The sequence below is a fragment of the Roseivirga pacifica genome, from assembly GCF_900111145.1.
Taxonomy (GTDB): Bacteria; Bacteroidota; Bacteroidia; order Cytophagales; family Cyclobacteriaceae; genus Roseivirga; species Roseivirga pacifica.
In genome coordinates this window covers 65172-122842 of the sequence record NZ_FOIR01000001.1, presented here as the reverse complement: position 1 = coordinate 122842, position 57671 = coordinate 65172, and the positions used below count along the sequence as shown (strand labels likewise).

Annotated in this window: 50 protein-coding genes and 2 tRNA genes (2 of these 52 cut by a window edge); 33 read left to right on the top strand and 19 right to left on the bottom strand. The window is 42.3% G+C overall.

What is annotated here, in order from left to right; all coding sequences use genetic code 11:
- The 7 genes from BMW98_RS00595 to BMW98_RS00565 all read left to right on the top strand — a co-directional run.
- Positions 1–204, top strand: the 3' end of a protein-coding gene (locus BMW98_RS00595) for a hypothetical protein (RefSeq protein WP_090256449.1). Its footprint begins 333 nt before the window's first position; 204 of the gene's 537 nt are visible here — the last part of the coding sequence; the start codon falls outside the window, past its left edge; it ends in the stop codon at positions 202–204.
- A gap of 105 nt (positions 205–309) precedes the next feature.
- Positions 310–2715 (top strand): TonB-dependent receptor, encoded by a 2406-nt coding sequence (locus BMW98_RS00590; protein ID WP_090256448.1) that lies wholly within the window; start codon positions 310–312, stop codon positions 2713–2715.
- A 514-nt stretch (positions 2716–3229) separates the two neighbouring features.
- Positions 3230–6013 (top strand): hypothetical protein, encoded by a 2784-nt coding sequence (locus tag BMW98_RS00585; protein WP_090256447.1) that lies wholly within the window; start codon positions 3230–3232, stop codon positions 6011–6013.
- 19 nt (positions 6014–6032) lie between these two features.
- Positions 6033–6860 (top strand): fimbrial biogenesis chaperone, encoded by an 828-nt coding sequence (locus BMW98_RS00580; RefSeq protein ID WP_139177326.1) that lies wholly within the window; start codon positions 6033–6035, stop codon positions 6858–6860.
- 149 nt (positions 6861–7009) lie between these two features.
- On the top strand, positions 7010–7606 hold the full coding sequence (locus tag BMW98_RS00575; RefSeq protein ID WP_090256445.1) for a hypothetical protein: 597 nt from the start codon (positions 7010–7012) through the stop codon (positions 7604–7606).
- Between the two features lie 252 nt (positions 7607–7858).
- On the top strand, positions 7859–8269 hold the full coding sequence (locus BMW98_RS00570) for a hypothetical protein (RefSeq protein WP_139177324.1): 411 nt from the start codon (positions 7859–7861) through the stop codon (positions 8267–8269).
- Between the two features lie 55 nt (positions 8270–8324).
- On the top strand, positions 8325–9377 hold the full coding sequence (locus BMW98_RS00565) for a M42 family metallopeptidase (protein ID WP_090256443.1): 1053 nt from the start codon (positions 8325–8327) through the stop codon (positions 9375–9377).
- Positions 9378–9424: 47 nt separating this feature from the next.
- Here the strand turns inward: BMW98_RS00565 and crcB are convergent, their stop codons facing one another.
- From crcB to BMW98_RS00545, 4 genes are read right to left on the bottom strand one after another with little or no spacing between them, the layout of a single operon-like run.
- Complete coding sequence (gene crcB / locus BMW98_RS00560; protein ID WP_090256442.1) at positions 9425–9796, bottom strand: fluoride efflux transporter CrcB; 372 nt, start codon at positions 9794–9796, stop codon at positions 9425–9427.
- Positions 9796–10239 (bottom strand): hypothetical protein, encoded by a 444-nt coding sequence (locus tag BMW98_RS00555; protein ID WP_090256441.1) that lies wholly within the window; start codon positions 10237–10239, stop codon positions 9796–9798. The genes crcB and BMW98_RS00555 overlap by 1 nt, the downstream gene beginning before the upstream one ends.
- Entirely contained in the window at positions 10239–10835 is a 597-nt protein-coding gene (locus BMW98_RS00550; RefSeq protein ID WP_090256440.1) for an acyl carrier protein phosphodiesterase, read from the bottom strand. The genes BMW98_RS00555 and BMW98_RS00550 overlap by 1 nt, the downstream gene beginning before the upstream one ends.
- 46 nt (positions 10836–10881) lie before the next feature.
- A complete protein-coding gene (locus BMW98_RS00545) occupies positions 10882–13359 on the bottom strand; it encodes a DUF5916 domain-containing protein (RefSeq protein ID WP_139177322.1) in 2478 nt (825 codons plus the stop codon).
- Positions 13360–13631: 272 nt separating this feature from the next.
- Here BMW98_RS00545 and BMW98_RS00540 point away from each other — a divergent pair, with 272 nt between their 5' ends.
- Both BMW98_RS00540 and BMW98_RS00535 read left to right on the top strand, forming a co-directional pair.
- The gene (locus tag BMW98_RS00540; protein WP_222843588.1) at positions 13632–14330 is read left to right on the top strand and encodes a class I SAM-dependent methyltransferase; all 699 of its coding nucleotides are present in this window, start codon (positions 13632–13634) and stop codon (positions 14328–14330) included.
- A gap of 109 nt (positions 14331–14439) precedes the next feature.
- Complete coding sequence (locus BMW98_RS00535) at positions 14440–15723, top strand: amidohydrolase family protein (RefSeq protein ID WP_090256435.1); 1284 nt, start codon at positions 14440–14442, stop codon at positions 15721–15723.
- Positions 15724–15833: 110 nt separating this feature from the next.
- Here the strand turns inward: BMW98_RS00535 and BMW98_RS00530 are convergent, their stop codons facing one another.
- Positions 15834–16367, bottom strand: coding sequence for a DUF4924 family protein (locus BMW98_RS00530; protein WP_090256434.1), 534 nt, complete (start codon positions 16365–16367; stop codon positions 15834–15836).
- A 29-nt stretch (positions 16368–16396) separates the two neighbouring features.
- Positions 16397–17605, bottom strand: a complete 1209-nt coding sequence (locus BMW98_RS00525; protein WP_090256432.1) for a 6-bladed beta-propeller — start codon at positions 17603–17605, stop codon at positions 16397–16399.
- A 137-nt stretch (positions 17606–17742) separates the two neighbouring features.
- On the opposite strand from BMW98_RS00525, the gene lepA reads away from it, so the two are divergent.
- The 6 genes from lepA to BMW98_RS00495 all read left to right on the top strand — a co-directional run bounded on the left by lepA (position 17743) and on the right by BMW98_RS00495 (position 27968).
- Positions 17743–19530 (top strand): translation elongation factor 4, encoded by a 1788-nt coding sequence (gene lepA / locus BMW98_RS00520; protein ID WP_090256431.1) that lies wholly within the window; start codon positions 17743–17745, stop codon positions 19528–19530.
- A 2-nt stretch (positions 19531–19532) separates the two neighbouring features.
- A complete protein-coding gene (gene folD / locus BMW98_RS00515; protein WP_090256429.1) occupies positions 19533–20414 on the top strand; it encodes a bifunctional methylenetetrahydrofolate dehydrogenase/methenyltetrahydrofolate cyclohydrolase FolD in 882 nt (293 codons plus the stop codon).
- Positions 20415–20491: 77 nt separating this feature from the next.
- Entirely contained in the window at positions 20492–21106 is a 615-nt protein-coding gene (locus tag BMW98_RS00510; protein WP_245733445.1) for a 7-carboxy-7-deazaguanine synthase QueE, read from the top strand.
- 2 nt (positions 21107–21108) lie between these two features.
- Positions 21109–22953 carry an OmpA family protein gene (locus tag BMW98_RS00505; RefSeq protein WP_090256428.1) on the top strand — a complete coding sequence of 615 codons (1845 nt, stop codon included), beginning with the start codon at positions 21109–21111 and terminating at the stop codon, positions 22951–22953.
- Positions 22954–23253: 300 nt separating this feature from the next.
- Complete coding sequence (locus tag BMW98_RS00500; RefSeq protein ID WP_090256426.1) at positions 23254–26463, top strand: SusC/RagA family TonB-linked outer membrane protein; 3210 nt, start codon at positions 23254–23256, stop codon at positions 26461–26463.
- A 17-nt stretch (positions 26464–26480) separates the two neighbouring features.
- Positions 26481–27968 (top strand): RagB/SusD family nutrient uptake outer membrane protein, encoded by a 1488-nt coding sequence (locus BMW98_RS00495; protein ID WP_090256424.1) that lies wholly within the window; start codon positions 26481–26483, stop codon positions 27966–27968.
- A gap of 262 nt (positions 27969–28230) precedes the next feature.
- Here the strand turns inward: BMW98_RS00495 and BMW98_RS00490 are convergent, their stop codons facing one another.
- Together BMW98_RS00490 and BMW98_RS00485 are read right to left on the bottom strand one after the other, a co-directional pair.
- Positions 28231–30489 carry a TonB-dependent receptor gene (locus BMW98_RS00490; protein WP_090258162.1) on the bottom strand — a complete coding sequence of 753 codons (2259 nt, stop codon included), beginning with the start codon at positions 30487–30489 and terminating at the stop codon, positions 28231–28233.
- A 114-nt stretch (positions 30490–30603) separates the two neighbouring features.
- The gene (locus BMW98_RS00485) at positions 30604–31059 is read right to left on the bottom strand and encodes a hypothetical protein (protein ID WP_090256422.1); all 456 of its coding nucleotides are present in this window, start codon (positions 31057–31059) and stop codon (positions 30604–30606) included.
- Positions 31060–31218: 159 nt separating this feature from the next.
- Between BMW98_RS00485 and BMW98_RS00480 the strand changes: the two genes are divergently transcribed.
- The 6 genes from BMW98_RS00480 to BMW98_RS00455 all read left to right on the top strand — a co-directional run bounded on the left by BMW98_RS00480 (position 31219) and on the right by BMW98_RS00455 (position 35756).
- Complete coding sequence (locus tag BMW98_RS00480) at positions 31219–31446, top strand: hypothetical protein (RefSeq protein ID WP_090256420.1); 228 nt, start codon at positions 31219–31221, stop codon at positions 31444–31446.
- Positions 31443–31853: a DUF2721 domain-containing protein gene (locus BMW98_RS00475; RefSeq protein ID WP_090256418.1), complete on the top strand. Its 411-nt coding sequence runs from the start codon at positions 31443–31445 to the stop codon at positions 31851–31853. Before BMW98_RS00480 ends, BMW98_RS00475 begins: the two co-directional genes overlap by 4 nt.
- Positions 31854–31985: 132 nt before the next feature.
- Positions 31986–32444 carry a MarR family winged helix-turn-helix transcriptional regulator gene (locus tag BMW98_RS00470; RefSeq protein WP_090256417.1) on the top strand — a complete coding sequence of 153 codons (459 nt, stop codon included), beginning with the start codon at positions 31986–31988 and terminating at the stop codon, positions 32442–32444.
- Between the two features lie 173 nt (positions 32445–32617).
- Positions 32618–33571 (top strand): glycerophosphodiester phosphodiesterase family protein, encoded by a 954-nt coding sequence (locus BMW98_RS00465; RefSeq protein WP_090256415.1) that lies wholly within the window; start codon positions 32618–32620, stop codon positions 33569–33571.
- Positions 33568–34584 (top strand): threonine aldolase family protein, encoded by a 1017-nt coding sequence (locus BMW98_RS00460; protein WP_090256413.1) that lies wholly within the window; start codon positions 33568–33570, stop codon positions 34582–34584. The genes BMW98_RS00465 and BMW98_RS00460 overlap by 4 nt, the downstream gene beginning before the upstream one ends.
- Before the next feature lie 2 nt (positions 34585–34586).
- Positions 34587–35756 carry a lactonase family protein gene (locus tag BMW98_RS00455; RefSeq protein ID WP_090256411.1) on the top strand — a complete coding sequence of 390 codons (1170 nt, stop codon included), beginning with the start codon at positions 34587–34589 and terminating at the stop codon, positions 35754–35756.
- Positions 35757–35903: 147 nt separating this feature from the next.
- Here BMW98_RS00455 and BMW98_RS00450 read toward each other — a convergent pair whose 3' ends face one another.
- Complete coding sequence (locus tag BMW98_RS00450) at positions 35904–37001, bottom strand: Gfo/Idh/MocA family protein (protein WP_090256409.1); 1098 nt, start codon at positions 36999–37001, stop codon at positions 35904–35906.
- 99 nt (positions 37002–37100) lie between these two features.
- Between BMW98_RS00450 and BMW98_RS00445 the strand changes: the two genes are divergently transcribed.
- Positions 37101–37610, top strand: a complete 510-nt coding sequence (locus BMW98_RS00445) for a transposase (protein ID WP_162844628.1) — start codon at positions 37101–37103, stop codon at positions 37608–37610.
- A 393-nt stretch (positions 37611–38003) separates the two neighbouring features.
- On the opposite strand, the gene BMW98_RS00440 is transcribed toward BMW98_RS00445, so the two are convergent.
- The 4 genes from BMW98_RS00440 to BMW98_RS00425 form a co-directional block, all read right to left on the bottom strand.
- On the bottom strand, positions 38004–38534 hold the full coding sequence (locus BMW98_RS00440) for a DinB family protein (protein ID WP_090256406.1): 531 nt from the start codon (positions 38532–38534) through the stop codon (positions 38004–38006).
- Positions 38535–38611: 77 nt separating this feature from the next.
- Positions 38612–39331 (bottom strand): LytR/AlgR family response regulator transcription factor, encoded by a 720-nt coding sequence (locus tag BMW98_RS00435; protein WP_090256405.1) that lies wholly within the window; start codon positions 39329–39331, stop codon positions 38612–38614.
- Positions 39328–40368 carry a sensor histidine kinase gene (locus tag BMW98_RS00430; RefSeq protein WP_090256403.1) on the bottom strand — a complete coding sequence of 347 codons (1041 nt, stop codon included), beginning with the start codon at positions 40366–40368 and terminating at the stop codon, positions 39328–39330. The genes BMW98_RS00435 and BMW98_RS00430 overlap by 4 nt, the downstream gene beginning before the upstream one ends.
- A gap of 71 nt (positions 40369–40439) precedes the next feature.
- A complete protein-coding gene (locus BMW98_RS00425) occupies positions 40440–41336 on the bottom strand; it encodes an alpha/beta fold hydrolase (protein ID WP_090256402.1) in 897 nt (298 codons plus the stop codon).
- Between the two features lie 166 nt (positions 41337–41502).
- Here BMW98_RS00425 and BMW98_RS00420 point away from each other — a divergent pair, with 166 nt between their 5' ends.
- From BMW98_RS00420 to BMW98_RS00410, 3 genes are all read left to right on the top strand, one after another.
- A complete protein-coding gene (locus tag BMW98_RS00420; protein WP_090256401.1) occupies positions 41503–41817 on the top strand; it encodes a DUF6660 family protein in 315 nt (104 codons plus the stop codon).
- Positions 41818–41859: 42 nt separating this feature from the next.
- Entirely contained in the window at positions 41860–44034 is a 2175-nt protein-coding gene (locus BMW98_RS00415) for a TonB-dependent receptor (RefSeq protein ID WP_245733442.1), read from the top strand.
- A gap of 76 nt (positions 44035–44110) precedes the next feature.
- Positions 44111–45586, top strand: coding sequence for a bifunctional metallophosphatase/5'-nucleotidase (locus BMW98_RS00410; protein ID WP_090256399.1), 1476 nt, complete (start codon positions 44111–44113; stop codon positions 45584–45586).
- Between the two features lie 5 nt (positions 45587–45591).
- Here the strand turns inward: BMW98_RS00410 and BMW98_RS00405 are convergent, their stop codons facing one another.
- From BMW98_RS00405 to mltG, 6 genes are all read right to left on the bottom strand, one after another.
- Positions 45592–46485, bottom strand: coding sequence for a DUF72 domain-containing protein (locus BMW98_RS00405; RefSeq protein ID WP_090256398.1), 894 nt, complete (start codon positions 46483–46485; stop codon positions 45592–45594).
- A 912-nt stretch (positions 46486–47397) separates the two neighbouring features.
- Positions 47398–47469 (bottom strand) — tRNA-Glu (locus tag BMW98_RS00395).
- 8 nt (positions 47470–47477) lie between these two features.
- Positions 47478–47562 (bottom strand) — tRNA-Ser (locus BMW98_RS00390).
- Positions 47563–47632: 70 nt separating this feature from the next.
- On the bottom strand, positions 47633–48580 hold the full coding sequence (locus BMW98_RS00385) for a YihY/virulence factor BrkB family protein (RefSeq protein WP_090256394.1): 948 nt from the start codon (positions 48578–48580) through the stop codon (positions 47633–47635).
- Positions 48577–48984, bottom strand: coding sequence for an acyl-CoA thioesterase (locus tag BMW98_RS00380; RefSeq protein ID WP_090256393.1), 408 nt, complete (start codon positions 48982–48984; stop codon positions 48577–48579). Before BMW98_RS00380 ends, BMW98_RS00385 begins: the two co-directional genes overlap by 4 nt.
- Complete coding sequence (gene mltG, locus BMW98_RS00375) at positions 48985–50019, bottom strand: endolytic transglycosylase MltG (protein ID WP_090256391.1); 1035 nt, start codon at positions 50017–50019, stop codon at positions 48985–48987.
- A gap of 54 nt (positions 50020–50073) precedes the next feature.
- Between mltG and BMW98_RS00370 the strand changes: the two genes are divergently transcribed.
- The 8 genes from BMW98_RS00370 to BMW98_RS00335 all read left to right on the top strand — a co-directional run.
- Positions 50074–50697, top strand: coding sequence for an L-threonylcarbamoyladenylate synthase (locus BMW98_RS00370; RefSeq protein WP_090256390.1), 624 nt, complete (start codon positions 50074–50076; stop codon positions 50695–50697).
- Positions 50697–51326: a WbqC family protein gene (locus BMW98_RS00365; RefSeq protein ID WP_090256388.1), complete on the top strand. Its 630-nt coding sequence runs from the start codon at positions 50697–50699 to the stop codon at positions 51324–51326. Before BMW98_RS00370 ends, BMW98_RS00365 begins: the two co-directional genes overlap by 1 nt.
- Before the next feature lie 94 nt (positions 51327–51420).
- Positions 51421–53982, top strand: coding sequence for an ATP-dependent Clp protease ATP-binding subunit (locus tag BMW98_RS00360; protein ID WP_090256385.1), 2562 nt, complete (start codon positions 51421–51423; stop codon positions 53980–53982).
- A 105-nt stretch (positions 53983–54087) separates the two neighbouring features.
- On the top strand, positions 54088–54966 hold the full coding sequence (locus BMW98_RS00355; protein WP_090256384.1) for a helix-turn-helix domain-containing protein: 879 nt from the start codon (positions 54088–54090) through the stop codon (positions 54964–54966).
- A gap of 85 nt (positions 54967–55051) precedes the next feature.
- On the top strand, positions 55052–55558 hold the full coding sequence (locus BMW98_RS00350; protein ID WP_090256382.1) for a cupin domain-containing protein: 507 nt from the start codon (positions 55052–55054) through the stop codon (positions 55556–55558).
- A gap of 11 nt (positions 55559–55569) precedes the next feature.
- Complete coding sequence (locus BMW98_RS00345) at positions 55570–56622, top strand: alpha/beta hydrolase (protein WP_090256381.1); 1053 nt, start codon at positions 55570–55572, stop codon at positions 56620–56622.
- Between the two features lie 17 nt (positions 56623–56639).
- Complete coding sequence (locus tag BMW98_RS00340) at positions 56640–56867, top strand: tautomerase family protein (RefSeq protein WP_090256380.1); 228 nt, start codon at positions 56640–56642, stop codon at positions 56865–56867.
- 256 nt (positions 56868–57123) lie between these two features.
- On the top strand, positions 57124–57671 hold the 5' portion of the coding sequence (locus BMW98_RS00335) for an SDR family oxidoreductase (RefSeq protein ID WP_090256379.1). The gene runs 115 nt beyond the window's last position; only the first 548 of its 663 coding nucleotides appear in the window; it begins with the start codon at positions 57124–57126; the stop codon falls past the right edge of the window.

Sequence of the window (57671 nt, the reverse complement as noted above, 5' to 3'; positions counted from 1 at the left end):
TTAGTGGCCAATGCCATGGCCGATGATCCAGAAAGAGAAAGTAATAGAGAAGAGCTAGTTCAGCTTTTTAAGAGCCTGTATTTTTCGAGTACACGAGTAGCCGAAGCTTATGGCGATGTGCTAAATAACGAATGGAGGCCTTCGCAAACTGCATTTTTCGATTCAAGAAGTATAGCCCCACCGGTTCCGCCTCCACTCGTATAGTTGAACATTTTTAGCGCATAGCAGGCGGTTCCTTTACCTCCCAACTATGCCTGTCTTATTATGCCCTTTTGGGGCTTAATACTGTTCAACTTTTAAAATTTCACAATGAAAAAACTTTTTCTATTGTGTTTATTAATGGGAGTGGTGTGTATTGCGCAAGCCCAAATAATCACAATAAAAGACCAGCAAACCGATGAACCATTGGAGCTGGCGACTATTCAGAGCGATAGCCCAAGAGCTTTTGTAGTGACCAATGCAAAAGGTAACGCAGATATTTCTGTGTTTGAAGGCGCCACCAACATTCAGGTACGCATGCTGGGCTACGAAACAAGGAGCCTGAGTTTTGCAGACTTGCAATCGGGTGATTTTAAACTTCAAATGTTGGCCTCGAGCGTGTCGTTAGATAATGTGGTGGTATCGGCAACCAAATGGAACCAGAACTCCTATGAGGTGCCCACAAAGATCACTTCAATTGCTCCTAGAGACATAGCATTGCAAAACCCACAAACCGCTGCCGATTTATTAACAGTAAGCGGCAAGGTGTTTATGCAGAAAAGCCAGCAAGGTGGTGGAAGCCCAATGATTCGTGGTTTTGCTACCAACAGATTGCTTTATTCTATAGATGGTGTGCGTATGAATACCGCCATTTTTCGAGCGGGTAATATTCAGAACGTTATTTCCTTAGACCCTTTCGCTATTGAGCATACAGAGGTGCTCTTTGGCCCTGGTTCGGTTATTTATGGTAGCGATGCCATTGGTGGTGTTATGAGCTTTAAAACCATTACGCCTCAATTGTCGCTTACAGATAAGCCAGTTGTTTCGGGTAATGTATTTGGGCGTTATTCTTCTGCCAACAATGAGAAAACTGGCCATTTTGATATAAACGTAGGATGGAAGAAGTGGGCTTTTGCCACAAGCTTTAGTGCCAATGATTACGATCACCTTAAGCAAGGTAGCAATGGCCCAGACGACTACTTGATGCCTTACTATGTAGTGCGAAGAGGAGATGCGGATGTAGTGGTTGAAAATGACGATCCGCGGGTACAAATTCCATCGGGTTACGATCAGTATAACATTACCCAGAAGATTCGTTTTCAGCCAAACAAGCATTGGGACTTTCAATATGGCTTCCATTACTCCGAAACTTCAGAATACGGGAGGTATGATAGACATAACCGCATGCGCAACGACTTGCCGCGTTATGGTGAGTGGAGTTATGGTCCACAGAAGTGGATGATGAATAACCTGAACATAACGCATACAGCCCAGACTGGTATGTTTGATGAGGTGGTGTTGCGATTGGCTCAACAGTCTTTTGAAGAAAGCAGAATGGATAGAAGCTTGAACAGCGCGGAACGTGCCGTTAGGGTGGAAGAGGTTGAAGCTTATTCGCTGAACTTAGACTTTACAAAGAACTTGGCCGCAAGACATACTTTTTATTATGGTCTTGAAGTAGTTACCAATGATGTAACCTCAACAGGAACTGACGAGGACATAGTGGCCGGAACTTCAGTGTCTGGTCCTTCTCGTTATCCGCAGGCTGTTTGGAATTCTTATGCCTTGTATGCAACAGATCAGTATCGCGCCTCAGAACAGCTTACTTTTCAGGCGGGCTTAAGATATAACCTCTATAGCTTGGATGCTGAGTTTGATACATCCTTTTATCCATTTCCATTTTCAGAGGCTGAATTGGATAATGCAGCCCTTACGGGCAGTTTAGGAGCGGTTTACAGACCTTCTCAAGACTGGGTGTTTAGCACTAACCTTTCTACAGGTTTCCGTGCACCAAATGTAGATGATATGGGTAAAGTTTTCGATTCTGAGCCAGGTGCTGTGGTAGTGCCGAACCCAGATTTGGACGCTGAGTACGCATATAATATCGATTTGAGTGTAGCCAAAGTGTTTGGTGATATGTTAAAGGTTGATGTGACAGGCTACCATACTTGGTTAGAAAACGCGATGGTTCGCAGAGATTATACTTTGAACGGCCAAACTGAGATAATGTATGATGGTGAGATGAGCAGGGTTCAGGCCATTCAGAATGCTGCTATAGCCAAAGTTTATGGCCTACAGTTCGGCTTGGAACTCAAGTTGCCTGCGGGTTTTAGCTTTACAACAGATTACAACTTTCAGCATGGAGAGGAGGAGCTTGACGATGGAGCGACTAGTCCAAGTAGGCATGCGGCACCATCTTTTGGTGTTAGCCGCTTAAATTTTAAGCAATCGAAACTCACATTGCAGTTATATGCAAACTATCAGTCTGAGGCAAATAGCGATGATTTACCAGAAAGTGAAAAGGGCAAAACGGAGATTTATGCCTTAGACGGAAATGGAAACGCCTATGCGCCATCATGGTATACTTTAAATCTAAAAGGTCAGTATTTAGTTGCTCCTTACTTAACTGTGGGAGCAGGTATTGAGAATATAACAGACCAGAGATATAGACCGTATAGCTCGGGTATTTCTGGTGCCGGAAGAAACTTCATTGTTTCAGTGAAGGCTACTTTTTAGTAGAGTTTGCTCATATTTTTTGCAAACAATGATTGATAGAGAGAAAGTCGAGGCATAAGGTCTCGGCTTTCATTCATTTTAGGCCTTTGGGTTTTAAACCAAATTCTCAAAAACGGAACAAATGGCTTGGGGTGAATTAGTTTTTTAATGCTCTTTTTAACCTACTTCTGTATGTGAAAACTAGGATGATTTTACCTAAAAATTGCACCTAAAAAGTTATTATGAAAATGCTTACATTTTTTTACAGATAATAAAACGTTGTTTGAACGTTAAAAACAGTGTTTTAAGGCTAAAATGGCTGTTTTTCGGGGTGTGGGGTGGTTTTTACGGGTTAGGTAATTTTAGGTCTATATACTTATATTTGATTAACCTAACACCGAACTAACTTACTTTGACACCGTTACAGCCCAGAAGTAGGAGGGAATCTCCTATTCTGTTTACTGTTGCATTGTGCCTAATTTTTTGCACTCTGAATATCTTCGGGCAGTCCCGCCCGACAAGTAACGGTTTTACTTTGCAGTTTCTTAAAGGTTCAACAGATGGTTCAGTAGACCAAGTTGCTTCCAATGTTGTTAAGGTGGTTAATAACACTGGCAGAACAGTTGTTTTTAACCTAGAGTACGCTTACCCTGCTGGTTGGCGAATAATGAACGATAGAGAAAGGGTTTATTCTGTTGCGAATAGAGATAGCCTGTTTGTGCCAGTGCGGGTAATACCCACTAAGGAGGCCGAAGGTAACGTAAACTACTTTATTAATGCTTCTGCTTTTACGGCTTCAGGGGTTCCCTTGGCTTCTGCACCTTGGAACATGCAGGTAACAAAGGTTAGCCGTTGGTTTGCTAATATAGTAAAGAGTGAAGCCTATCTACCCAATGATTCTGACGAGACAAGTTTTCAGTTAAATGTAAAGAATGATGGAAATTCTGCTGAGGATGTAGTGGTGCTCTTTAATCCTGATCCAAAGCTCCTGATTACAGATGCACAAGGGAATCCGTTTGGTGAAAACACATTGCAGCTAAAGCTGCCAGTAGATACAGATACCTTACTCACGTTTAAAGCCAAGTTGCAAGAGGGGGCGGGCAAGGAGAACTTCTTCTCTGCAGGCCCAATAGACGAGGTGGTTACCGATAAGGTAGATTTTCAGGTGAGTGTACAGGTTAAGGATGTAAACAATAAAACCAAAAGTTGGGGGGGTAGAGTACACATTAAAAAGCTACCTAGTGAGGTTAAAATCAAGTCAGAGGCAGGCACGGCTACAATTCCGCTAAAAGTCCAGTTCAATACATACAACATACTTTCTCAGTTTACCAACTTTAGTTTAGACCTCAGTGGCGATGCAGACCTGGGTAGAGACAGGTATTTGCGGTACTATTATCAAACCATTATTAGCAGCAATAGTATTGCGGGTACGCAGTTTTTGGGCTCTTATAGGTTTGGGGAATTCAGAACGCCAAAATATACGGTAGCGGTTGGCGATATAGGAGCCAACATGGAGTTGCTCTTGAATGGTACAGGCGCCAGGGCTTCCTACAAAGTGGGTAAGGTAGATGTTAGCGGTATTTATGTTAAGCGCCCTCAAAGCGGGTTGGTAAACAATGAGCTCACTTCAATGGGAGGCAGTGTTCGCCTAAATACCGGTAAGCGAGTAGTGGCCACAGCGCAGGTGGTTAACCAAATAGATGAGTTTAACGAGATAGATAAAAAACTAGGTACGGTTGAGGCGAGCTACCGATTTAGAAACCAGAGTTTGGCGAGTGTTAAAGTGGGGTATTCCATTGAGAACCATGGTGTCGATAGCACATTTACGGTACCTGGAATGGGTATTACAGCCAAGTATGTTGGCCGAATAAAAAGTGTGAGTTTTAGTTCGCAACTGCGCTATAATACGCCATCATACTCATCGCAGTACCGCGGTACTAAAAGTATAAACTCAAATGCCCGCTACACGATCAATCAAAAATACTTCGTTGGCTTTAGGGTAAATGTGAACACGCGTACTCCCGAGATTTATAGTAAAGGAGTTCTTTTCCCTGTTAGATATTATAAATACAATACCTACGAGTTGCGTTTTGGCTGGACAACAGAGGCCGGAAACTTTGTGTTCTCACCAAAGGTGTATGACGAAGAGTTTTTAGATGTACGTACCATGACCACCGGTGCAGGAATTACCTTCTCAACCAACAAAGCTTCGAGCATACGCTTCTTTTCACGTTTTTATTCTGGTTTTACAAAAGCTAAGGACTACGATTTGGATCCTTACTTGGTTAACCGATGGGAAAATTCCCTGCGCTATAAAAACCTCAACTTCTCGGTAAGGTACTACTACGGCCCTTATAATGTGCTTGATAATTTGAGGGTGATTGAAGATGGCATCAACCCTCAGTCTATATACATGAGTACCTATGCCACTTTAAACTTTAAAGAGGCTCGCTTATCGGTTCGGCCAACATTTACCATGAGCTATGAGAGTGTGATGGCGCGCTGGAGAATGAACCTAGCCCCTCAATTGATTTATTACTCCAAAAGTGGCTTTGAGTTTAAGGTGGCTGTAGAATACTTCAACGTAAATCAAGGCGAAAGCCCGTTGGCAACAGTTAGCGAAAACCCTTCGGTTTTCAGTCCATTTGCACAGAGCAATACTTTCCTTCGCTTTGGCTTAACCAAGCAGTTCAACATTAAAAAACCAGGCAAAAAGTCGCATGAATTAGAAGTGGTGGTTTTTAAGGATTTGAACGGAAACAACCTGCGTGATTCTGGTGAAGAGTACGAGCAAAATGTGATTGTTAGGGTAAATGGGGAAACCTTAATGACCAATGAAGAAGGTCGGGTAATTTTTAAGGACTTGCCGCAAGAGAAGTATTTGGTAGAAACAGAAATGCTCAGCAACTCTGAAGGTTGGTTTAAATCGAAGGGTATAGAAGTAGATCTGAATAAAGATCAAGCACTTTATATCCCATTAAAGCGTGGCGTTCAAATCAACGGTAATGTCATTCTTCAGCAAGCGCAGTATTCTGCTTTAGGCGAAGGTGGAATGAAGCTGGATGGGATTAGGGTAACTGCCGAGGGCGAAGATGGGCAGACCTATAGTGGCTTAACCGACCTAAACGGAATCTTTAGAATTTATGTGCCTTTCGGGGAATATAAAGTGCGTGTAAATCAGAATGCGGTGGATCAGCAATTTGAGTTTGCACAAAGTGAATACAATGTGGTGGTAAACAATGTGAGTGTCAATTACCAGCTTACATTCTATCTAATTGAAAAACGCAGAAGGCTAAACATTAAAAAGTTTGACAATTAAACAATCAATATAAATGAGAATGAATCAACTAAGTCGAATGTGGATGATGCTCCTGTTTACTGGCGTATTTTCCATCTCGTTTTTTAATGCTCAAGCGCAGAAAATCTCTACTTCGCCTAGTAGGCTTAACTATAAGGTTAGCCCGGGCGGAACACAAAGGGGAATCATTACGGTTGCCAACAACTCAGATATCCGTCAGGATTTCAATGTTGACTTTGGAGATTTTGATGCCTCCCGATCAGGGAAAAGTAAATTTTTGGAGAAAGGGGTTCTTCCTCGTTCTTGTGCCAATTGGCTAAGTGCTACACCATCGCTGTTCACGCTCGATCCGGGCGAAACACAGCAGGTAGAGGTAGTTATGGATGTGCCGCAAGACTCATTAGCGTATATGGCGCGTTGGGCGGTGGCTTACATTCGCTTAGCTGGTGAACGCCAGGCGCAGCAGCAAGGCAATGATGGCCTGATTGTTAACCTCAATCAGTCTTACCGCTTTGGTGTTTATATTTTTCAAACTCCCCCCAGTGCTACTTATGCGAAGGGCGAAGTAACCGGGTTTGCACAAGAAGATGATATGCTTGTGTTCAGCTTGAAAAATACTGGCGAAACGTTTTTGGTATGTAACTCCTATTTAGAGTTTACCAACCTACAGAATGGAGAAATGAACCGAATTAACTCCAAACAATTTACCGTATTACCCGCCAGTGATAGAGATGTTACTTTCAGGGTTCCTTCAGATTTACCGGCCGGAAAATACTCTGTATTGGGTGTGCTTGACTATGGTAGTAGAGATGAAGTTGAAGCTGCTGAAATTGAAATCACTATTCCTGAAAGAAGTAAACAGAAATAATGGCCGTTAATGTTTCCTCTAAGTCAACTTTTGCATTTCGCTATGAGCGAGCTACTTATGTGAAAAGAAATTTTTGAGGGAAGTTTGTATATATGAAAATAAGTACATACATTCACGTGTCGAAACTTTTAACCTAAACATTATTACTCATGAAAAAACTATTCAAAATCAAGGCGTTTGCCGTAGCGGCAATGCTTACAGCAATCTTCGCTAACCAGGCGAATGCTCAAGTGGTTCTTCCAGACGACAACGAGTTCGTTTATGTAGCTATGGACCTTCAAGGTGTTTTGGACCTTACTTTGGCTACAGATCCTAACGTGGAGTTCACTTTCAACACTATTCCTAGCTACGTAAATGGTATTATCAAGCCTAACGTAACTGAGCTGAAAGTTGAGTCTACTGTGCCTTGGGATCTTTACGTTCAGGCAGAAACTGTTAGCTGGTCTCAGTTGCAGGCTTTCTCTAGCGCAGGTGTTTCTACTATTCCTTCTACTTTGTTAGAAGTTAGAGTGATTGACGGTGCTGGTAACTCTGCATTGAGCAACTTTACTGCTTTAACTGATTCTCGTTTGGATATTGTAGGAACTGATGCTCCTGATGATGGTATCGATGCAGGTACTTACCTGACAAACCCTGATACTCACTTCTTCAGAGTTGACTACAGAATCATCCCTACGTTAACTGCTCAGTACCAAGCTGGTTACTACGGTTTGAACGTAATCTACACTTTAGCAGAAGATTTATAAGATAAATTTTATTTACTAATACGTAGTAAATAAGTTAGTTCGATTTATGTTGATTGGTAAAAGGGGTAACAGTATTGTTACCTCTTTTTATTTTTGATACTTTTGTTTATGTCTCGAAGCTTGCGCTTCATATTAACTTTTTTGCTGTTCACCTCTAACGCCTTTTGTCAAACTTTAGACATAGCCATTACTAGAGGTACCGATCTTGATTTTACCTTTAATTCAATTCGCCACTATACCAATGGTATAATAATGCCGAACGCAACCGAGTTCCGAATTGACTCAAGCGCAGAGTGGGACTTGTACGTAGGTACCCAAACCAATGTGGCAGGTCAATGGGATTTAGTTACGGCTTATTCAAGTGCTGGCACTTCTACTGTGCCTGTTTCAATTTTAGAAATTAGGGCGATTAGCCCGGGCGGAACATCTCAGCAAAATTCCTTTTTCGCACTTCAAGATATTTCCACCCCTGTATTCCTTATTGGCTCTGGTGCAGACGACCCCTCAACTGCCTCGGGAGTTGGCACCAATGCTCCGGGCGATTCTGGTAACGACCCATTCACCCATCGCTTTAGAATAGACTACCGCCTTACACCTGGCGTAAATTATCAGCCCGGTATTTATGCGCTTACTGTGGTGTTTACCCTGGCGGAAGATTTGTAGAATCTGTTTTTCAAGCATCGCCCTTTAGCCTATATTTGTGCTAAATATTACAATTATGGCATTGAATATTTCCCTTCTGAAAGATATTTGCGAGGTAGCAGGAGCACCCGGATTTGAAAAACGCGTGCGCGATTTGGTGATCAAAGAGGTTACGCCTTTGGTAGATGAGATCTCCGTAGACAATCTGGGAAATGTAATTGCCGTAAAAAAGGGTAAGAATAATACGCAGGGCAAAAAAGCCATGGTGGCCGCTCATATGGATGAGATAGGGTTTATTGTTACCCATATTGATGATAATGGCTTTTTGCGTTTTCATACGCTTGGAGGCTTCGACCCTAAGACTTTGACTGCACAACGTGTAATTGTGCATGGAAAAGAAGATGTAATCGGGGTGATGGGCACCAAGCCTATTCACGTAATGTCGCCAGAGGAGCGCAACAAAGTGTCTAAAACCACCGACTATTTTATAGACCTCGGAATGTCTAAAGAAGAGGTGGAGAAAATCGTTTCTGTGGGAGACCCAATAACACGCGAGCGTGAACTTATCGAAATGGGCAGCTGTGTAAACTGTAAGTCGATTGATAATAGGGTTTCAGTTTTCATATTAATAGAAGCATTAAGAAACCTGAAGGACGTGCCTTACGATGTTTATGGCGTGTTCACGGTGCAAGAAGAAGTAGGCTTGCGCGGAGCAAATGTTTCTGCACACACCATTAACCCCGATTTTGGTTTTGGCTTAGATACTACCATTGCTTATGATTTACCAGGTGCTCAACCCCACGAAAAGGTAACAAGTCTTGGAAAAGGAGCGGCTATAAAAATAATGGATGCTTCTACCATTTGCGATTACCGTATGGTGGCTTATATGAAAGAAACGGCCGATAAGGCGGGGATTAAATGGCAGCCAGAGGTACTAACAGCTGGTGGAACCGATACAGCTGGTGTGCAACGCATGGGTAAAAATGGTGCGATTTCCGGTGCAGTTTCTATTCCCACGCGACACCTGCACCAAGTAATTGAAATGGCGGATAAAGAAGATATTCAATCAGCTATTGATTTGCTAATTGCTTGTTTGCAGTGGTTGGATCAGTATGATTGGAGTCATTAAGAAATTAGGCAAGTAGCTTACAAAGCCTTGGTGATTCGCTAAGGCTTTTATTTTGCCAGCTTCAAACCCAAATAAGCCAGCACTACGCCTACTACAACACTTAGTGTTAGGTACAATATTGCTTGAAAAGGCTTTTGGTCGAACAGCAAGCCTTGGCTTTGCATGGCAAATGTTGAAAAGGTAGTAAAGCCACCACAAAAACCTGATATCAGTAACAGGTTGGTCGTTTCTGTCAGGTACTTTTCGTTTTCTACCCAGCCTAAAAATAGGCCGATAAGAAAGCAGCCGAGCATGTTTACTGCAAATGTGCCATAAGGCGTAACACCCTCAAAGTTCTTGTGTATGGTTTCTTGAATTAGAAAGCGCAATGCGCTACCAACACCGCCACCAATGGCCACTATGAGCATGTTTTTCAGCATTAGTCTTTCACCTCTTTTTTAGGAGCCTTCTTTTTAATGTACTTATACACTTTGTCGTAATCGCTGTTTTCGTGGTTCGAAATCTTTACGTAGCCTTTATCTACAAAAACGAGCTTCAATTCTTTGAAAATGGTTTTGTTGGTGTTGATGACGGTTTCCTGCCAAGCACCTAAATTGCTAATTGGCTGAGTAGACCTGAATAGCCTGAATGGGTAATAAATGTTGATTTGATCGTGGCTAATTTTTAGCACTTTATAGTTAAAGAGCAGCTTGTAAATAAGAATGGAAGTACAAAGCAAAAGTATACCCAGTACAATGTAGCGCCAGGTGCCTTGCGGTTCGGCCAAAACTTGGCGCATAAAGTAGATTGAGCCAAGGCCACACACTATGGTCGATACGCTGAGCGAGAAAATGGTTTTTCGTTTCGGTCTGGAAAGAATCATTAATGCGAATTAACTAAATCTTTGCGGTATTGGGTAGCATGTGCTTGTATGTCGGGGAAAAATGCCGCGAACTCATCGGCAAATTGCTGGTGGTAGGTGGTCAACTCTATAATTGCCTGGTCCATTAGCGAGTTGAACTTGGTTCTGCGCGACATACCCGTGAGCGTTTTCTGAATGCCGCGCAACTCTTTATAATTCTCCAGCCAATTACCGCGCACCATGTATTCCAACATGTTTTGTGCCCTTGCAGGGAGTGTGTGGCTGTTGGTCTCTAAATTCTGATAATGGCGCATTACAAATTCATGGAGAGGCTCTTTTGTGTAAGCCTGAAAACTATTGGCTAAAAAGTGATCGTAAAACACATCGATAATCACTCCCGAATAATGCCGGTATTTTTCCCGTAGCCGGTCTTTACTCTGTTTTACTACATCGTGACTGTCAGTATATCTGTCGATTTCTCGGTGCAGTAAAATGCCTGTTTTTATGCGGTCGGGGTAGTTTTCAAAGTCTTTTCCCTTAACAAAGTCTCCCATAAAATTGCCTAAGGCAATTTGGTAGTCTTCTCCTGAAAGTAGTAAGTGCGCTAAATAGTTAATGGCCTTGCTTTTAGCTAAAACTACATATTCTAGCCAAAAGAAGTTCTTAACTGCTCTGGAAGATTTTCTTTATGTTCAAATAATCTACAAAATACACCAGCCTAAAAGTGAAGGTATCTACGTTTGGTGCATTCCAAGTGTCTTCAAAGTTGTCAACAAAAGTTACTTCTGGCATGTTGCCATCGGTGTAGATTTGTCGCTTCCAAATAATCTTGAATTCGCTACCTGGGGCCAACTGCCAATTGTACTCCATATCTATGTTAAAGGCATTGTAGTTGCGGTCGTGTAGCGATTCGCCACCATCCATGCCGGTGTAGTCTGAATCTGTCAACTCACCATCTTCCTGAAGTTTAAGGTAGTCCTTGTAGTCAACACGTGACCAATAATGACGCATACGGAAGGTTAACCCCATGCGGTTGGTGAAGATATAGCGGCTATCGAGTGTGTTCTCCAGGTTCTTTACTCTTCTCTTCCCGAAAATGATGTCTTCCAAGTTGTCTTGGTCATCATACAGTTTGGTAACGTAACCACGCTCATTGTTCTTATCGGTAAAGTTTACACGGTGCGAAATCTCAAACCTAGCGCCAACGCGTAGTCTTTCCGAGTGGTTAAAACCAAATTCGGTTTGTTCCCAACTAGGTCTTTCCCAAAAGCTAATTCTACCATTTGTTCTAAAGTTCTTTCGGCCATCAGTGCTATAATTGGTGCCGTAAGAATGGCTCGGGTCTCTTTTAAAGTAATAGCCATCGGTTCGCGGCTCAAAGTAATCGTAGTTGGTTCTTGGGTCGACACGAATAAAGCCACCAACCGACCAGAAATTTCTGAACTGCCCATCGGCATTTAGGTTAACTCTAAAGTTGGTGTAGGTTTTTGGGTCGAAGAGCTCACTGTATTCAGCGCCAGTTCTTACATTCCAATTATTGAAAATACCTTTTGGCTGGAAAGAGTTATAGGAAACATTGGCGCCATGCTCTATGCTATTGGCTCTTCTTAAGAAGCCTAAATCGTTAATATCATAATCGCGCGAATCCACGTTTCGCCTTACATTAAATTGAAAGTTGCCACGTGTTTTTGCAAAGTCTAGGTCGTATGAGAAACCATCTTTTACATTGCGGTCGTCATCGCTGTAATAACGAATGTGGCTATACGAATATGCCCCTCTAAATCGCCAAGTTAAGGACTTGTCTCGCAGGCTTAAGTTAAGGCCAGATACATTTGCGTCATCTCCCTTTTTCCAGCGAGAAACATTTGTATTGGTAAGCGAAATGCTAGAGTTGTTCTTTAGGTTTTGGTCTAACACAATCACGTTAAAGTTAGTCATTGGGTCTGCCTCCAAATCCCTAAGCTCTCCTGTTAGAGTATCTTGAACAGTGATAACGGTTCCGTCAGTAATGGCATTAAAAAGGCCAATACCCAAACCTTTGCTCGTACGGCCTGTTACTTTTGACGCGTTTAGTAATTGAGCCGCCTGAGGCGTAATAATTACTTCTTCTCTGTCTGTTGGGTCTTCGGGCCTATGGCCAAAAGTGCCACCAATTCTTCTCGAATAGAATAGCCCCGCTTTTGAGAATAGCTCTACCCCTTCGGTAAAGAACTGTCTATTCTCGTTAAACCTCACTTCGAAAGGCGAAAGGTTCAAAACCTGATTATCGGAACGTACTCCGCTAAAGTCCGGAATCAAGGTCATGTCTAAAGTAAAGGCATCGTTTATACCATACTTCAGGTCCATTCCTGCATTAAACTGCGGTTTTACAAAGCCTTGCTCCGTAGAGCGGGTTACCACTGTTGATACGTATGGATAGAAGAATAACCTCGTTGGTGTTTCAATATTGGTCAGGTTTTTCACCACACCAGCTTGATTCAAGAAACCATCAAGCTCTGGGTCAATGGCATTCCAGTGCAAATCTTGGTTGTCCGAAGTAGATCTTCGGAAAAAGTTAATACCCCAGTCTTGCACCTCTTTTCCGTCAAAGCGCAGTACAGCGTAAGGTATTTTGTATTCGACTACCCATCGGTCTTCGTAAATCTTTGTTTCGGAAAGCCAAGCAGCATTCCACGATTCGTCATTTCTCCAAATACGTTCATTACCGCCATTGCTATAGCGTGTATCGTATTGCACACCAGCTACCGTAACAAACAAGCCAACACCATTTAGGCCGGCTTTAAATGGGTCGATTATCACACCAAAATAGTCCGAGTTACCAATGTTGTCGCGGTTGGTGAGTAAGTTGAAAATGTCTTCTTTTTTATCGTATAGAACGGCCGAAATGTAGATCGCGTCATCGTCATAAACCATGCGCACTTCGGTTCTTTTAGCTCCAGCTTCTCCCGGGTTGGGGCGCAGTTGAGTAAAGTTTGTTTGAACAGGTACAGTGCACCAAATGTCCTCATCTATTACGCCATCAATTTTGATGGACTCATCTGTACGCACGGCATCAAAAGATTTTTGCTCGTACTGTGCTAATGCTGTTTGCGTAAACCCAATCGCCAACAGCAAGAAAATTATGGTGATTCTCGCTTTCAAACCCTCTCCAGTCTTATTATTCAACTTACAAATGTGCTATTTGTTCTACCGTTGCCATATTCCATTTCTCCAAGCTGATATATATTCATGTAAACGGTTGCTTACTTTGTAAGTGGTTGAACATTAGTTGATTATTCGTTTTTGCTTTTTCGTTAATCTTTATGGATTATTTGAGTACTTAGTTGCTATGGCTGAATCTAAATTTTGAACCAAAATGTTTTGTCGGAATAAAATTTGGTTGCTGAAGCGGAAAAATCGAGGTTTGCTAAAAATTGAATACAAGCATGGATGTTTACGGTAAGGCTTTGCTCGATTATGCCCATGAAAAGGAAGAGGGTGTATTAATGCTGAATACCAGTTATGGTGAGCCTGAAGAAATGCCACTATGGTATTTTTTCCGTGAATACGAAGATATGCCTGACCTTGAAAAAATGGCGCTCTCCATCTGCGAAGGTAAGGTGCTCGATGTTGGAGCCGGAACAGGTTCTCATGCTTTGTGCCTACAACAAATGGGGCTTACCGTAACGGCTATCGATACATCCAAAACAGCGGTAGACGTAATGAAGGAGTCGGGAGTGAAAGATGCCCGCCAAGTCGACTATTTTAAATTAGAAGGAGAAAAATTCGATACCATTCTTGGCTTGATGAATGGAATAGGCTTTGTGGGCAAAAAGGATCGATTTGCCGATTTTTTGAAGAAAGCCGATGACCTGCTAGCGTCTAATGGGCAGATCTTTATCGATTCGAGCGATATAGATTATTTATACGAAGACGAAGCGTTGCCAAATGATCACTATTATGGAGAAGTGAGCTTTCAGTATGAGTATAAAGGTGAAAAAGGTGAGTGGTTCGACTGGGTGTATTTTGATAAGGACACCATGACTCAAATGGCCGATGACCTAGGCTGGTATTGCTACTTTTTAGAAACCGATGAGCACGGACAATACTTAGCGCGCTTGGTGAGAAAGTAGGTGCTGGCCAATAATTACCGTATCGAAACACTCTTGCCCGTTTGTCTTAAAATGAGGTAAATCATTTGCATTAATCATTAACTTCCCGATTAGTATTAAACTAACTACTATGAAGAAGAGAATTTTTTATGCAATCCTTATGGTGGCCTTCACCACCTTTTCTCTTTCCGCACAGCGTACCATTTTGCACTGTGGAAAGCTAATCGATTCAAAATCCGACCAAGTTCAGAACAGCATGTCCATCATTATTGAAGGTAATGTGATAACGGCTGTAGAAAGTGGCTACACCAAAGGCAAAAGCAACGACACCGTAATTGACCTGAAGGACAAAACTGTAATGCCGGGCCTTATGGATATGCACGTGCATATTGAGGGTGAGTCTAACCCTAACAGAAGATTGAATCAGTACATTCAAAACCCGGCCGATGTTGCTTACGATGCGCAAGTGTATGCCGGCCGAACATTGATGGCCGGATTTACTACCGTGCGCGACCTTGGTGGTAGCGGTGTAAATGTGTCGTTAAGAAATGCCATTAATGCAGGGAAAGTAGTAGGTCCTAGAATCTACACAGCTGAAAAAACCATTGGAACCACCGGTGGTCATGCCGACCCAACCAATGGCAGCAATGCGCATCTTATGGGTGATCCAGGACCAAAAGAAGGTATTATTAATAGTTATGATGATGCGAGAAAAGCAATTCGCCAGCGCTATAAAAATGGTGCCGATGTAATTAAAATTACCGCCACTGGTGGTGTGTTATCGGTAGCTAAGGACGGTCAAGGCCCGCAGTTTCAAATGGATGAACTAAAGGGTATTGTAGAAACTGCTAAAGAATATGGTTTTGTAACGGCCGCTCACGCGCATGGCGATGAGGGAATGTATCGTGCAGTATCTGCGGGCATTAACTCGATTGAGCATGGTACTTTTATGTCGGAGCGTACCATGGAAAAGATGATTGAAATGGGTACTTATTACGTGCCAACTATATCGGCAGGTAAGTATGTGGTAGAAAAGGCCGATGTTCCGGGCTTTTTTCCGCCAGTAGTTGTACCAAAGGCAAAGGCTGTTGGTCCACAAATTCAAGATACTTTTGCCAAGGCTTATGCTAAAGGAGTGAAAATTGCCTTTGGTACCGATGCTGGCGTGTTCCCGCATGGCGATAATGGCAAAGAGTTTATCTATTTGGTGGAAGCCGGAATGCCCGCTATGGAAGCCATTAAGTCAGCAACCATTACTGCTTCTCAATTGCTTAGAATCGATGATAAATTCGGAACAATTGAAGAAGGTAAGATGGCCGATATTGTTGCAGTTGATGGCGACCCAATCAAAGACATTATGGCCATGACAAAAGTGACTTTCGTAATGAAAGACGGCAAAGTGTTTAAACAGTGATTTAGCTTTAGTAAATCGGTTGACCAAGAAATTGAAAGGTGCAGGCGTAGTGTCTGCGCCTTTTTTGTTTTGGAAGAAGTTGCAAGCAGTTCAGTTACCGAGCTGCCCGATTAACTATTTTCTGTTAACCGGTAACTATGCGATAGCATCGAAAGCACATTGCCAAAGTGTTCGATCTGTTGTTGAATTTCTTCTGGTACTTCTTTGCCATTCATGCGGGCAATTAACAGACCGAAAACGCCATTAAGGCAGGCTTGCACTGGGTTGGTTACCAAGCCTTCAGAAGCTTGAATGTTGGCTCTAATGGCTGGTCGGGCCGCATTAAAAACAGCTTGGTAATCTTCATTTTCGGTAAGCAGTTGTAGGCTTAGTTCTGATAGTTTGTCTACTTCGGCCTGAACGGAGGCTAAGTGGCCTTCCTTTTCCAGCCCTTCAGATTGCATAGCTTCAATCAGGCTTTTGTACCAGTTGAGCGCCTCTTCCTTTTTACCCATGTCCATCTTTTCATCGGGGATGTTTCCCAAAACATGGATTTTGATCTTTTCAGGGTCAAAGTCAAAGTTTCTGATCAATAACTCTGTTTGGTACATGTAAATAATGTATTCGGAAATGTTCTCCTGTTTTTTCTTGTCGGCTAAAAGCATGCTGCAAAATTAAGTCAGTTAAAGAGAAATCAATCCTTTAAGTTCACAATCATTACCACCGGATTGTCATCCATTTTTAGTTTTCCGAGTTGTTTTAGCTCGGGCGGGAGTTTTGCAGCTTTCTCTGAGTTCTCGCTGAACCATGCCAAAACATCTGGAGCCTCCATATATCCCACCAGTTTGTTGTTATCCGTTGCATACTGCGGAACAAATGGCAAGAAGTTATCAATGTCGTTAGCAAATCCATGCATTTCCGTATTTCCTAAGTCAGATAGTTGGGCTTCTCTGGTCTCTTTGCTGAAAATTCCGTTAAAAGTTTGGTCTTTGGTGCTGAGCTGGAAAAAGATGTACTCATTGTTTACATCAACTACAGCTGGTTGATAGCGGTCATACTTTGATTCTTTTTCTATAAACTTCGTTTTGTCTTCATACGGAATGCCATGGTTTTTACTATCAAAGACAAGGTGTGCAGAAATGGTTTCGCTGGATACATGAAAGAGGGTATCGTTGAAAGTTTCTTTGAAATAAACAGCTCCGTTGTCTCTAAAGAATTGCCCTTCAGAAGAGTCAAATGAGAAGCCGTTTGACATGTCGTGCGTACATGAAAGCGGGTTTGGGTAGGCTTTAATTGTTTTGCCACTTCTGTTAAAAACCGTAAGCCTGTTTTTCTGTTCACAAACCGGGTTGGCATTGTAGCCAACAAATAGGTCGTCCGATAGCTTTGTGAAACCCATAATGTAATTTTGCCCGGTGGGTATTTCAATTTTGTCCGTAACATCTCCATTTTGGTTTAATTGCCATATTAATGAGGGCTCCTTGCTTACGTAAAAAGCGCTGTCTTCTTCATTAAATCCCAAAGCAGGGTGTGTATTTCTGTACTCGTCTGGGCCTTCACCATAACGCTTTACTTCTGTCAAAAATCTTCCTGTGGTTCTATCGAATGAGTATAACTGTCGAAATGCACTTGAGATTATTCTATCCTTGGTAAGGTAAAAGCTTGGGTACCCATCAATCAATGCGTTTTGGTTAGCCTCTAAACTGATGTACTCAATAGACTTGGCAAAAGTGCTCAGCTGCAGCTCACCTCTATTGCTATACGCTTCTACTAGGTCAATTTTGAAAGGGCCTTCTTTAGAAATTTTAGATTTTTCTTTATCTCCGGTGCAAGAATAAACCAAAGTTAAAAGAAGTGCGAAAAGGCATTTTGAGAACGTTGAGTGGTGTTTTTGTTTTTTCATAGGATGAATAATGTAGGTTGAAATTTTTTATAAGAAAACGATATGGTTGAATTCATATCATTAGCAAATATTGAACCACCCTAAAGAATTAAATTACAGCGCTTTTTTTCTATTTTTGCGGTTCGTTTCGAAGGTTTATGAAGAGAATACGGAATTTCTGCATTATCGCCCACATTGACCACGGTAAAAGTACCTTGGCCGATAGGTTGCTTCAGCACACTGGTACAGTGTCTGATCGCGATATGCAAGAGCAGTTGCTAGACGATATGGATCTGGAGCGCGAACGTGGTATTACCATCAAGTCGCACGCTATCCAGATGAATTATAATTATAAAGGAGAGGAGTATACCCTCAACTTGATTGACACTCCCGGTCACGTGGATTTTTCTTACGAGGTATCCCGTTCCATTGCCGCCTGTGAAGGTGCGCTTTTGATCGTGGATTCATCGCAAGGGGTAGAGGCACAAACTATTTCTAACCTCTATTTGGCGTTAGAGCACGATTTGGAGATCATCCCTGTGCTAAACAAGATCGATTTGCCTGGTGCCATGCCAGAAGAAATGACCGATCAGGTGGTGGAGCTTTTGGGCTGTGCACCGGAAGATGTGATTCGCGCTAGCGGAAAAGCAGGTATCGGTATTGACGAGATTTTAGAGGCTATTGTAGAGCGAATTCCGGCACCAGAAGGTGACCCTGAAGAGCCTTTGCAAGCCATGATCTTCGATTCTGTTTTCAACTCTTTTAGAGGAATCGAAGTAATATTCCGTGTATTCAACGGAACAATTAAAAAAGGCGATAAGGTAAAGTTCGTAAACACGGGCAAAACCTACGATGCTGATGAAATTGGGATTCTCAAGCTCAAGCAGTCGCCTCAGCAAGAAATTAGCGCGGGTAACGTGGGCTACCTTATCTCGGGTATTAAAAATGCCAAAGAGGTAAAAGTGGGTGATACCATTACGCACGTTCAGCGTCCTACCCAAAGAATGATCAAAGGCTTTGAAGATGTAAAACCAATGGTTTTTGCGGGTATCTATCCTGTTGAAACTTCAGAATTCGAAGAGCTTCGCGCCAGCATGGAAAAGCTTCAACTTAACGATGCATCGTTAGTTTGGGAGCCAGAAACATCTGCCGCTTTGGGCTTTGGTTTCCGTTGCGGATTCCTGGGTATGCTGCACTTGGAAATTGTGCAAGAACGCTTGGAGCGTGAGTTTGATATGACGGTGATTACCACCGTTCCTTCAGTGCAGTTCCATGCAGTAATGAACGATGGCTCGCTGATTAAAGTAAACGCGCCTTCTGAGTTGCCAGAACAAAACTATACCTCGCACCTAGAGGAACCATTTATTAGAACACAGATTATTTCTAAGGCCGAGTTTGTTGGTCCAATAATTAACCTGTGTATCGATAAAAGGGGTGAGATTAAGAATCAGGTTTACCTAACTTCAGACAGGGTTGAGCTGACTTTCGAAATGCCTTTGGCCGAAATTGTTTTCGATTTCTTCGATAAGCTAAAGACCATTTCAAGAGGTTACGCTTCGCTCGATTATGAATTGATTGGTTTCCGTCAATCGAATTTGGTGAAACTGGATATTCAGTTGAACGGTGATAAAGTAGATGCGCTTTCAGCCATTGTTCACCGCGATAAAGCCTACGAATGGGGTAAGCGCCTGTGCGAAAAGCTGCGCGAGTTGATTCCTCGACAAATGTTTGAAATCGCTGTTCAGGCATCTATCGGAACAAAAATTATTGCCAGAGAAACCGTAAAGGCGATGCGTAAAAACGTATTGGCAAAATGTTACGGTGGTGATATTACCCGTAAGCGTAAACTATTAGAAAAGCAGAAAAAAGGTAAGAAGAGAATGCGCCAAGTAGGTAATGTGGAAATTCCACAAGAAGCTTTCATGGCTGTTCTTAAACTAGACTAAATATGGCATATCAACTACTAGACGGAAAAGCAACGGCTCAATCGATCAAAGATGAGCTTTCTGAAAAAGTAAGTGAAATAAAAGCAGCTGGAGGAAAAGTGCCTCACTTGGCGGCCGTTTTGGTGGGCGAAGATGGTGCGAGCAAAACCTATGTAAATGCTAAGGTGAAGGCTTGCGAAGCCATTGGTTTCGGTTCTACCTTAATTCATTTGCCAGAGTCTACTTCTGAAGAGGAAGTGTTGGCAACGGTAGGTCGTTTAAATAACGATGCCGATATCGATGGATTCATTGTGCAGGTGCCATTGCCAAAGCAAATTGATGAGCAAAAAGTGGTTGAGGCGATTCTTCCTGAGAAAGATGTGGATGGTTTCCATCCTTCTAACTTGGGTAAAATGTTGCTTGATTTACCTACACTTTTACCAGCTACACCAAAAGGCATGATGCTTTTAATGGAGCGTAATGGTATAGATACCTCGGGCAAGCACTGCGTAGTAATTGGTAGAAGCCATACGGTGGGTACACCAATCAGCGTGTTGATGTCGAGAAATTCGAACCCAGGTAATGCCACAGTTACGCTTTGTCATAGCAGAACACAAAACTTGGCAGAGGTAACCAAACAAGCTGATATCTTGATTGTGGCTATTGGTCGCGAGGGCTTTGTTACTGAAGAAATGGTGAAGGAAGGCGCTGTTGTGATTGATGTTGGTATTCACCGTGTGCCATCGAGCGAGACAAAGTCGGGCTTTAAACTTAAAGGCGATGTTAGGTTTGATGAAGTGGCACCAAAGTGTAGCTACATTACGCCTGTTCCGGGCGGTGTGGGTCCTATGACGATCGCTTCGTTATTGTGGAACACATACCTCGCAAGTCAAAAATTAGTATAAACCACAAGTCCTTCCCCTTGGGGAAGGATTTAGGATGGGGCTAGCAGTTACAGCCACCTGCTCTAAAAAAGTTGATTATGACAGAAACAATTCAATCAAAGCTTCCGATAATGGAAGCTTTTTATACAATACAGGGAGAGGGACATTTCTCTGGAACTCCAGCATACTTTATTCGATTAGGCGGCTGCGATGTTGGCTGCGTTTGGTGCGATGTGAAAGACTCGTGGGACGCTTCGCAATGGCCAGAGCAAACGCTGGACGAGATTGTAGCGGGTGCTCAAGCGTACAAAGGGCGCCTGGCGGTAATCACTGGTGGAGAGCCTTTAATGTACAACTTAGACGAATTGACTGCCGAACTGCATCGCAACGATTTCAAAGCTAATATTGAGACCTCTGGTGCGCACCCTTTGAGTGGCTCGTGGGATTGGATTTGTTTTTCGCCTAAAAAATTCAAGCAACCAAGAGAAGAGTTTTACGAAAAGGCAGATGAACTTAAAGTTGTTGTATACAATAAGAGCGATTTTAAGTGGGCCGAAAGCCATGCGGCAAAGGTAAATCCTGACTGCTTGTTGTATTTGCAGCCAGAGTGGGACAAATCCGAAAAAATGCTACCTGCAATAATAGATTACGTAAAAGACAACCCTAGATGGAATATTTCGCTACAAACTCATAAGTTTATGCAGATTCCATAACCTTGAGTAGAGTTCTTACATTCATATTAATCCTGTGCCCACTTTTCGTTTTTGGGCAAAATTCTTATCACACTAAGAAGAAGAAAGCCATTGAGGCATTTGAGCAAGCGAACAATGCTGTGGCTATTGGCGACTTAAACAAAGCGCTAACGCACATAACCGAGGCGATTGATAAAGACAAAAGTTTTGATGAGGCATTGCTTTTGGCCATGCAAATCAATTTGCAATTGGGTGATGAAGCCAATGCTAGCAACTTGTTGAGTAATGCTGATGATGAGGTGGAGCCTTCCTTCTATAATAGAATGTTGGTTGATTTGGCGCAGTATCACTTTTTGCAAGGTGACTACCATAAGGCCAATGCTTACCTAAACAAGGTGTCTGGAGGTACTTTGGGAATGAGCAAAGTCACGATAGATCAGCTAAGGGCAAATCTGGATTTTGCTTTGAACCAGGTGGCAAAGCCAAAGCAGGTAGAATTTGAAAAACTCAAATCGCACCTCAATGGGTTCGAGATGCAGTACTTTCCATCGGTCGATGCTTTCGGACAACTCGTTTTTACGGCTCGTGAAATGGGCGCCCTGAGCGATGAGAATTTGATGGTAAGTTTTGATTCGGCAGGTTACTGGACTACCCCAGTTTCTATTTCTGAGAATATTAATTCCCAACGTAACGAGGGAACAGCATCGATCTCTGCCAATGGAAAGACGTTAGTTTTTACAGGCTGTAATAAAGAAGGCAACATTGGGGGCTGTGATTTATACATTAGTTATAAGGAGGCGGGGGAATGGAGTTTGCCTGAGCTTTTAGATGAAAGTGTTAACAGTGAAGCTTGGGATTCGCAACCCTCACTCAGTAGTGATGGTAAAACCCTATACTTTGTAAGTAATAGAAGCGGTGGGCTTGGTAAACAGGATATATGGGTGTCTCAGAATTTGGCAGGTAGCTGGCAGCCAGCGGTAAACTTGGGCACAACCATTAACACCATTGGTAATGATTGCTCTCCTTATATATATGCAGATAACTCCACTTTGTTTTATAGTACTGATGGCCAAAGGGGCTTGGGTGGCTTAGACCTGTTTAAGTCAACCGTAGAGGGCAACTTATGGAGCCAACCAGAAAATCTTGGCTATCCTATAAATAATGAGCGTGATCAAACAGGGTATAGCATTAGTTTAGAGGGCTGGGCCTATTATAGTGAAGTTTCTGAAGAAGGAAGAATCCATTTGTATAGGCTAAAGCTGCCTCAGGATGTGCTGCCAGAGAGGCGAGTAGCTCCTTGGAGTGTGGTATTGATTAATGGAGAGTCTGGAAAGCCGATTGAGTCGCTAGCCAAGCTGGCTTGGAGTAGCGATACACTGGAGGCTGCCACTGGTAAAGATGGTAGTATAAACATGATTTTAAGCGGTAAGTCCGGAGCCTATAGTGTATCGGTCTCGGGCTTTGAGACCAAACTGGCACAAAGGAGTGATAGCGTTGTAAGGTTGTATCCTTACAAAGTAGGTCAAAGCCTCGGGGAGCCATTGCTTTTTGAAACCAATAGTACGGAGTTCTCTGAGAAGACTGAAAAGCAGCTCGAAGAAGCACTTGAATTTCTGTTGCTTCACCCAGAGGTTGTGGTTGAAATTTCTGGACATACAGACGCTATTGGTAGCGAAATGGATAATTTAAGGCTCTCAGAGGCCCGCGCTATGGCTGTTTACCATTATTTTTTGAAAAAAAGCGTACCCAAAGAAAATTTGGTTTTTAAGGGGTACGGAGAATCCAAGCTAATGAAAGGTAATGCTGGGCTAATGGTTAATAGTCAAAACAGGAGAGTTGAGTTAAAAATTGCTAAAATTCTTAATTAGCAATAAAAACCATTGTTTTTGGCACGCTAAACCGCTTGTGTAAGTTTTGCTGCGTTTTAAGACGATGTTAAGTCGGTAGAAAGTTGGTGCATTTTCCCTAGAATCAGAATACCCTTACTATTCCAAACAAAATTTTTAAATCTGCTTAAATAGTGTTTAAGGGCAGAAAAGAGTCGTTGTAAGGCTGAGTTTCCAACATTTATTTTGTTTCCTCTTTATTATTATTTGATGACATTTTGATTTATGTTTGACGTTCCAAACAAATAAACTATTTCTAATTCTAACTAAAATGAAAACAATATGAAGAGGAATTTACTGACTTGTTTCATGTTGGCGTTCTTTCTAATCGCTTCTTCAGCGGTTGCTCAGCAAAGAACGATTTCAGGTAAAGTTACGGGGGCTGATGACGGCCTTCCATTGCCTGGAGTAACCATCTTGATTAAAGGAACAGGTACTGGACAATCTACAGACATGGATGGTAACTACACCATGAACGTAGAGAGTGGTAGTACTTTAGTTTTTAGTTTCTTGGGTTACATTACTCAAGAGGTGGTGATTAACAACCAAACTGTATTGAATATTGCAATGCAGCCGGATGTTCAGTCACTTGGAGAGGTTGTTGTAACTGGTTACGGTGAGTCTACTAAGCGATCTTACACCGGTACTGCAGCTACTGTGAAGAAGGAAGATATTGAGGCTAAGAACTTCAGTAACGTATCACAAGCATTAGCTGGTGAGGTTTCTGGTGTTACTGTAATCAACACTTCTGGTCAGCCTGGTACTACTTCAACTATCCGTATTAGAGGTTTTGGTTCTGTTAATGGTAACAGAAACCCACTTTATGTAGTTGATGGTGTTCCTTTCTCAGGAAGTATCAACTCTATTAACCCTGCTGATATTGAGTCTACAACAGTATTGAAAGATGCTACTTCTACTGCTCTTTATGGTGCTAGAGGTGCTAACGGTGTTATTTTGATTACTACTAAGAGTGGTAAGGCTAATGAGTCAAACATCGAAGTAGATATTAAGACTGGTATTAACGATCAAATGCTTCCTCGTCAAAGCGTTTTAACTTCTCCAGAGGAGTATATCGGCTTAACTTGGGAGTCTCTTTATAATAGAGGTGTTGCTACTGGTGAAGCTGATCCTGTTGCTTTTGCTAACTCTACCTTGTTTGGTGGTGGCGGTATTTCTGCTCATTATAACATGTGGAATGTTGCTGATGGCGGTGAGTTAATCGATCCTGCAACTGGTACTGTAAGACCTGGTGTTACTAGAAAGTACAACCCAGAAAGATGGGCTGACTACGGTATCCAAAGCTCTACAAGAACTGAAGCTAACATCAGAATTAGCGGTGGTAGCAAAGACACTAAGTACTTTACTTCATTCGGTTATTTGGACGATGTAGGGGCTATCATCAACTCTGATTATGAGAGATACTCAACTAGATTGAACATTCAGTCTAACGTTAAAGAATGGTTAACAACTTCAGTTAACTTAGGTTACGCATACTCAGAAAACCAAACAAACGGTCAGTCAAGCGACTCTGGTAGTATTTTCTGGTTCTCAGATAACATTCCTTCTATCTACCCTCTTTTCTTAAGAGATGATGAAGGTAACATTGTTCCTGATCCTGTTTTTGGTGGTAACCAATATGATTATGGTGACCAAGGTAGAGGTTTCGGTGCATTGACTAACTCAATTGCTGACGCTCACTATGACAGAAATGGTAATAAGCGTCACGAGCTAAATGGTAACTTTACTATCGATGCTCAGATTACTGACGTGCTTTCATTCCAGTCTAAGTACGGTGCACAATTCTACGCAAACAGACAAACTAGCTTAAGAAACCCATTCTACGGTTCGGGTGCTTCTCAAGGTGGTTCAATGTTTAGAAATGATACTGAACTTTTCGTACAGAACTGGTTGAACATGTTGACTTACCAAAATGACTTTGGTGATCACAGCCTAGAGATTTTAGGTGCTCACGAGAGCAACTCTTACGATCAGACAATCTTTACTGCTAACAAGCAAAAGGCTGTATTGCCTTACCTTGATGAGTTTGATAACTACGTAATCGTATCTTCTCCTCCAAGCAGTTACAAAAACAGCTCAAGATTGGAGAGTTACTTTGCTCAAGGTAACTATAGCTACTTGAACAAGTATTACTTGTCAGCATCTGTTAGACGTGATGGTTCTTCAAGATTTGCTAATAACAAATGGGATACTTTCTGGTCTGTAGGTGCATCTTGGATTGCTTCTGATGAGGACTTCCTTACACTTGATTTTGTTGACTTCTTGAAGTTTAAAGCTAGTTACGGTTTAACTGGTGAGCAGGCTGGTGTTGGTCTATTCCCTGGTTACAATACATTCAACGTTAGTAACTTGAACGATGAGATTTCTATCTCTGAAAGAAACATTGGTAACCCTGATTTGACTTGGGAGACTTCTAAGCAATTCCAAATTGGTACTGAGTTTACTTTGTTCAACAACTTCATTGATGGTAGCGTTGACTACTTCATTAAGAACACTACTAACTTACTTTTCGATAGAAGAGTTGGTCCTTCTGTAGGTTACGCACTTCAAACTGTGAACGATGGTGCCTTGAGAAACTCAGGTCTTGAATTCGATTTGACTGCTCACTTGATTAAGAAGAATGATTTCAACTTAGACTTTGCAGTAAACGGTGCATTCTTGAATAACGAATTGACTAAAATGCCAATCGATCCAGCAACTGGAGAAGAGAAGGTGTTAGATATTGCTGGTTCTTATGGTAGAACAGTAGGTCGCTCTTTATTCGATTACTACATGAGAGAGTGGGCAGGTGTTAACCCTGACGATGGTACTGCTATGTGGAACCTTTACTATGATGATGCTAACGGTAACGGTGCATTTGATGACGGTGAAGGAATTGAGTCTCTTTACGAGTACAAAAAGGAGAACCCTAACGCAACTATCCTGAAAACTACTACTGATACTTATGCTAATGCTACTCAGAAGTTCATTGACAAGTCTTCTATCCCAACTGTAAATGGAGCATTTAGACTTTCAGCGTCTTACAAAGGCTTTACATTCGGTGCGCAATTCATTTACATGTTAGGTGGATACGCATATGACAGTTCTTATGCTGGTTTGATGCACAATAGAACTGCTGGTAATAACAACTGGCATACTGATATCAGAGACAGATGGCAGCAACCAGGTGATGTAACAGATGTGCCAAGGTTATCTGATAACTACGATACAAACGTTAATAGTACATCTACAAGATTCTTGACTAAGAAGAACTACCTAGGTTTGAATAATATTAGAATTGGCTACACACTTCCTACTAACTGGGTTAGCAGAGCAGGTATGAAGTCAGCAAATGTTTCTCTTTCAGCCGATAACCTTATGATTTTGAGTGCTAGACAAGGTTTCAACCCATCTACTTCAGAGTCTGGTTCTTCTAGTACTTATAACTATGCACCTCTAACGACATTCACGTTAGGACTAAGAGTTAAATTCTAATAGAAATATTGAGAGAAATGAAAAATAAATTAATAGCATTATTAGGAGGAGCTTCCATGCTTGCGTTGACGGGTTGTGGAGAGGAGTTTTTGGAGGTTGAACCTTCTCAATTCCTTACCCAAGAGCAAGTACAAGAAGCAGCAGAGAACAACCCAGATGTGGTTGCGGGTAGTATGAGTGGTATTTACACCCTCATGTTCCAAACTGGAACTGGTGGTGACGGTGGCCACGATGACTTCGGTCAAAAGGGTTATGATATTTTCAGTGACTTCTTGACAAGTGACTTGGCGCTATCTATTAGTACTTACGGATGGTACAGGACTGTAACTGAATATCAAGCTACTACTGACTTTACCTTTGGTGAAAACTACATGGTTTGGAGATATTACTACAGAATTGTAAGATCTGCCAACTTGGTAATTGACGCATTGGGTGGTAATGATGCCGTGCCTGAGTTAGATGAGAACCTACACATTATGGGTCAAGCAAAAGCAATGAGAGCTTACGCTTACTTCTACCTTACTCAGTTCATGCAGAGAGATTACAATCCAAGTGAGGAGATTCTTCCAATCTACATTGTTCCAGATTCTCCGAACGTTGGTAAGAGCACAGCTCAGGAAGTGTTTGATTTAATCGTTTCTGATTTAACAGATGCAATTGATCACTTAGAGACTTTCCAACGAGGAGCTAAGAACGAAGTGAACCAGAATGTTGCTAAGGCACTTTTGGCTTATACTTACGCTGCTATGGGTGATTACGCTCAAACTAAAACCCTTACTGCTGAGATTATTAATTCAGGTGAGTTTACTTTAGTTAACAAGACTGAGGCTACAGGTGGTTTCAACGATGTGGCTACTCCAGGATGGATGTGGGGTGCAGACCTTACAAACGACATTGGTCTTAACCTTGTTTCTTGGTGGGGTCAAATGGATGCTTATACTTACAGCTACCAGTGGGCTGGTGATAGAAAGGTTATGGATCAATCATTGTTCGACCTTATTCCTGCTAACGATGTAAGAAAAGGCCAGTTCCTTGATAACTCTGCAAGTGCTTATCACCTAGCTCCAATCAATAAGTTCTATGATCCAAATAGAGTAATTGGTGGACAGAGATATATCACAACTGATTATGTTTATATGAGAGTTGCTGAAATGTATTTGTTACACGCTGAAGCTTCTGCTGCAACTGGTGACGATGCATCTGCAAGACAATCTCTTAAAGCATTATTGGTAGAGAGACTAGAGAATCCAGGTGATGAGAATTATGTGGATGCACTTAGTGGTCAAGCTTTAATGGATGAGATTTATCTTCAGACTAGAATTGAGCTTTGGGGTGAGGGTAAAACTTACCTAGCGCTTAAGAGAACAGATAACACTACTTTCAGAGGTGATAACCACCTTTCAAGTGTTGGAGAAACTCTTGAGTCAGACGATCCAAAGTTGACATTCATGATTCCTCAATCTGAGATTCAGAACAACCCATTCATTGATAGTCAGAACAACTAAGATTAATAGTTGATAGAATCATATAAAGGGCTCCTAGGAGCCCTTTTTTATTGCTTTAAAATAGAAAAGGTCTCACCCGTTTGGTAAAACCTTCTCTCACCTCATAAAGAAATTGATTGTAAGGGGCCATGTTAAACATGGTTTCCAACCCTTGGCTTATATACGAAGAGTGCATTAACACTGGATTGTTTTTGAATCTAATACATATTAAAAAGCCATCGCAGTAAGCTGCGATGGCTTTTAGTTTTTATGATGTTTCTAATTAAAACCTCATTCCAATGCTAAATCGTGCTTGGAATGGTGTACCTGGTGTGAAATGAATTTCGCTCACAGGAACGGCCTCGTTCTGGAGCCTTGATTCTGTATCGAATTGTGCTTCATTCCACTCCTCATTCAGCAAATTTTGAATGTAGACTCCAAAATCGAATGCACCTACTTGGTAGTTCAAAACCGCATCAACTACGGTGTAACCTTCAGCAATTACACTATTGTCTTCATTCGCAGCTCGGTCACCTAAGTAACGGTACCTAAGGCTTCCACTAAAGCCATTTTCTGTTTGAAAGTTTAAGCCACCTACGCTGGTAAAGGTAGGCGCAAGAGGAATGTAGTCCTCACCTTCCGCTTCGTCTACACTTTTAGGGTCTGTGTAGTTTGCATCAGCATTTAGATAAAGCCATTTTGTGAGCTGATAGCGTAAGCTTAGGTCAATACCTTGGCGCTTTGTTTTACCACCAGCCTCTACTATGCCAGCATCTCCTACGTACACAAATTCCTGGTCAAGATCGAGTCTCCACGCAGCCAAGTTGATCAATAGGTTGCGGGTTGGTTTCCAAAAAGTACCTATATCAATACCGTATGCTTTTGGCAGGATCTCCTGTCCGTTTTGAGCAACAACTACACGCGTGTCGTTCGAGTGAAAACCTATCCCCGACTTAACGTAGAGGTTTACATTTTCCGTGGCTTGGTAGGAAAGTTGAAGTTTTGGAGAAACAATCCCCTTATCTTCTACTTGCCTTTCATAGTTGGGGGTAAGGGCATCAACGTAGTCGAAAGTAAAGTAGTCGAAACGAAGGCCGGCAGTTAAGCTAAGCTTTTTGCTTAGGCTTAATTGTTCTTCTGCATAGGCGAAGATATTCGTTTCACGTACGTCACCTCTGGCCAAGTCATCAAGAACTTCTCTACGCTCTAAAGTGTGTGAGAGTCTAATGTCGTTTACTTGGTCGTAGCGAAACCCTGCACCAAATTCGGTGCTGGCATTAAGCCCAAAAAGGCTCCAGTCGTTCCAGTAGCTATTCTTTGAGCCATAGATTTGCCGGTTCTCCGTTTGGGTAATTTGGTCTCCATTAACTGGGTCTTCCAGGTAAAACGTGAAATTAGATACTAGTTCAAATTCGTAATTTGAAAAATAGAACTGGTTCTCTACCAACCCGCCATCGTTTGTTTCGGTAATCAGCTTGGCGTTAAGGTTCGTTCTGCTCGTCTGCCCACCTTCGGTATCATCAATGGCACCAAAGTGCGTAATCATGCCGCTTTCAACAGCTCTTATCGGTATTTGCCCCGATGCATCCCAACTACTGGTAAATGTAGAAGCTGATAGCTCTAAGGTTTGATTACTGCTTACTTTTTGATGATACTTTAACAGTGTGTTCAGGCGGGTAAAGTACTGAGGGCTGTCAAAATAGCCATCCGTGCGGAAGAATTCGGTTGCCAAATATAGGCTTGGGTCTTCTACAGTTTTGCCTTTCAGTAGATCAAACATGCCGACAGTTCTAAACGTCCCGAACTGGCCGCCTTCAAGTTTTAGATAGTTGTTAGCAAGTCGCTTTTTAGTATAGAAGTCGGCATACCCGGCAGTGTTCAGGTTTCCATGATCTGTATAGTATGGTCCCTTGTCAAAGTCTACACGTTCAATGGTTTCTGGAATCACAAAGTGCAGGTCTGAGTAACCCTGTCCGTGAGCATGAGACACCATGTTTACTGGCATTCCATCTACACTTAGCGAAATATCCGTTCCGTGGTCAATATCGAAGCCGCGTAAAAAGATTTGTTCTGCTTTACCTCCTCCTGCGTGTTGGGCGATAAAAAGGCCCGGAACTATCTCCAATACATCTTGAGAGGTTTCAATGGGTCTAAGTTGAATGTCAACCTCCGAAATAGTTGAAACATTCTGCCCTAAGTCTTGCGTAACCTCGACATCTTGTATAGAAAGTACATCTGGTTTTAGGCTAATATTGAGGCTAGAAATGGTGCCATTTTTAACCGTAACCGGCTGGCTTATTTTGGTAAACCCAATAAAACTCACAGTTAGCGTATAGTTTCCTGCTTCAAGGTTTTTGAACTGAAACTTACCTAACTCATTTGTGGCTTTAGCAATATTGTTTTCTGCTAAAACTACGTGTGCGCCAACCATGGTTTCACCAGTTTCTTGGTTAAATATGGTGCCGCTAATGCTGCCGCTTTGGGCAAAGAGAGAGGTGTTTATCAATAGATACACCACTCCCATAATCAATGATTTTTTCATTTGTTTAGGCAATATTTTATTGTGGAATGAGCATACTGCGTCCGAAAATGATCCGGCTGAGCTCATTCGAAATTGATTTTAAGATTGTGATTGATCATCACAGATGTTAATGGCCTAAAGGTTTGGCGGGGGAGTTAGAGGCCGATGGTTCAGCGTTAAATAGTGATTAGTGTATAAGTGTTTTTCCTCTTTGAGAGCTGCCGGTAAACAGTAAAGCTGTTTATCTGGTACTTCTAAAAACGTTAATGTAAAGAAGAATGCTTCGCTATCAGGGTTTTCTTGATTTTGCTGCTCATTAAGTGCTTTTAGGGATTTACTATGGTCGCTTATATCATGTGTATGGCCATGGGTTTTTACCTCATTATGACTGTGTGGATGCGGATGGTGTGTTGCTTCTGCTGGTTTATGATGAGAATGTCCGCCTTCATTATTATGGTGGTGTGTTTTTTCGTGATGATGGAACGGATTTTCAATTGAGTGCAAAACCTTGTGTCCAAAGGCAACAGCCGCATAGCCAAACAGCAGCGTGGAGTATAACACCAGCAAAGTCTTCGCAACGATATTTTGCACGCTTAGTCAGCCATTTTTACGAGGGGCGAAATTAGTATAATGTGTTGCGCATAGACTTAACTGCGTGTTGTTTTTTAGTGATTTTTATTCGAACGACTGAATATGGGGCTAATTGAAGGCCAATGGTTGAATTTTGAATAAATAGTAGGAACTTGCAGCATGAGCAAGAAAGCAGAAAAGTGGTTGTTGATTGTAGCGGTGGCGCTTACCGTATTTGGAGTGGTGGCGCTTTATTTGGTGGGGCCAAAGCAATTCCCTAACCCTGAACAATCAGAGTATATTCTTCAACTAATACTCTATCCTTCTGCACTTATCGTTATTCGTGGCATTTGGAAACAAACGCTTGAAAACAAAATAAGCTCTAAAAAGAAAGGGGATATACTGTGACGATAGATCTTTCAACTCCCGCACTACTTTTTCCGGCCATTACCCTTTTGCTTTTGGCTTACACAAACCGCTTTGTGGCATTGGCTAACTTGGCCAGAGGCCTCAGACAGCGCTATAAGGAATCGCCCGATATGGATGCCACAATACTAGGCCAAATTAAGAACTTGCGTGTGCGATTGCTCCTTATTCGCAATATGCAGGCTTTAGGTATTGCCAGCTTTTTTAGTTGCGTACTTTGCATGGTAGTAATGTACTTAGGTAGACAAGTAGTAGCGGAATACATCTTTGGTTTGAGCCTATTTTTGTTGTTGGGTTCTTTGTTGCTTTCTTTTATCGAGACACAAATAAGCACAAAAGCGATCAGTATAGAGCTAAGTGATCTAGCGTCTAAGTCTGTCAAAAAATAATCCCTATTGGCTATATGAGATAATTGAAGACCATTTGCATGGTCTTTTTTGTTGTTTATGACAGAATTTTTAATTCAAATACTTGTCTAGACAAGTATTTTTACTTACTATTGATAAAGAATTACCACCATTATGGACTTCGGTAAGGCTCTCTTTCACCTTAATAATAATCTTGGCTATAACCTTTATCGGGCTTATTTGCTCTTTCATAGAGAGCTGATAAGAGGCTTGAAGGGCTACGGTGTTACACCGGAGCAATGGCAGGTTTTGATAATTTTATGGAATCACGGAAGCGTAACACCTACCGAAATAAGCCGTGTTACGCTTCAGGATCTTCCGACCATTTCGCGTATGCTGGTGCGTATGGAGCGAGATGGTTGGGTAAAAAGAGTGGAGAATGAGAAAGACGGTCGCTCATTTCATGTTGAACTCACCGAGAAGGGGAGGAAAAGCAAGAATGAGATGATCATACAAATAGACAATCATTTTGCGGCTTACATGAGCGAAGTGCCACGTGATGTGCACAATGATTTAAGAAATGAGCTTCAGCATTTGCGAAGCATTTTAGGAGACTACACACCTGTTAAGTGACAGACGGTCCAGTCATTAAAAGAAGCGAGTAGGGCTTCATGGTCTTCATATGTTTAGGTTGATTGAAGATTACCGATGCGGAGAATGAACGATTGTCCGCATCGGAAATGACTTTTTCTGCCACCCGCTACCATCTCTACTAATTCCTTCCTAGCTTTCCGAAAAAACACTCCATGCGTAAACTATCATTGGCTATTCTTGCCGGCTTATTCCTTTTCGTCTCTTGTAATAATGCTGAAAAGAAGCAGGAGGAAGCTACAGTAAAGGCCCAAGAAACCAGTTTTTTCAATACCGCTACTTTTGAGGCCGAAGGGCCAAAAGCATTTTATGCTTGGTCGACAGATAGAATTCCTTTGGTAAGTGCGCACCGTGGTGGGCCATACCCTGGTTACCCCGAAAATGCAATTGAGACATTTGCCAATGTGGCGGAAAAGATGCCCGCCATTATTGAGTGTGACATTGCTATGACCAAGGATTCGGTTTTGGTGATGATGCATGATAACACAGTTGACCGAACAACTAATGGAACGGGAAAAGTAGCAGAGCTAAGTTGGGCACAGTTGCAAGAACTGAAGCTTGTGGACAACGAGGGTACCTTAACTGAATTTGAAATCCCTACTTTGGATGAGGTGCTGGAATGGGGTTTTGGAAAAGTATTATTCACCCTAGATGTAAAAAGAGGCGTGCCTTTTAGCATGGTTGTAGATGCTGTTGAAGCAGCAAAGATGGAGACTTTTGCAGCTATTATTTCGTACAATGCCAATGACGCAAAATTGATTTACGACCTGAATCCTGATTTGATGATTTCGGTAGGTGCAGGTAGTGTGGAAGCGTACGAGGCGCATAAAGCGCTGGGTATTCCTGATGAAAACATGCTGGCTTTTGTTGGTGTGCGCGAACCGGAAAAAGCGGTGTATGATATGCTGCATGAAAAGGGAATCACTACTATATTAGGGGTGCTTGGCAACTTAGATAAACAAGCCGAGACTAGGGGCGATCAGGTTTATGCTGAATTTGTAAAGCGTGGAGCTGATGCAATGTCTTCGGACAGGCCAATTGAAGCCGCTGAAGCCATAAAGGGGCTTTGGCCAAGTGAAAGTGAAAAATATAAATTCATAAATAAGTGATTGACTTAAGAAGCGATACCATTACCAAGCCCACTCCGGCTATGCTGGAGGCCATGATGAGTGCCAAAGTGGGTGATGATATGTTTGGTGAGGACCCTACTGTGGCAGAATTGGAGGATTACGTAGCCCAGCTCTTTGGAGTGGATGCAGCCTTGTATTGTCCATCTGGCACCATGACAAATCAGATTGGTATACGCTTGCACTGTAACTTGCAAGACGAGGTGATTTGCCACAAGTACTCGCATATCTACTTGTATGAAAGTGGTGGAATTATGTCGAATTCTGGTGCGTCTGTTCGCTTGTTGGAAGGAGAAAGAGGACTTATCACTTCAGATGCGGTAAAGGCTGCCATTCAACCGGATGATATTCATTCGCCAGTGTCTAAGTTGGTTTCTTTAGAGAATACGGCTAACAAGGGTGGCGGCAGCTGTTATGACTTTGAAGAAATTTATGCCATAAGAGAAACATGCCACGAGCATGATTTGAGACTTCACCTAGATGGTGCTAGACTTTTTAATGCCATGGTGAAAACAGGGCAAAAGCCGAAACAATATGGCGAAGTTTTCGATACTATTTCAATCTGTTTGTCAAAGGGTTTGGGTGCGCCTGTTGGCTCACTAATTCTTGGTAGCCATGCCGATATTAAACGTGCCAAACGTATTCGCAAAGTTATGGGTGGTGCTTGGCGGCAAGCGGGTTATTTAGCTGCGGCAGGGCTTTATGCACTCGAGAATAATGTGAAGCGTTTAGCTGAAGACCATGCTAGGGCGCAAAAAATGGCCAAAGTTTTAGAGGGTTTGGATTATGTGGAAGAAGTGCTGCCCTGTGAAACGAATATCTTGATTTTTAAAATTAACGCAGCGCAGTATACTAATGAACAATTTTTGGCTGCGCTTAAAGAAAATGACATACATGCATTTGGTTTTGGACCTCAGCTAATTCGATTTGTAACCCATTTGGAATTTGATGATGCACAACTGGAAAAGACCATTGCTGTGCTTAAACAACTTTAACCATGAAGAGATTTTTTGGACTGATTGCCCTTGTGGCTTTATTTTTTTCTTGTGAACCAAAACAAACCGAGCAGAAAGTGGAAAAGGAGTCGGACACTGAGATTTTATTTGTAGGTACTTACACTAAAAAAGAGGGTCATGTGGATGGCAAAGGGAAGGGCGTGTATGTGTACGAGATGAATAAGAAAACCGGTGCTCTGAGCTTTTTATCGGTTTCCGATTCCATTGTGAGCCCTTCGTACGTGGCAGTTCATCCCAGCGGTGAATATGTTTACGCTGCCAACGAATATCATGGCGGTGATGATGCTTTTGCTACGCTAAGTGCGCTGAAGTATAATGCTGAAGATTATAGCTTAACACTGATAAATCAGGTATCAAGCATGGGGCAGTATCCTTGTCATATTTCAATTGACAACTCGGGCAAGTTTGTAATGGCTGCTAACTATGACGGGGGTAGCGTAGTGCTTTACCCTATACAGGAGGATGGCGCTTTGGGGGAGCTGGCTTCTTACAAAAAACATGAGGGTGGTTCTTCTCATCCACGCCAGGATGCTCCGCATGCACATCAAATCATTCAGCACCCAAGATTGGGTTTTGTTACAGCCGTAGATTTGGGAGCCGACAAAATTTACGAATACAGTTTGGACACGCTTTCGCAGACTTTGGATTATGTAACGGATTACCCGAACTCTCCCGATATGTCCGGGCCTCGTCATATGGCATTTCACCCAACATTGAATACCTCATATACACTCAATGAGCTGATTGGTACCATTGAAGTGACTGAGTTGAGGGATTCGGATCGCTTTATGGGCAATATGCAGGTAATTTCTACGCAAGAAGATGGGGATGAAAGAGAGCCGGGTAGTGGTGCCATTAAGGTACACCCGAATGGTAGGTTTTTATATGCTACCAATCGCTTCGATATAAACGAAGTGGTGGTGTTTAGCATAGGCGAAAAAGGTGAGTTAACTCGTGTTGGTCACCAGTCTACCTTGGGTAAAACCCCACGCGATATTGCGATTGACCCTTCTGGTAAGTTTTTGCTGGCGGCCAATCAAGACACAGGCACAATTGTGACTTTCGCGATTGACCAAGAGACAGGCCTGCTTACGGAAACTGGCTATGTCGAAGAAGTACCTAGCGCTGTTTGTATTCAATTTTTGAAGTAACTCGCAAAAAAAAAAGGACGAGGCTATCAATTATAGTGTTTACTCAGCCGTCACAATCGGTGTCCTCACCGATTGATTGTGAGAGGCTGGATTTTATTTCGTTTTGGAGAGGATACGAAAACTAGCACTAGAGGGAAGAGAGCTGGCTTATTTTTTCAACTTAACGACTTTTCCACTTTTGGCACTCTGCTTAGCTGCTTCAAGAATTTCCATCACTATCAGGTTGTTTTCAAGTGCAGTAAGGTCGGTGTCTTTTAGTGCAACTTCACCGCGAACGACTGCAGCTAGTAGTGTGAAAGGATCGTCTCTTGGTGTTTCCTTGCTTAGGTTTGTGAGTTTTACTTCTTCTAAGTCGTCACCGAGTTTGTAGCGAAGGGTGCTGCCATTATCGGCAATGATTTGCCCTGTTACTCCATAAACTTCCATGTCCTTTCTAGAAATGGGCCAGTTCCATGAAGCTTGTATCACAACTTGGGTTTTTGGGTACTGAAGAAGTATGGTCGCTTCATCATCCACATTCGGATAAAGCTCTGGCTTATTGGTGGCCGTCATGGCGAAAACAGATGTTGGTTTTTCGCCTTTCATTAGCCAAGTGGCGAGGTTTGCGCCATAGCAGCCAAAGTCGGTAAGTGCGCCAGCTCCGTTTAGTTTAGGGTCGGTGAGCCACTCTAAAAACTCATCGTTTACGCCAATCTCTTTTGGGCCTCGGTGGCCATCGTGCACTACTATTTTACGAATGTCCCCCACCAGTTTTTCACTGTGCACCAAGTCATAAGTTTTTTGATTGCTGCCATACCAAGTGGTTTCGTAATTGGTTAGTAAGTGTATGTTGTGCTTTTTGGCGAGTGCGCTCATTTTCTTAGCATGGTCAAGGCTAACGGCTAGTGGCTTTTCTACCATTACGTGAATGCCTTTCGGTGCAAAGAATTCTACTATCTCTAGGTGATTGTATATGGTTCCAAAGGCTGTAACAGCCTCGGGCTGTATGTTTTCCATTAGCCTTTCCATGCTATCGAAAACGATGTCCATAGAGTAGCCATGCTGCTTGGTATAGCGTTGCGCCAGGTCCTTATTTGGCTCTACAATCCCGACTATTTCAATATCGCCACGGTTTTCGCGGCCGAGAATCCAATGAACGTGCGTGTGGGTTAGGCCGATAATAGCTACTTTAACGGGCGGTGCTTTTTCTTGGGCTTGTAGCGTAATTAACAGACAAGAAAATAAGAGGGTGAGTAAGCGTTTCATTCAGGAATTTAGGGAAATGATTTGAATAGTTCCGCCTAAAAATGAAGGTCGCTGTGTCAAGGGGCAAGGATTGATTGTTCCGTATATTTATCTATGGACATGCGCAAAATATACTTTTTTACATGCACCATTAAGGATTGGATTCCGTTGCTCGGTGATGATTCCAGAAAACAAATTCTTATTGATTCAATGACGTTTCTTGAGAAAGAAGGGAAGCTTAAAATCTATGCTTTTGTAATTATGCCAAATCACTTTCATGCAGTGTTAGAAATGCTGGAGTATAACGGGAAAGAAAGCCCTATCGCTAGTTTCAAAAAGTACACTTCACGAATGCTGATTAAGAGTATTAAGAGTGACTCTTTATTGAAAAGGTTTAAGGTGAATGAGAAGGATAGGGCTTATCGCATTTGGAAAGAGAAGAGTAGGGCTGTTGAAATGTATACTCCTGATGTGGTGTTTCAAAAGTTGGATTATATTCATCATAACCCTGTTACGGGTAAGTGGAATTTGGCTGATGATTATTTAGGGTATCCATTTTCATCAGCTAGTTTTTATCAAACATTGGAAGACCCTTTTGGCTTCCTGAGTCATATTAAGGACAGGGTTTAATGAGGGCAAGAGTCTGTTTGGTTGGGTGGGGTAGTTGTAGCTCATCCGCCACAATCGGTGTCTGCACCGATTGAATGAGGAATGCGAGAGCTTGTTCTTGTAGGAGATCGTTTCGGTGAGGACACCGAAACTGGCGGCAATGCAGCGATTGGTGGTACTGTGATTGTCTGTTTTTGAGTTTTTTAGCTTTCTGTTTTTGTAATTTTGAAAAGACTCACCCAGTAGTCTGTTCTTTGTTTGACCGCCACAATCGGTGTCTTCACCGATTGAATGAGGAACGCTGGAGCTTGTTCTTGTAGGGGTCGTTTCGGTGAAGACACCGAAACTGGCGGCAGTAGTGAGATTGAATATGCTGTTCGTACTCTAAGTGGCTTGTCGTAGGGGGTAGAAGACTTATACCCCTTTTAAATAAAGCTTGACAAGGTTTTGATGGTGGCCGGCATGGTAAATGCTGAAGTACATCATTTCGCGAACGGTAACCTTACCCATTAGCGGATGCGGAAGTACGTATTCGTCCATCTCCTCTTCTGTCCATTTGTTAAGCTTAGTCTGAATCTTGTCAATGACCGCACGTTGCGCTTCACAGAGCTTCTTAAAGTCTTTATGGGAAGTTGCTTCTGGCTTGAATTTAGCGGGAGCTTCCATTGTTGTGGTGGCTAATTTTTCCTTATAGCGCTCCACTACTTGTTCGTAATTGCGACCATCTCTGTTGGTTTTGCCAAACTGTTGTTTTAGTAAGAATTTGGGTAGTCCTAGGGCTTTTACGAGAGGTTTTGTGCTCTTTATCAGGTGGATGGCTTGCTGACCCGCATTCCATTTGCCTTCAGGAGCATAGTCGAATTCATCGGCCGAAAGGCCATCGATAAACTTTAAAAAATCGCTATAGGCTTCCTCTAAACGCGCTTTGATTTCCACCTTGTTCATGGGCGAAAATTATGGCCTTTTTGAAAGAAGCCAAAAGCAAAACTGTAATTATCGGGCAACCGATTGGTTGTGTATTGTTAAAAGCTCATTATTTCTCTAAATCGTATACTTTGTCTTCGGCTTACTTCAATTTCTTCACCGGTCTTAAGGTAAACCTTTAGCGTGCCACTAAACCATGGTTCTATTCGAGCGATGTACTTAAGGTTGATGATTTGCTGGCGGTTGGCACGAAAGAAAACCGCTGGATCTAAGCGGCCCTCCATGTAGTTGAGCGACCGTGGGATCATTGGTTGTTGCTCATTGAAAAATATGCGCGTATAACTGCCCATTATTTCCATAAGGTGAATATCGGCTAGGTTCACAAACCAGCATTGCTCACCATCTTTTACAAACACCTGTTTGTCAATGCCAAGGGTTTTGCTGCCTTCGGCTTGCTGTTCGCGGAGTCTGATTTTTTCTTCAGCTCGTTCTAACGCCAAGCTTAAGCGTTCTTCCTTTATGGGTTTCTGCAAATAGTCTAGGGCATTGTGGTCGAATGCCTTCATGGCGTATTGATTGAAGGCCGTAGTAAATATTACCTCGGGCACATCGATCAATTCTTCCAGTAATTCAAAGCCATCTTTATCGGGCATTTGAATATCCAGAAATAGCAATTCAGGCTTTTTCTCCTCAATCAGTTCAAGCGCAGATTGTGCGTTTTCGGCTTCGCCAATAATCTGAACTTGGTTAAAGTTTTTGAGTAAATGCTTCAGCTCCTGCCGAGCAAGGTTGGAGTCATCTATAATCAATGCTTTCATTTCAAGGGAATTTTTAACGAGGCGGTTACCGTGTTGTTTTCGGTGTTGGTAAGGCTAAATACTGCGAATGGTCCAAAGAGTATTTTCAGTCTTTCCATTAAGTTATTCAGGCCAATACCTTCTCTTTTTTGTTTGGGCTGCAATTGACCTGAGTTGACAACTTCAATAGTTAGGTTGGATGGGTCTTTACTGGTTTTTATGATAATATGCCCACCGTCTTTTTGAATGGATAGCCCGTGTTTAATTGCATTTTCAACTAGCAATTGAATAGCCATTGGCGGAATTGGAATTTCGAGTGTTTCGGGCGAAATATCCAGTTCATATTTCAGTCGGTCCTCAAACTGAATGGACTCCAGTTGCAAATAGTCTTTTACTATTTCTACTTCTTCCTTCAGGGCTACCTTTTCCGATGCGTTGAATTGGATGCTATAGCGCAATAAGTCAGAAATATGTGTGATCATTTTACGTGCCTTTTCCGGTTCAATTAGTATTAATGAGCGAATATTGTTGAGTGCATTGAATAGAAAGTGCGGATTGATCTGGTTTTTTAGTACCATCAATTCAGCCTCTTGCAATGCGGCTTTCAAGGCTAACTTCTCAACTTCCATTGCACGGGTTTTTCTAGATGACTTTACGGAAAAATAAATGGTTGACCACAGGCACATTACCAGAAACACATTGAACACATAGCCCCAAAAACTTACGATTGAGAAAGGTTGGATTCCGTTGAGCGGGGTGAGCCAGTAAATGATGAGGTGTATGAAAACTTGGGCGATTACCGAAGTGATGAACGCGCCAAGCAGTGCTCTTGGTATAAGTTGTTTTACGGCTAATTCGTGCCACTGGTGTTGCTTTACATAAAGGCTATATATGTGCGATGATATGATCAGCCCAATTAATATGATGAACTGAAGGATAATGGTGCCTTGATTGAGCGCATTGGTGCCTCCAAACATGCCAATCATGGCAATGAGAAACATGGTGTGGATGGTCCAACCACCGACTTGACATGCCCAGTAAGTAATGTTCTTATTCATTCAGTTTAAATCAATAGGGCAAAAAGGAATAGTCCATGGGCTAAATATATGGACTATTCATTGGTAAGTGATTAAAGAAACTTATTCAACCAGTTGTAGAAAAACTCGGGGTCGTCCCACATTATAAAGTGATTGCCATTATCGGTAAGGTCGACCGTTACATTTGGCTGAGCTTGGTATTGGGCTTTATAACTTGCCAGACAGCTTTCGCGGGTTACACCGTAGTTTTTGTAGGCTATCCATGCGCCAAGAACGAGTGTCGGAGCTTTGATTTCTGCCACTTCTTGGCGTAGGTCGGTGGCGTACATTTCGTACATGGCTTGTGCTATGGTAGTAACATCGCTTTGAGCACCCCACTTTGCCGTAATGGCTATTTTGTCCTCATCTCTGATCATGGATTTGAGCATCTCTTTTTGATAGGCCATTTGCTCTTCTTGCGACTGCGAATTGCTACCAATCATGGTCGCTTTTACTTGCTTGGCAAATTGTGTGGCTTGCTCTTCGGTTTGAATGTATGGCATTTGAATGCCAGCTAGGAAAGGGAGGGAATCCACAATGACCAATTTTGAAGGGAGATCGGGGTTGCTAATGCCTATTTTTAGAGCCAGAAAGCCACCCAAACTATGACCAATAATGATGGGTTTTTCTAGCTTGTTTTCAGTAATGTAATTCAAGATCATTACTTCAACTTGGCTGAAGAAGCCTTCGGTTTCTACGTTGTTTAGCGGAGCATTGCCTGCGAAGCCAGGTAGTGTCATTACATGGTATTGGTAGCCACCGCCCATGGCGGTGAGTGTTTCGTCCCAAACATCGCCAGCGCATGTAATGCCCGGGATTAGAATGATTGGCTGCCCCATGCCAGAAACCTCTACTTTTAACCCGGGTTGGTTGTTGGCAATGGCTTGGTTGGTAAACATGCCCAATAAAATGAGGCATGCCATGCTGAGTTTTAATGTTGACTTTTTCATATCGGTATTTTGAGTTTTTGATGTACCCAAAAGTACGTGGTGATAAAGCCAGCATTAATTGCTTTTAAGGGAGCGGAAGAAAACCCTCGGGAGTGGGGGCAGGCCCAAAATCAGAAAAATTGGTTTTGACACCCTATTGCATTCAATTCTAAACTACCTTTGGGCTATGCGAGGAACACTGGCAATTGTGGCAAGCTTTATTCTGCTGTTGAGCATGGCTCCGTGCAGCGATGATATTGCTGTGCTTGCTGGTGCAGAGGTAGATACTGAGCTGGCGCAAACTCCAGTGGACGATCATCAGCAAAATGAGGATGATGAATGCTCACCTTTTTGCTCTTGTGCATGTTGCAAAGTGCCTATTTGGCAAAGTCTCTTTCTTGTAGATCAGGCCCTGCCTGAGTTTCCGAGTAAAAATGGCGTGATTAAATCTTTGCTGCCAAAGCGCCTTTCTATTGATGTTTGGCACCCGCCAAAGGCTTGATTTACATCCTGTAATCAAGTTTAAATCAATAAATCAAAATCAATGAATAAGATTTTTTTGATGGCAACATTGTTGTGTTTGCTGTCTACAAGCTTGGCTTATGGCCAAAATACTATCTCATTTAAAATACTGGATGCTGAGTCTAAAGAACCTATGGTAGGGGCTACGGTTTATGCCGGAGAAAATAAAGGTGCTATTGCCAATATTGATGGCATTGCGACCATTGCCGGAATTACGGAGTCAACTATAAAAGTGCGTATTTCCTTTGTGGGTTACGAAGCTCAAGAGCTTTCTTTCAGCTTCCCGCTAACCGAAAGCCTGCCTATTGAGGTACTGCTCGGTCATCATGATGAGGAAATGGAAGATGTGGTGGTAACCGCAACTCGGACCAGTAGGAGTATTGAGGATATTCCGACTAGGGTGGAGTTTTTGGGTGCAGAAGAGTTACAAGAAAAGGCCGTGATGCGTTCTGCAAATATTGCCATGTTGCTTCGTGAAAGCACCGGTATTCAAATGCAAATAACATCGCCAAGTTCGGCCAATCAGAGCATTAGAATTCAGGGGCTCGATGGCCGATACACCCAGTTAATGAAGGATGGTTTTCCGTTGTACGGTGGCTTTTCTGGAGGGCTGAGTATTATGCAAATTCCGCCTTTAGATTTACAGCAGGTGGAGGTGATTAAAGGAAGTAACTCTACGCTATATGGCGGTGGAGCCATTGCGGGTTTGGTTAACTTGGTGAGTATTCGCCCATCGGAAGATCCTTTGACAAAAATAATGCTCGATCAAACTAGTGCGGGAGGAACCACATTGAATGCCTTTCATGCTGTACAAAAAGGTAAGTGGGGCTATTCACTTTTTGGTTCGGGGCATTTACAAAGGGCATACGATCCTAATGATGATAATTTCTCAGACTTGCCAGAAGTGGAAAGCATTACTATTAACCCAACTATTTATTATCGCCCGAACCAATCGAGCCAATTTCGCTTGGGGCTAAATGGTACGTTTGAAAATCGTTTGGGTGGAAACTTGGATGCGATTGACCGCGGAACACCATCCGATACAGAGTATTTGCAAGAAAACCGTACGCGCAGAATGTCGTACCAGTTGAGCTACACCAACGATTTTGGTGGAGGCAATCAATTGACGATAAAGAACAGCTTGCTGCACTTCGATAGGGATATTGGAGAGTACCAATATGGTTTTGACGGTGAGCAGATAGCTACATTTAGTGAAGCAACATACAGCTTTGGTTCTACCAAAAGCAACTGGCTGGTTGGCGCGAACCTGTATACCGATCGCTTTAGAGAGGGCGATGAAAGTATGGAAGATAGGAGTTATAATCAGCTAACGGGAGGTGTTTTTGTAAACCAAACGGCTAACCTAAGTGAGCGATTTGTGCTGGAATCGGGCATGCGATTGGATATGAGCAAAGACTATGGGGTGTTTGCCTTGCCTAGGGCTTCGTTGTTGTACAAAGCGAATGCAAAACTGAGCTACAGAATTGGTGGTGGGCTTGGCTATAAGCTACCAACCATTTTCACGGAAGATTCCGAACGACTTTCGTTTAGGGGGATCAACTCCTTTAACTTAACTGATTTGGATGCTGAAAAATCATATGGCGGAAACTTCGATGTGAATTATAAAACAGCCATTGGTTCCGAATGGACTTTCAGTATTAATCAGATGATTTTCTATACGCAGCTTACAGATCCGCTTGTGTTAAGGCCAACTACTGTAGCTGATGAATTTGCTTTTGAAAATGCTGATGGACCGATGAGAACGCAAGGTTTAGAAACTAATTTGAAGCTGACTTATAAGGACTTTAAGCTCTTTTTGAATTACGCGCTAATCGATACTGAATTGCAGTATGAGAACATCAATAACCAGAAACCGCTCACTGCTAAGCACAATGCTGGTGCCGTGTTGGTGTATGAGCAACATGGTAAGTGGCGTATTGGTTTAGAGGCTTATTACACTGGTCAGCAGTTTAGGGAGAACTATACTGAAACGGACGACTACTGGATTGCCGGTTTAATGATGCTGCGCAAATTCAACAAGATCAGTGTTTACCTGAACTTCGAGAATTTTACCGACACGCGTCAGTCTAGGTTCGAGTCGATTGATTTGGGTAACAGCACAAACCCTGCTGCTTTGGATATTTGGGCGCCAATGGATGGCTTTATTGCCAACGGAGGTGTCATCTTAGAGTTCTAAGGCTCGTTTTTCAACTCGTTTGAATTCGAGTTTTTAAAAAGGAAAAGCTAACTTTCGTGACAATAAACACAAAGTCATGAAAAATCAGCTTTTCCTTTTTTCGTTTTTAAGCCTATTTCTTTTTGCTTGTCAAGATCAAAAAGTAGAATTCATCATTCTACAGATGAATGATGTGTATGAAATTGCTCCGCTGGAAGGAGGCAAGGTGGCCGGAATGGCCCGGGTAGCCACCGTGCGTAAGCAACTGCTGCAAGAAAACCCTAATGTGATCACCACGCTTTCTGGCGATTTTGTGAGTCCATCGCTTATTGGCACACTTAAATATGATGGTCAGCGTATTGCGGGCAAGCAAATGGTGGAGGTGATGAATGCCGTGGGGGTAGATTATGTGGTGCCCGGAAATCATGAGTACGATATAAATGAAGATGAAATTCAGGCACGAATAAATGAGTCGAGTTTTGAATGGACTACCACTAACGTTTTTCATGTGGTGAATGGAAAGCCGGTGCCGTGGGAGAAGAACGGAACCCCTTTCCCTGATCATATTATGTATACTATTGATGGGGTAGATATTGCCTTTTTCGGGTCTACGGTTCCTTTTAATAAAAAGGATTATGTGAGCTACACCGATAAGTACGAGTCGGTTAAGACGGTGTATGAAAAAGTGAAAGACGAAGCTGAGATTTTTATCGGTATCACGCACCTAGAGGAAGAAATGGACGATTCATTGGCGACTCATTTTGTGCCCCAGTTCGATTTAATTTTGGGAGGCCACGACCACGCCAATATGAAGTTTCAGTTTGGCGAAACCGTAATGACCAAGGCTGATGCCAATGCCAAAACCGTTTACGTACACAGGATAAGTTATGACAAGGCTACAGGAGAAACCTCTATAAACTCTGAGCTTGTTAATATTGATGACAGCATAGCGGAAGATGCTGAGGTAAAGCAGGTGGTAGACAAATGGGTGAATATTTCCAATGAAAGTATGGCGGCCATGGGTTACACGCCTAATGAGGTGGTAATGATAACAAGTGACACGCTAGATGGGCGCGAGAGCAGTATTCGCTACAAGCCAACAAATTATCCGATAATGACGGCAGAGTCCTTCTTATTTGCTGTTCCGGATGCCGATTTGGCGGTATTCAATTCTGGCTCTATTCGATTGGATGATCAACTTACTGGTACCATCACAGAGTACGATATTCTTCGCTCTTTCCCTTTTGGTGGAGGAGTTTCAATTGTCAGCCTAAAGGGTAATGTTATTGAGCGGATTCTTGAAACCGGGACAGTAACTAATGTAGGTATTGGCGGCTATTTACAGTTGGTCAATGCTGAAAAGAAGGCCGATGGTTGGTACATAAAGCAGAAAAAGCTTTCGACCTCTAAAAGCTATAAGTTGGTACTGCCTCAGTTTGTAATGAATGGGGGTGAAAAGAACTTAGAATTTTTGGCTAACTACGCTAGTTCGGCTCAAAGCCCAGAAACCTTCGGAAACGTCAAGAATGATGTTCGCGATATTATAATGGCGTATTTTCGAGCGGAAAATTAAAAGGGTTAAAACAAAGTGCTCTGCTTTTCTTGCCTATTAGGTATGGTAAGGTTGTAGCCTAATTCGGTATTCAACTTTTCTATAAAATAGGCAGAAAGTAGCGGAGAGGCTTTTTCAATATTTTGATGAACAAAGAAGTAGATGTTCTCTATTCCACCAATTTCAATCCAGCTTTTGATCCTTTCAATCCAGTCGTCTAGTCTGGTGTAGTCGCTTTCGTGGTTGGCGCCAACATAGCGCACAAATGCTGAAGGTGTGGTTAGTCGCATATGTACCAAGTCGCGCCTGCCTGCGGTGTCGGTAATTATGTTGATTACATTATGCTGTTCTAGCAGTGTGTAGAATCTATCCGCAACTTCTGGATCGTTCAGCCAGTCGGTGTGGCGCACTTCTACGGAAAGCGGAATGCCTTTGGGGAATTGCTCAAGGTAGTGCTCCAACCTATCCCAATTCTTTGGGGCGAAATTGTTATGGAGTTGTAGAAAAACAACGCCCAGTTTTTCGCCAAGCCCAGCTAAATTATTGCAGAAATCTTCAGTATATATTTCTACATCATTTAGCCGTTTTAGATGGCTTATCATTTGGTTGATCTTCGGGAAGAACTTAAAATCCTCAGGAGTCTTTTCTGCCCAAGTTTCGTATTGTTCTATTGAGGGGAAGTTGTAGAAAGTCGCGTTTAGTTCAATGCTATTGAATTGAGTGGCGTAATAGCTCAGCTCGTCTTTGGTGCCGCGCGGATAAAAACCTTTGAGGTCGGTGCGGTTCCATTTGGCGCAACCTACATAAATGTTGGGCTTTCCTTTATGGCTAGAGTCTTTTAAAATTTTGGCCGTCCCCTCATGGTCTTTGGGTAGGGTAAAGTCAACAAGTTCAGGGTTATCAACGCTTCCGAATTTCATAGGTGGTGTCTGTTTTGAACCAAAATACAGAATAGATGGATGAATAAAAAGGGTGTAAAACGTCACCTGAAAAAATCATAAGATTTCTGAGTATGCAGAAGGTTTTAGAGCTATCAAAGTTGGGTTGGTTTTGCACTATTTGTTTTATTTGAAGCGAGGAATAGCCTGTAATTAATAATGATGCTTTTGTGCAATTCATTATGGATAGAAATAGTTATTTCGCGAGCAATTTTTTGATTAACAAACTTTCCTAGAGGGAAGTGTAATTTTAAATTTTTATGGAGTTAAATACTACACGACTTATCGTGTCGATTCTTATGATTTTACTAGGCATGTGCTACTTTTTCAGAACTGAAAAGGTATTGAATTTTTTGGGGCTGAATAAGAGAGATAAAGTAGCAAGTAGAATAGTTTTTCTTCAATTCAAATATGGAGGTATCATAGTGTCCTTGCTAGGGGTGTATTATATACTTGTGATGTTTGAAGTTCTACCAATGGTTATCGGGTAGTTTTCCTTTCCAGCTATACTTGACCCTGTCCGAAACTCAGCCTTTCCAATCCTATTAACCCTTTAGCACAAAAAAAGCTCGACATATTTGCCGAGCTTAGTTTCGTAGTCTCTAGGAGGACTAATCGTTAATAATTCTTCCTGAGGAAGAATTTAGATTAGGGCCAGCTTGTAGCGTGGCTCCCCTAGGTTTTTCTAGTCTTGTTAATGTATAGGCACAAAAAAAGCCCGACATAATTGCCGAGCTTAATTTCGTAGTCTCTAGGAGGACTAATCGTTAATAATTCTTCCTGAGGAAGAATTTAGATTAGGGCCAGCTTGTAGCGTGGCTCCCCTAGGTTTTTCTAGTCTTGTTAATGTATAGGCACAAAAAAAGCCCGACATAATTGCCGAGCTTAGTTTCGTAGTCCCTAGGGGAATCGAACCCCTGTTTCCAGGATGAAAACCTGGCGTCCTAACCCCTAGACGAAGGGACCAATTGGTGCAGAGGAGGAGGGATTCGAACCCCCGGATCCGTGAAGATCAATGGTTTTCAAGACCACCGCATTCGACCACTCTGCCACTCCTCTGTGTGTAAGTTTCCGATTGGGACTGCAAAGATAACGGAAGGTTTTTTCTGTGCAAACAAGAATTCAAAAATTAAATCGCCTCTTGGCTATTTTTTTTCACTTTCACGGTGTCTATGGCTGCATTCATCTCAAAACCGACCAAAAGAATAAGCGAGAGAATGAATAACCAGAGCATTAATACGATTAAAACCCCAATTGATCCATACAGTTTGTTGTAAGTACCGAACTGATTAACGTAGAAAGAAAACCCAAAAGAAGCTGCAATAGTGGCTAAAGTGGAGAAAACTGAGCCAATACTAAAGAAGTGCCACCTTTCGTGAACCGCTGGGGCAAAGTAATAAATGCACGAAATGGCGATCTGGAAAATGATGTAGAGCACGAGAAAGCGCAGAACATTCACTAAATCGAGTGAAATAACATCTTGCACAACGTCACGAATTTGAATGTTATCGAGCAAGTGTTGCCCCACAACTAGTACTGCTACCGATACCAAAACGGATAGGCCAAGCAACACGATTAGCCCAGTAGCGATAAAGCGCATTTTAAAAAAGCCCCTTGTTTCCACTGTTTTATAGCATGCGTTGAAAGCCGTCATTAGGCTGGTCATTCCATTGGTTGAAAGGATCAGCGCCATGATAAAACCAAATGAGAGCAATCCGCCACGTTCTTTCCCTATAATGTCGTTAATCGTAGTTTCCGCGGCTAGGTACAGGTTGTTTGGTAAAATATCTGACAAGAAGCTAATTACCACCTCGTTGGTTACTTCGGGAAAAAACAGCTGAATATATGGCGTAAGCGTGAATAAAAAGATGATGGCTGGGAAGATGGCAATGGTAAAGCTAAATGCTACGGCATTGGCTCTTTCCATGATCTCGTCTTTACTCATTTTTTGCAGAAAGATGACAATGGCATCGTACAAGCCAATTTCCGATTTGCCCAGTTTCACCCTTTGCAGCAAGGCTACGAGCCTCTTGTAAAGCGAATTCTCTAATATGATTTCAAGAATTCTGTTTTTCATTCAAAGTGAGGTTTCAGGGTTTTTAGCAGCTCTTCCGGTGCGCGGCATGGTCGGTTTGTTTCCATATCAATGAATACAAGTGTAGTGCTGCCTTTGTTTACCACTTTTCCACTTTCGTTGGTAATCGAATACTCAAAAAGCATGCGTGCTGTCGGAATTTCCGGTATGGTTACCGTTACCGTAAGCAGCTCATCGTATCTGGCGGGGCTTATGAATTTGCACTGTAAATCGAGCACTGGCATCATTACGCCTTGCTCCTCTAATTTGGCATATTCAAAGCCTAATTGGCGAAGTGCTTCCACGCGGCCTACCTCGTAGTACATGGCATAATTGCCATAATACACATAGGCCATCTGATCTGTTTCCGCATATCTTACCCTCACTTGGGTGCTGGCAATGTACATTTATCGATAGATATTTCGTCTATTCAGCGCTTGTTGAAAGAGTCGGGCGTTTTTGTTGTGCTCTACCAATGTTTTGGCAAACCTGTGATAGCCAGAAAAATCCTCCTTCGCGCACATATAAATATAGTCATGCTTTTTATAATTCAATACCGCGTTTATCGAAGAGATTGTCGGTAGGTTAATTGGTCCCGGAGGTAAGCCTTTGTAGCGATAGGTATTGTAGGGGCTGTCTACCCTTGTGTCAGCAGTAAGCACTCTTTGTATTTCAAAATCGCCAAGGGCAAACTTTACGGTAGGGTCGGCCTGCAACAAAATATTTTTGTTCAGCCTGTTAATGTAAAGCCCCGCAATTGTTGGGCTCTCATCGCCCATTATACTTTCTGCTTGCACTATTGAAGCTAAAGTAGAGACTTCCGCTGGGCTTAAACCAATCGCTTCGGCCTTTTGCTTTCTGCTGTCGTTCCAAAAAGCTTTGTACTCTTTGTTCATGCGTTCAAAAAGCGCTTCGGCCGAAATGGTCCAATACACCTCGTAAGTGTTCGGAATAAACATGCCGATTACTGTAGCTTCGTTAAAGCCGAAGTCAGCTATATAGTCTTCGTTGTTCAATAGTGCTAGAAATTCTTCAGTAGAAACGCCCGTGTTGGCCGTTATTTTCTCCGCAAGTTCTGGCTTTAATCGCACATTGTTGAAGGTGATGTTTACTGGAGTTTGGTCACCCGCGCGAAGTTTCCTTACCGCTTCAAGGTTGTTCATGTCTTTGGTCAAAAGATAAACCCCGGGCTTAATCGCGTCCTGATAGCCTAGCACTTTCGATACAAAGCTGAAAGAAAGCGCATCTTCTATAATCTGCTCATCATAAAGTCTGTTGCGCAGCGAATCGAAGGTGTCGTCTCTGTCAATTAAAATGGTAGTGTCATTTTTTTCGGCCAAAACATTCACACCAAAAAACAACTGGTAGAAGTAAAAGCTAAAGGATGTTAGGAGTACTGAAAATACGATCATTCCCAGTAATAGCCGCTTTCTTTTTTTCATAGGGGCACAAAAATAATGGTTTTTGTCATAACTTGTTCGCCAGTTATTCGCGCTATGAGTTGTGAGTTTATAAGGCTATACGAGGAGAACCCTGAAGAAGGTAAATTAGATCACATTGTTTCGGTTTTACGAGATGGTGGTGTCATTATTTATCCAACCGATACGGTATATGGAATTGGTTGTGATTTTTCTAATGCCAAAGCGGTTCAGCGTGTTTGTAGAATAAAAGAAACCACGCCAAGCGCGCTTTCTTTTATTTGCTACGACCTAAGCGAAATTTCGGAATACACCAAGCAGCTAAGTACGCCTGTTTTTAAGGTAATGAAAAAGGCCTTGCCTGGACCGTTTACTTTTATTCTGAACGCCAACAGTCAAGTGCCAAAGGTGCTGAATGCCAAGAAGAAAACGGTGGGTATTCGTGTGCCGAATAACAACATTCCGCGACAGCTGGTAAGAAGATTGGGAAGCCCCATTATTACCACCTCGTTGCGCGATGAAGACGAAGTAATAGAATATTCTACCGACCCAGAATTGATTTTTGAAAAGTACGAAAAGCTGGTAGATGTAGTGATTGACGGTGGATATGGCGGTAATGTGCCTTCCACAATTGTTGATTGTTCTGGCGATGAATTTGTGCTTGTTCGAGAGGGGCTGGGTGACATCAACCAATACTTGTAATGCTCATACTGGAAGCACAGTACTTTCCATCTATCGCTTATTTTGTGGCTTTGGCCAATGCAAAAGAAGTCACAATAGATGCCTACGAACACTTCGAAAAGCAAACGTACCGTAACCGTTGCACCATTGTAGGCGCAAATGGCCCGCTCGATTTAACCATCCCTATTCAGCACACCAAGTTGAAAATTCCGATGAATGATGTGCAGATCGATTATAGGCAAAAATGGCTCAATACGCATTGGCGTGCCATCCAATCGGCTTATGGAAAGGCACCCTTTTTCGATTTCTACTCCGTATATATTGAAGACGAGTTGAAGCGAGAATACAATGGCTTATTGGAACTAAACAAGACCTTACTGACATTATGTCTTAAGTTACTTCAACTAGATGTAAAGGTGTTGTGGAGCGAAAAGTATGTTGAACCAGACGCAAACGGAATAACAGACTTTCGATCTTTCGTTCATCCGAAAAAACAATTAGCCGAATTGTCAGGTTTTCAGCCAAAAGCGTACACACAAATATTTGGCAGTGAATTTGTTCCCAATATGAGTATACTCGACCTGCTGTTTTGCGAAGGACCAAACGCGTTGGAAATTATCAAACAGTCGGGCGAATTACATAAGAATTGAGTATTGAATCCGGTTTCTACTGAATCATAAATGATATCTTCTTATATTGATTGTGGTTTGGTAATTCAAATAATACCAACTAGAAAGGCATTAAATGGAAGCAAAATTTTCAAATAGAGTAAAAGAGGTTATTTCACTTAGTCGAGAGGAGGCCTTAAGGTTAGGGCACGACTATATCGGAACCGAACATCTTTTACTTGGAATGATTCGTGAAGGAGAAGGGGTTGCGGTGAGCATCCTTAAAAAATTGGGCACCTCTTTGGAAGAACTTAGAGAAGCCGTAGAGCGAGCTACTAAAGGAACAGCTAACCATAACGTAAAAAATCTGGCTAACATTCCTTTAACCCGTCAGTCAGAAAAAGTATTGAAAATCACATACTTAGAGGCTAAAATATTTAAAAGTCAGTTGATCGGTACTGAGCATTTGTTGCTTTCTATCCTGAGAGATGAGGATAATATTGCAACGCAGATCTTAGAGAAATTCGATGTAAACTATGAAGTGGTAAAAGAGATGTTGGAATATCAAACTGATAACCCTATAGCTTCTTCAGATACTGACGAGCCTGATGAGGAATCGGGCAGAATGTTTGGTAGCGGTAGCGGTTCAGGCGGAGGTTCTGCGGAAAGGCCTGCGGGCAAAGGAGGCGAGAAATCGCGTACGCCAGTGCTCGATAACTTCGGTCGCGATTTAACCAAGTATGCTGAAGATGGAAAACTCGACCCGATTGTAGGGCGTGAGAAAGAAATAGAACGTGTTGGGCAAATTCTTTCGAGAAGAAAGAAAAACAACCCAATACTAATTGGTGAGCCAGGTGTAGGTAAAAGTGCCATTGCCGAAGGACTTGCATTAAGAATTATTCAAAAGAAGGTGTCGCGTGTACTCTTTAATAAAAGAGTGGTTACGCTCGATTTGGCTTCTTTGGTGGCAGGTACAAAATACCGTGGCCAGTTTGAGGAGCGCATGAAAGCCGTAATGAACGAGCTTGAAAAATCGCCAGATGTAATTCTGTTTATAGATGAGTTGCACACCATTGTTGGTGCTGGTGGGGCTAGCGGTTCGTTAGATGCCTCAAACATGTTTAAGCCGGCTTTGGCCCGTGGCGAAATCCAATGTATTGGTGCGACTACACTCGATGAGTACCGTCAGTATATTGAGAAAGATGGCGCTTTGGCCAGGCGTTTTCAGCAGGTAATGGTAGACCCTACTACGCCTGAAGAAACCATCCAGATTTTGGATAATATCAAAGAGAAATACGAGGAGCATCACCATGTGAATTATACTGAGGATGCCATCAAAGCTTGTGTTTCGCTTTCAGATAGATACATTTCAGATCGTTTCTTACCAGATAAGGCCATTGACGTTTTGGATGAGGCTGGTGCTCGTGTTCATATCAATAATATTCATGTTCCGGAAGATATTGTGGAGCTTGAAGAAGCTATTGAGGATGTGAAGAAGGAGAAGAACCGAGTAGTAAAAAGCCAGAAATATGAAGAGGCTGCTCAATTGAGAGATAAGGAGAAAAAACTTATCGACCAACTAGACAAGGCGAAAGCCAAGTGGGAAGAAGAGAGCAAGTCGAAACGTTACACGGTTGACGAAGATAATGTTGCAGAGGTAATCGCTATGATGACCGGTGTGCCAACCAAGCGCGTTGCTCAAAATGAGCAGGAGAAGCTTGTTGGAATGGCCGAGCAATTGACTGGTAAAGTAATTGGTCAAGAAGAGGCGATTAAGAAGCTTACAAAAGCAATTCAGCGTACAAGAGTTGGTTTGAAGGATCCTGCAAAGCCAATCGGAACATTTGTGTTCTTGGGGCCTACTGGTGTGGGTAAAACCGAATTGGCTAAGGTACTTTCTACTTACTTGTTCGACAAAGAAGACTCTTTGGTGCGTATCGATATGTCTGAATACATGGAGAAATTCTCTGTGTCGAGACTTGTGGGGGCCCCTCCGGGCTATGTTGGTTACGAAGAAGGTGGTCAGCTAACAGAGAAGGTACGTAGAAAGCCATACTCTGTAGTATTGCTCGATGAGATTGAGAAAGCTCACCCAGATGTATTCAATATCCTACTCCAAGTATTGGACGATGGGATTTTGACTGATGGATTGGGTAGAAGAGTAGATTTCAGAAACACCATCATTATCATGACATCGAATATTGGTGTGCGCGACCTTAAGGACTTCGGTTCTGGAATTGGTTTCGCTACTCAAACCAAGCGCGATAATGAAGAGGTTGTAATGAAGGATACCATTCAGAAGGCTTTGAAGAAAACTTTCAGCCCTGAATTCCTTAACCGTCTTGACGATGTGATCATCTTCAACTCGCTAGGAAGAGAGGATATTCACAAGATCATAGATATTACGCTTAAGAAGCTGTTGAGCAGAGTGGAAGCTATGGGCTACAAAATTTCACTTACTGAGAAGGCAAAAGACTTCTTGGCAGAGAAAGGCTTCGATCCACAATACGGTGCTCGACCGCTGAACAGAGCAATTCAGAAGTACTTGGAAGATCAAATTGCCGAGGAAATTTTGAAAGGCGATGTCAACGAAGGTGATACACTTCAGGCCGACCATGATGGCAAGTCTGAGGAGCTTAAGCTTAAAGTGAAGAAAAAGAGAACTCCTAAAAAGAAAGAGGAAGACTCTGCAGAATAAAACATCCTAAAATGGATTTTAAAAGGCTACCAATCGGTAGCCTTTTTTGTTCGGCTATAATTCGTAGCTATATGAGTGGTGGTTTGAATTTATTAACTTTGTGGCATGGCGATTAAGACAGAGAGGTCAGTTTCGGACTTTAATAGCGAATTGAAGTTGAGAGGTTTCAATGTTTTTCAGATAGAGAGTGATGGAAATGCTACACGAACCTATAGTAGGAAGGATTTTTACAAAATCTGTCTCACCACAGGTAAAAGCGTAATTCACTATGCTGATAGAGGCTTTGAGCAAGAAGGTACGGTACTTTTCTTTGGTAATCCTCATATCCCCTATTCTTGGGAAACAATTTCAACTAGCTATGTAGGTTATACTGTGCTGTTCTCTGAGGATTTTCTGCATTTGTCTGAACGTTCCGAGGTATTGCAAAAATCACCTTTGTTTAAAATTGGTGGAACCCCAATTCTGGAAATTACTACAACCCAAAGAGCATTTTTGAATACCATTTTTCAGAAGATGATAGAGGAGCAGCAATCAGAATACCTGCATAAAGATGAGGTGATTAGAAACTACATCCACCTTATCTTGCATGAGGCCATGAAGCTTCAGCCTGCTCAGAATCAAAACAGTGAGGGTAATGCAGCAGCACGTTTGACCAATGTTTTTTTGGAGCTTTTAGAACGACAGTTTCCAATCGAGACGGCTAGTGACCCATTAAAACTTACTTCGGCTCAGCATTATGCTGATCAGCTTTCGGTACATGTTAACTACCTTAATCGTGCAATTAAAGAGGTTACTGGAAGGCCAACTTCTTCGCACATTGCCGAGCGTATTATAACTGAGGCTAAGGCTATGCTTCAACACACTAATTGGAATATTAGTGAGATAGCTTATGCACTGGGTTTTGAATACCCAACTTACTTCAATAATTTTTTTAAAAGGCAAACTGGACAAACTCCAAAAGAGGCTAGGTCTCTAGTGGTTTGAATTTCTTAATTTCTGGTTTGATAATCATTAACCCTTAAGGCGGTTCGTAATCTACCTTTGTCTAAGGTTTTAAAATCATTGGACAATGGATATAAAGAGCAAACTAGGGTCGCTAAAGCTAATTGCATTAATACTTGTTATTCTTCTGCCATTCTTCGGGTTATCTGCGTGCAATAGGCACATAGAGCAAGCTGGGGAAGCAGAACAACTCAACTTCATTTTCCCGAAAGGTCAACGGGGTTCTTCAGAGACATTTACTGGAGCAGCTTACAACTATCCGTTGGTAATGGATAGAGAGCTTACGACCATGGTGGGTAATGTCTATTTCGAACCTGGTGCACGCAGTAACTGGCATACACATCCTGCTGGACAAATCTTAATCATTACTGATGGGAAGGGATATCACCAAATAGAAGGTGAATCACTTCAAGAACTAAAGAAGGGAGACATTGCTGTTTGCCCTCCAAATAAAAAGCACTGGCATGGGGCTAGTCCTGAGATGGGTATGCAACAGCTTTATATAGTTCCTAATACTGAAAAAGGTGTGGTAAACTGGATGGAAGCCGTGACCGATGTACAATACGGAAACTAAACAAAATATATATGAGCGTACGATCAATAACCCTTGGCTTACTCTTACTAGTTGGGCAAGCCAGCGATAATTTATACAAGGAAAATCTAAATGATAAGGAAATGACTAAGAGTGAAGATCAATATATTTTTGAGTTGAGTGATAAGGTAATTAGAGAGTCTGTTACTTTTAAAAACAGATATGGTATTACGTTAGCAGGCGACTTGTACTTGCCAAAAGACAGTACTGGTAAATTGGCAGCATTGGCCATTAGTGGGCCTTTTGGTGCGGTAAAAGAACAAGCATCAGGTTTATATGCAAATGAAATGGCGGCAAGAGGATTTGCGGTGCTGGCGTTCGACCCATCATATACAGGAGAAAGTGGTGGTGAGCCGCGTAATGTAGCTTCACCAGATATTAATACCGAAGATTTTAGTGCCGCTGTAGATTTTCTCGGCTTACACAGGCAAGTCGATAGGGAAAAGATTGGGATAATTGGTATTTGTGGTTTTGGAGGGTTTGCCCTCAACGCTACAGCCGCTGATAAGCGTGTAAAAGCAGTGGCCACTACTAGTATGTATGATATGTCTCGCGTAAATGCCAAAGGTTATTTTGATTCCACTACCCCTGAACAGCGAACCGCTTTGTTAGAGCAAATGAGTCAGCAGCGCTGGACCGATGCAGAAAACGGTTCCCCGGCCATGGCTCCTCAAGGTTTGCCAAGTGAAATAAAAGGTGATGAACCACAGTTCGTTAAGGACTACTTTGATTTCTATAAAACGGAACGTGGTTTTCACCCAAGGTCAATTAACTCTAATGGCGCATGGACGATGACTACTCCAATTTCATTAATGAATATGCCGATTATGACCTATATCAAGGAGGTTTCACCAAGTCCGATGCTCCTGATTGCAGGTTCCGATGCTCATTCGCGCTATTTCAGTGAAGATGCCTATAAGGCGGCTGCTGAACCAAAAGAGTTGGTGATTATTGAGGGGGGAGTACACACGGACCTCTATGATGGAGGAGATAAGGACTACATTCCATTCGATAAGTTGGAGGCTTTCTTTAAGTCAAACCTATAAAACAACTACTTTTGGGTATGCCACATATTCAAATAAAAATGATCGAAGGGAAGACTGAGGAGCAAAAGCAAAAGCTAACTCAGGAAATTATAAAAGCTGCTCAAAATGTGATTGGCCTTGGGGACGATTCTTATTCTGTGAGCATAGAAGATTTTACTGCTTCAGAATGGAAAGAGGATGTTTACCCGAATGAGATAATGGGTAAAAAGGATACTTTGTACAAAAGCCCAGGTTATAAAATGTAAGTGTAAAACTAGATGGCTTTCTTGCTGTTGACTGCAGCAAGAAAGCCTATTTCATATTAACATTCTTTTGGCATTCGCCATACTATCTTACCCTCTATTTTATCAGAGATACTCAACTCACGACCCAATCTACTGCCTGTTGTTTGGGCTAAGCTACCATGCTTCCATTCATAGTTGGAAACTACGGTGAATAGTTTCAATTTTTTTAGAACTCATAATAACTCAGCTTGTTAGTAGTATAAAGAAATAAGAATTTATGAACGTATTAATAATAGGAGCAAATGGTAAGATTGGAAGAATTGTGGCTCAGAAAATGAGCGCTTCAGAAGACTTTGAACCAACTGCTTTAATTAGAAAAGAAGAGCAAAAATCGTATTTCGAAAACTTGAATGTGCCAACAATTGTAGAGAGTTTAGAAAGCGCTGAAAAAACAATTGAAGAAACCATTAATGGCTTTGATGCCATTGTGTTTTCGGCAGGGTCAGGTGGTTCTACAGGAGCAGATAAAACCATTGAGATAGATCTTTATGGCGCTACCAAAGTGATTGACGCTGCGAAATCCCAGGGGGTAAATCGTTTTGTAATGGTTAGTGCTGCATTTTCTGATGTGCCAGAGTTTTGGTCTGCACCCGGTATGAAGCCATACTACATTGCTAAACATTTGGCGGATAAAGAGCTGAAGAGAAGCAAGCTGAACTACACGATACTACGCCCTGTACGGCTAACAGACGATGAAGCGGTAGGTGAAATTGCTATTCAAAGCGATCCGCATAAGTTGAATAAAGAAATACCTAGGCCTGCTGT

Bases quoted from the DNA above. Each gene is read 5' to 3' on its own strand.
- BMW98_RS00405 (WP_090256398.1), bottom strand. From the start codon at position 46,485: ATGAAATTCGGAAGCGTTGATAACCCTGAACTTGTTGACTTTACCCTA.
- BMW98_RS00345 (WP_090256381.1), top strand. From the start codon at position 55,570: ATGAGCGTACGATCAATAACCCTTGGCTTACTCTTACTAGTTGGGCAA.
- BMW98_RS00435 (WP_090256405.1), bottom strand. From the start codon at position 39,331: ATGAAAGCATTGATTATAGATGACTCCAACCTTGCTCGGCAGGAGCTG.
- BMW98_RS00425 (WP_090256402.1), bottom strand. From the start codon at position 41,336: ATGAAAAAGTCAACATTAAAACTCAGCATGGCATGCCTCATTTTATTG.
- BMW98_RS00470 (WP_090256417.1), top strand. From the start codon at position 31,986: ATGGACTTCGGTAAGGCTCTCTTTCACCTTAATAATAATCTTGGCTAT.
- BMW98_RS00370 (WP_090256390.1), top strand. From the start codon at position 50,074: ATGAGTTGTGAGTTTATAAGGCTATACGAGGAGAACCCTGAAGAAGGT.
- BMW98_RS00365 (WP_090256388.1), top strand. From the start codon at position 50,697: ATGCTCATACTGGAAGCACAGTACTTTCCATCTATCGCTTATTTTGTG.
- folD (WP_090256429.1), top strand. From the start codon at position 19,533: ATGGCATATCAACTACTAGACGGAAAAGCAACGGCTCAATCGATCAAA.
- BMW98_RS00360 (WP_090256385.1), top strand. From the start codon at position 51,421: ATGGAAGCAAAATTTTCAAATAGAGTAAAAGAGGTTATTTCACTTAGT.
- BMW98_RS00490 (WP_090258162.1), bottom strand. From the start codon at position 30,489: ATGAAAAAATCATTGATTATGGGAGTGGTGTATCTATTGATAAACACC.
- BMW98_RS00410 (WP_090256399.1), top strand. From the start codon at position 44,111: ATGAAAAATCAGCTTTTCCTTTTTTCGTTTTTAAGCCTATTTCTTTTT.
- BMW98_RS00590 (WP_090256448.1), top strand. From the start codon at position 310: ATGAAAAAACTTTTTCTATTGTGTTTATTAATGGGAGTGGTGTGTATT.
- BMW98_RS00340 (WP_090256380.1), top strand. From the start codon at position 56,640: ATGCCACATATTCAAATAAAAATGATCGAAGGGAAGACTGAGGAGCAA.
- BMW98_RS00430 (WP_090256403.1), bottom strand. From the start codon at position 40,368: ATGAATAAGAACATTACTTACTGGGCATGTCAAGTCGGTGGTTGGACC.
- BMW98_RS00480 (WP_090256420.1), top strand. From the start codon at position 31,219: ATGAGCAAGAAAGCAGAAAAGTGGTTGTTGATTGTAGCGGTGGCGCTT.
- BMW98_RS00415 (WP_245733442.1), top strand. From the start codon at position 41,860: ATGAATAAGATTTTTTTGATGGCAACATTGTTGTGTTTGCTGTCTACA.
- BMW98_RS00350 (WP_090256382.1), top strand. From the start codon at position 55,052: ATGGATATAAAGAGCAAACTAGGGTCGCTAAAGCTAATTGCATTAATA.
- BMW98_RS00525 (WP_090256432.1), bottom strand. From the start codon at position 17,605: ATGAAAAAACAAAAACACCACTCAACGTTCTCAAAATGCCTTTTCGCA.
- crcB (WP_090256442.1), bottom strand. From the start codon at position 9,796: ATGCTGAAAAACATGCTCATAGTGGCCATTGGTGGCGGTGTTGGTAGC.
- BMW98_RS00420 (WP_090256401.1), top strand. From the start codon at position 41,503: ATGCGAGGAACACTGGCAATTGTGGCAAGCTTTATTCTGCTGTTGAGC.
- BMW98_RS00450 (WP_090256409.1), bottom strand. From the start codon at position 37,001: ATGAAACGCTTACTCACCCTCTTATTTTCTTGTCTGTTAATTACGCTA.
- BMW98_RS00555 (WP_090256441.1), bottom strand. From the start codon at position 10,239: ATGATTCTTTCCAGACCGAAACGAAAAACCATTTTCTCGCTCAGCGTA.
- BMW98_RS00380 (WP_090256393.1), bottom strand. From the start codon at position 48,984: ATGTACATTGCCAGCACCCAAGTGAGGGTAAGATATGCGGAAACAGAT.
- BMW98_RS00500 (WP_090256426.1), top strand. From the start codon at position 23,254: ATGAAGAGGAATTTACTGACTTGTTTCATGTTGGCGTTCTTTCTAATC.
- BMW98_RS00510 (WP_245733445.1), top strand. From the start codon at position 20,492: ATGACAGAAACAATTCAATCAAAGCTTCCGATAATGGAAGCTTTTTAT.
- BMW98_RS00445 (WP_162844628.1), top strand. From the start codon at position 37,101: ATGCGCAAAATATACTTTTTTACATGCACCATTAAGGATTGGATTCCG.
- BMW98_RS00535 (WP_090256435.1), top strand. From the start codon at position 14,440: ATGAAGAAGAGAATTTTTTATGCAATCCTTATGGTGGCCTTCACCACC.
- BMW98_RS00385 (WP_090256394.1), bottom strand. From the start codon at position 48,580: ATGAAAAACAGAATTCTTGAAATCATATTAGAGAATTCGCTTTACAAG.
- BMW98_RS00575 (WP_090256445.1), top strand. From the start codon at position 7,010: ATGAAAAAACTATTCAAAATCAAGGCGTTTGCCGTAGCGGCAATGCTT.
- BMW98_RS00465 (WP_090256415.1), top strand. From the start codon at position 32,618: ATGCGTAAACTATCATTGGCTATTCTTGCCGGCTTATTCCTTTTCGTC.
- BMW98_RS00355 (WP_090256384.1), top strand. From the start codon at position 54,088: ATGGCGATTAAGACAGAGAGGTCAGTTTCGGACTTTAATAGCGAATTG.
- BMW98_RS00570 (WP_139177324.1), top strand. From the start codon at position 7,859: ATGCCGAACGCAACCGAGTTCCGAATTGACTCAAGCGCAGAGTGGGAC.
- BMW98_RS00495 (WP_090256424.1), top strand. From the start codon at position 26,481: ATGAAAAATAAATTAATAGCATTATTAGGAGGAGCTTCCATGCTTGCG.
- mltG (WP_090256391.1), bottom strand. From the start codon at position 50,019: ATGAAAAAAAGAAAGCGGCTATTACTGGGAATGATCGTATTTTCAGTA.
- BMW98_RS00455 (WP_090256411.1), top strand. From the start codon at position 34,587: ATGAAGAGATTTTTTGGACTGATTGCCCTTGTGGCTTTATTTTTTTCT.
- BMW98_RS00580 (WP_139177326.1), top strand. From the start codon at position 6,033: ATGAATCAACTAAGTCGAATGTGGATGATGCTCCTGTTTACTGGCGTA.
- BMW98_RS00440 (WP_090256406.1), bottom strand. From the start codon at position 38,534: ATGAACAAGGTGGAAATCAAAGCGCGTTTAGAGGAAGCCTATAGCGAT.
- BMW98_RS00530 (WP_090256434.1), bottom strand. From the start codon at position 16,367: ATGCTTTTAGCCGACAAGAAAAAACAGGAGAACATTTCCGAATACATT.
- BMW98_RS00565 (WP_090256443.1), top strand. From the start codon at position 8,325: ATGGCATTGAATATTTCCCTTCTGAAAGATATTTGCGAGGTAGCAGGA.
- lepA (WP_090256431.1), top strand. From the start codon at position 17,743: ATGAAGAGAATACGGAATTTCTGCATTATCGCCCACATTGACCACGGT.